This window comes from Spirillospora sp. NPDC127506 (assembly GCF_040302145.1).
In the GTDB taxonomy this organism is placed as follows: Bacteria; Actinomycetota; Actinomycetes; order Streptosporangiales; family Streptosporangiaceae; genus Spirillospora.
Map to the genome: position 1 here is coordinate 1 of NZ_JBEORG010000034.1, position 57671 is coordinate 57671.

At 73.3% G+C, this 57671-nt stretch carries 45 protein-coding genes, 1 tRNA gene and 1 pseudogene (1 of these 47 running past the window's edge); 20 read left to right on the plus strand and 27 right to left on the minus strand.

What is annotated here, in order from left to right; all coding sequences use genetic code 11:
- From ABTW95_RS27000 to ABTW95_RS27025, 6 genes and pseudogenes are all read left to right on the plus strand, one after another.
- A pseudogene (locus tag ABTW95_RS27000) lies at positions 1-326 on the plus strand (class I SAM-dependent methyltransferase); the annotation flags it as partial.
- 111 nt (positions 327-437) lie between these two features.
- On the plus strand, positions 438-1910 hold the full coding sequence (gene cysC, locus ABTW95_RS27005) for an adenylyl-sulfate kinase (protein ID WP_396452948.1): 1473 nt from the start codon (positions 438-440) through the stop codon (positions 1908-1910).
- 103 nt (positions 1911-2013) lie between these two features.
- Positions 2014-2973, plus strand: coding sequence for a sulfite exporter TauE/SafE family protein (locus tag ABTW95_RS27010; protein WP_396452950.1), 960 nt, complete (start codon positions 2014-2016; stop codon positions 2971-2973).
- Entirely contained in the window at positions 2951-3754 is an 804-nt protein-coding gene (locus tag ABTW95_RS27015) for a WecB/TagA/CpsF family glycosyltransferase (protein ID WP_500227754.1), read from the plus strand. Before ABTW95_RS27010 ends, ABTW95_RS27015 begins: the two co-directional genes overlap by 23 nt.
- 107 nt (positions 3755-3861) lie before the next feature.
- Complete coding sequence (locus ABTW95_RS27020; RefSeq protein ID WP_396452953.1) at positions 3862-5130, plus strand: hypothetical protein; 1269 nt, start codon at positions 3862-3864, stop codon at positions 5128-5130.
- A gap of 57 nt (positions 5131-5187) precedes the next feature.
- Positions 5188-6807, plus strand: coding sequence for a CBM96 family carbohydrate-binding protein (locus ABTW95_RS27025; protein ID WP_396452955.1), 1620 nt, complete (start codon positions 5188-5190; stop codon positions 6805-6807).
- A 577-nt stretch (positions 6808-7384) separates the two neighbouring features.
- On the opposite strand, the gene ABTW95_RS27030 is transcribed toward ABTW95_RS27025, so the two are convergent.
- Positions 7385-11119 carry a PKD domain-containing protein gene (locus ABTW95_RS27030; protein WP_500227755.1) on the minus strand — a complete coding sequence of 1245 codons (3735 nt, stop codon included), beginning with the start codon at positions 11117-11119 and terminating at the stop codon, positions 7385-7387.
- A 400-nt stretch (positions 11120-11519) separates the two neighbouring features.
- Here ABTW95_RS27030 and ABTW95_RS27035 point away from each other — a divergent pair, with 400 nt between their 5' ends.
- From ABTW95_RS27035 to ABTW95_RS27070, 8 genes are all read left to right on the plus strand, one after another.
- A complete protein-coding gene (locus tag ABTW95_RS27035; protein ID WP_396452681.1) occupies positions 11520-12923 on the plus strand; it encodes a hypothetical protein in 1404 nt (467 codons plus the stop codon).
- On the plus strand, positions 12920-14134 hold the full coding sequence (locus ABTW95_RS27040; RefSeq protein ID WP_500227756.1) for a hypothetical protein: 1215 nt from the start codon (positions 12920-12922) through the stop codon (positions 14132-14134). Before ABTW95_RS27035 ends, ABTW95_RS27040 begins: the two co-directional genes overlap by 4 nt.
- Positions 14131-15018, plus strand: coding sequence for a sulfotransferase domain-containing protein (locus ABTW95_RS27045; RefSeq protein ID WP_500227757.1), 888 nt, complete (start codon positions 14131-14133; stop codon positions 15016-15018). The genes ABTW95_RS27040 and ABTW95_RS27045 overlap by 4 nt, the downstream gene beginning before the upstream one ends.
- Positions 15019-15025: 7 nt before the next feature.
- Positions 15026-16471, plus strand: coding sequence for a hypothetical protein (locus ABTW95_RS27050; RefSeq protein ID WP_500227758.1), 1446 nt, complete (start codon positions 15026-15028; stop codon positions 16469-16471).
- A gap of 89 nt (positions 16472-16560) precedes the next feature.
- Positions 16561-18768 (plus strand): polysaccharide biosynthesis tyrosine autokinase, encoded by a 2208-nt coding sequence (locus ABTW95_RS27055; RefSeq protein WP_500227759.1) that lies wholly within the window; start codon positions 16561-16563, stop codon positions 18766-18768.
- A complete protein-coding gene (locus ABTW95_RS27060) occupies positions 18755-20434 on the plus strand; it encodes a lipopolysaccharide biosynthesis protein (protein WP_396449647.1) in 1680 nt (559 codons plus the stop codon). The genes ABTW95_RS27055 and ABTW95_RS27060 overlap by 14 nt, the downstream gene beginning before the upstream one ends.
- Positions 20418-21737, plus strand: coding sequence for a ParB N-terminal domain-containing protein (locus ABTW95_RS27065; RefSeq protein WP_396449648.1), 1320 nt, complete (start codon positions 20418-20420; stop codon positions 21735-21737). The genes ABTW95_RS27060 and ABTW95_RS27065 overlap by 17 nt, the downstream gene beginning before the upstream one ends.
- Positions 21734-23083 (plus strand): RCC1 domain-containing protein, encoded by a 1350-nt coding sequence (locus ABTW95_RS27070; protein ID WP_396449649.1) that lies wholly within the window; start codon positions 21734-21736, stop codon positions 23081-23083. The genes ABTW95_RS27065 and ABTW95_RS27070 overlap by 4 nt, the downstream gene beginning before the upstream one ends.
- Here the strand turns inward: ABTW95_RS27070 and ABTW95_RS27075 are convergent.
- From ABTW95_RS27075 to ABTW95_RS27125, 11 genes are all read right to left on the minus strand, one after another.
- Positions 23080-23952 carry a hypothetical protein gene (locus ABTW95_RS27075; RefSeq protein WP_500227760.1) on the minus strand — a complete coding sequence of 291 codons (873 nt, stop codon included), beginning with the start codon at positions 23950-23952 and terminating at the stop codon, positions 23080-23082. The two genes, ABTW95_RS27070 and ABTW95_RS27075, sit on opposite strands and share 4 nt — an antisense overlap.
- A 93-nt stretch (positions 23953-24045) precedes the next feature.
- Positions 24046-24942 (minus strand): glycosyltransferase family 2 protein, encoded by an 897-nt coding sequence (locus ABTW95_RS27080; protein WP_396449651.1) that lies wholly within the window; start codon positions 24940-24942, stop codon positions 24046-24048.
- A gap of 72 nt (positions 24943-25014) precedes the next feature.
- Positions 25015-26277 carry a sulfate adenylyltransferase subunit 1 gene (locus ABTW95_RS27085; protein WP_396449674.1) on the minus strand — a complete coding sequence of 421 codons (1263 nt, stop codon included), beginning with the start codon at positions 26275-26277 and terminating at the stop codon, positions 25015-25017.
- Between the two features lie 44 nt (positions 26278-26321).
- Positions 26322-27239, minus strand: a complete 918-nt coding sequence (cysD, locus tag ABTW95_RS27090; RefSeq protein ID WP_396449652.1) for a sulfate adenylyltransferase subunit CysD — start codon at positions 27237-27239, stop codon at positions 26322-26324.
- Positions 27240-27342: 103 nt separating this feature from the next.
- A complete protein-coding gene (locus ABTW95_RS27095; protein WP_396449653.1) occupies positions 27343-28359 on the minus strand; it encodes an inositol monophosphatase family protein in 1017 nt (338 codons plus the stop codon).
- Positions 28360-28442: 83 nt separating this feature from the next.
- Positions 28443-29918 carry a sugar transferase gene (locus tag ABTW95_RS27100; protein ID WP_396449654.1) on the minus strand — a complete coding sequence of 492 codons (1476 nt, stop codon included), beginning with the start codon at positions 29916-29918 and terminating at the stop codon, positions 28443-28445.
- 253 nt (positions 29919-30171) lie between these two features.
- On the minus strand, positions 30172-30747 hold the full coding sequence (gene pth, locus ABTW95_RS27105; protein WP_396449655.1) for an aminoacyl-tRNA hydrolase: 576 nt from the start codon (positions 30745-30747) through the stop codon (positions 30172-30174).
- A gap of 99 nt (positions 30748-30846) precedes the next feature.
- Positions 30847-31473 (minus strand): 50S ribosomal protein L25/general stress protein Ctc, encoded by a 627-nt coding sequence (locus ABTW95_RS27110; protein WP_396449656.1) that lies wholly within the window; start codon positions 31471-31473, stop codon positions 30847-30849.
- Between the two features lie 238 nt (positions 31474-31711).
- Positions 31712-32692, minus strand: a complete 981-nt coding sequence (locus ABTW95_RS27115) for a ribose-phosphate diphosphokinase (RefSeq protein ID WP_396449657.1) — start codon at positions 32690-32692, stop codon at positions 31712-31714.
- Between the two features lie 166 nt (positions 32693-32858).
- Positions 32859-34298 (minus strand): bifunctional UDP-N-acetylglucosamine diphosphorylase/glucosamine-1-phosphate N-acetyltransferase GlmU, encoded by a 1440-nt coding sequence (gene glmU, locus ABTW95_RS27120; RefSeq protein WP_500227761.1) that lies wholly within the window; start codon positions 34296-34298, stop codon positions 32859-32861.
- Between the two features lie 168 nt (positions 34299-34466).
- Positions 34467-34538 (minus strand) — tRNA-Gln (locus ABTW95_RS27125).
- Between the two features lie 414 nt (positions 34539-34952).
- Here ABTW95_RS27125 and ABTW95_RS27130 point away from each other — a divergent pair.
- Together ABTW95_RS27130 and ABTW95_RS27135 are read left to right on the plus strand one after the other, a co-directional pair.
- The gene (locus ABTW95_RS27130; protein ID WP_396449659.1) at positions 34953-35906 is read left to right on the plus strand and encodes an acyl-CoA desaturase; all 954 of its coding nucleotides are present in this window, start codon (positions 34953-34955) and stop codon (positions 35904-35906) included.
- 53 nt (positions 35907-35959) lie between these two features.
- On the plus strand, positions 35960-36706 hold the full coding sequence (locus ABTW95_RS27135) for a TetR/AcrR family transcriptional regulator (protein WP_396449660.1): 747 nt from the start codon (positions 35960-35962) through the stop codon (positions 36704-36706).
- Between the two features lie 166 nt (positions 36707-36872).
- Here ABTW95_RS27135 and ABTW95_RS27140 read toward each other — a convergent pair whose 3' ends face one another.
- The gene (locus ABTW95_RS27140) at positions 36873-37658 is read right to left on the minus strand and encodes a trans-aconitate 2-methyltransferase (RefSeq protein ID WP_396449661.1); all 786 of its coding nucleotides are present in this window, start codon (positions 37656-37658) and stop codon (positions 36873-36875) included.
- 124 nt (positions 37659-37782) lie between these two features.
- Between ABTW95_RS27140 and ABTW95_RS27145 the strand changes: the two genes are divergently transcribed.
- Together ABTW95_RS27145 and ABTW95_RS27150 are read left to right on the plus strand one after the other, a co-directional pair.
- Positions 37783-38577, plus strand: a complete 795-nt coding sequence (locus tag ABTW95_RS27145) for a patatin-like phospholipase family protein (protein ID WP_500227762.1) — start codon at positions 37783-37785, stop codon at positions 38575-38577.
- A 43-nt stretch (positions 38578-38620) separates the two neighbouring features.
- The gene (locus ABTW95_RS27150; RefSeq protein WP_396449663.1) at positions 38621-39112 is read left to right on the plus strand and encodes a MarR family winged helix-turn-helix transcriptional regulator; all 492 of its coding nucleotides are present in this window, start codon (positions 38621-38623) and stop codon (positions 39110-39112) included.
- Here ABTW95_RS27150 and ABTW95_RS27155 read toward each other — a convergent pair.
- From ABTW95_RS27155 to metG, 10 genes are all read right to left on the minus strand, one after another.
- Positions 39109-40224 (minus strand): amidase, encoded by a 1116-nt coding sequence (locus ABTW95_RS27155; protein ID WP_396449664.1) that lies wholly within the window; start codon positions 40222-40224, stop codon positions 39109-39111. The two genes, ABTW95_RS27150 and ABTW95_RS27155, sit on opposite strands and share 4 nt — an antisense overlap.
- A gap of 47 nt (positions 40225-40271) precedes the next feature.
- Positions 40272-42035, minus strand: a complete 1764-nt coding sequence (locus tag ABTW95_RS27160) for an ABC-F family ATP-binding cassette domain-containing protein (protein ID WP_396449665.1) — start codon at positions 42033-42035, stop codon at positions 40272-40274.
- 55 nt (positions 42036-42090) lie between these two features.
- Positions 42091-42339 carry a hypothetical protein gene (locus tag ABTW95_RS27165; protein ID WP_396449666.1) on the minus strand — a complete coding sequence of 83 codons (249 nt, stop codon included), beginning with the start codon at positions 42337-42339 and terminating at the stop codon, positions 42091-42093.
- Between the two features lie 56 nt (positions 42340-42395).
- Positions 42396-42572, minus strand: a complete 177-nt coding sequence (locus ABTW95_RS27170; protein ID WP_500227763.1) for a hypothetical protein — start codon at positions 42570-42572, stop codon at positions 42396-42398.
- A 127-nt stretch (positions 42573-42699) separates the two neighbouring features.
- On the minus strand, positions 42700-43620 hold the full coding sequence (locus ABTW95_RS27175; protein WP_396449675.1) for a 4-(cytidine 5'-diphospho)-2-C-methyl-D-erythritol kinase: 921 nt from the start codon (positions 43618-43620) through the stop codon (positions 42700-42702).
- A 75-nt stretch (positions 43621-43695) separates the two neighbouring features.
- Complete coding sequence (locus ABTW95_RS27180) at positions 43696-44808, minus strand: glycoside hydrolase family 26 protein (RefSeq protein ID WP_396449668.1); 1113 nt, start codon at positions 44806-44808, stop codon at positions 43696-43698.
- A 104-nt stretch (positions 44809-44912) separates the two neighbouring features.
- Positions 44913-45794: a 16S rRNA (adenine(1518)-N(6)/adenine(1519)-N(6))-dimethyltransferase RsmA gene (gene rsmA, locus ABTW95_RS27185; protein WP_500227764.1), complete on the minus strand. Its 882-nt coding sequence runs from the start codon at positions 45792-45794 to the stop codon at positions 44913-44915.
- A 28-nt stretch (positions 45795-45822) separates the two neighbouring features.
- Positions 45823-46596: a resuscitation-promoting factor gene (locus ABTW95_RS27190; RefSeq protein ID WP_396449670.1), complete on the minus strand. Its 774-nt coding sequence runs from the start codon at positions 46594-46596 to the stop codon at positions 45823-45825.
- A gap of 246 nt (positions 46597-46842) precedes the next feature.
- Positions 46843-47667, minus strand: a complete 825-nt coding sequence (locus ABTW95_RS27195) for a TatD family hydrolase (RefSeq protein WP_396449671.1) — start codon at positions 47665-47667, stop codon at positions 46843-46845.
- Positions 47664-49457, minus strand: coding sequence for a methionine--tRNA ligase (gene metG, locus ABTW95_RS27200; RefSeq protein WP_396449672.1), 1794 nt, complete (start codon positions 49455-49457; stop codon positions 47664-47666). Before metG ends, ABTW95_RS27195 begins: the two co-directional genes overlap by 4 nt.
- Positions 49458-49554: 97 nt before the next feature.
- Between metG and ABTW95_RS27205 the strand changes: the two genes are divergently transcribed.
- Complete coding sequence (locus ABTW95_RS27205) at positions 49555-51177, plus strand: ArnT family glycosyltransferase (protein ID WP_396449673.1); 1623 nt, start codon at positions 49555-49557, stop codon at positions 51175-51177.
- 26 nt (positions 51178-51203) lie between these two features.
- On the opposite strand, the gene ABTW95_RS27210 is transcribed toward ABTW95_RS27205, so the two are convergent.
- Both ABTW95_RS27210 and ABTW95_RS27215 read right to left on the minus strand, forming a co-directional pair.
- On the minus strand, positions 51204-53084 hold the full coding sequence (locus ABTW95_RS27210; protein WP_500227765.1) for a hypothetical protein: 1881 nt from the start codon (positions 53082-53084) through the stop codon (positions 51204-51206).
- Positions 53085-53156: 72 nt separating this feature from the next.
- A complete protein-coding gene (locus ABTW95_RS27215) occupies positions 53157-54557 on the minus strand; it encodes a glycosyltransferase family 2 protein (RefSeq protein WP_500227766.1) in 1401 nt (466 codons plus the stop codon).
- Between the two features lie 766 nt (positions 54558-55323).
- Between ABTW95_RS27215 and ABTW95_RS27220 the strand changes: the two genes are divergently transcribed.
- Positions 55324-56763 (plus strand): glycosyltransferase family 39 protein, encoded by a 1440-nt coding sequence (locus ABTW95_RS27220; protein WP_396450098.1) that lies wholly within the window; start codon positions 55324-55326, stop codon positions 56761-56763.
- Positions 56764-56824: 61 nt separating this feature from the next.
- On the opposite strand, the gene ABTW95_RS27225 is transcribed toward ABTW95_RS27220, so the two are convergent.
- Together ABTW95_RS27225 and rsmI are read right to left on the minus strand one after the other, a co-directional pair.
- Positions 56825-57127, minus strand: coding sequence for a hypothetical protein (locus ABTW95_RS27225; RefSeq protein WP_396450099.1), 303 nt, complete (start codon positions 57125-57127; stop codon positions 56825-56827).
- A gap of 140 nt (positions 57128-57267) precedes the next feature.
- Positions 57268-57671, minus strand: partial view of a 16S rRNA (cytidine(1402)-2'-O)-methyltransferase gene (gene rsmI, locus ABTW95_RS27230; RefSeq protein ID WP_396450100.1) — the 3' portion only. It continues 433 nt past the right edge of the window; 404 of the gene's 837 nt are visible here — the last part of the coding sequence; its start codon lies off the right edge, out of view; the stop codon is at positions 57268-57270.

Sequence of the window (57671 nt, forward strand, 5' to 3'; positions counted from 1 at the left end):
GCGCGGACGCACCGGCCGCCGCGAGCGCCCCGGCCGGGGCCCCGTCCCGGCCGGTGCCGGTCGTCCGGACGGGCCCGCCGCGCGCGGTGTACGGCCGCGTCGCGTCCCTGGCGGGCATGCGCTGGTACTGCGTGATGCGCGGGCTGGTGATCTCCGAGGAGTACACGTCCCGGCAGGCCATCGACGCGCTCGGGGCCGGAACCGGCCTCGCCGACCTGCTGTGCCGGCTCGTGTCGGCGGTCACCCGGGGCCGCCTCACCGCCGACCACAGCGAGATCACGCTGGTCATCCGCAAACCCGAGAACCGTTTCGCCAGGGTCATCTGACCGGGGCGGGCGTGCGCGGGCCGGGGCCGACGCAGTAATTTCTGCTGCGGAGACTCTCACTCACACGGACAAGCCCGGTACCCCCGCCGCCGGGCGGGATCGGAGATCGCGGTGACCGCCGACGCCGGCCTTCCCGACACGCTGCGGGACCTGCCCGCCTGGACCCCGAGCCCGGTGGAGCTCGCCGACCTGGAGCTGCTCCTCGCCGGCGTGTACCGCCCGCTGCCGGGGTTCCTCGGCTCCTACGACACCGCGATGGTGGTCGCCGGCGGGCGGCTCGCCGACGGCACCCCGTGGCCGGTGCCGGTCACGCTGACCGTCCCGAAGGAGCTGACGGACCAGGAGCGCGTCGTCCTGCAGGATCCGGAGGGCGTGCCGCTCGCCGTGCTGGACGTCGCCGAGGCCTGGCAGGACCCGACCACCCAGGAGTGGCGGCTCGCGGGCCCGCTGGAGGCGCTCCGCGCCCCCGCGCACGGGCCGTTCCACTCGCTGCGCCGCCGTCCCGACGAGCTCACCCCCGTCGAGGGCCCGGTCCTGGCGGTGGCCACGCGCGATCCGCTGCACCGCAAGCAGCTCGGCCAGCTCCGCCAGGTCGCCGAGCGGCTCGGCGCGAACGTGCTGGTCCTGCCGCTGCTCGGCGGCGAACACGACGAGTCGCTCGTCCGCGCGCTGCTCGGCGTCCGCAAGGAGCTCCCGGACGGCACCCGCATCGTCCCGGTGCCGCTGCCCGCGCGCGGCGGCGACGGCGAGCGCGACGTCCTGCTGCGCTCGCACGTCGCCGCGTCCTACGGCGCCACCCACCTGCTCGCGGAGGCGGAGCTGGAGGGCACCGCGATCCCGGTGGTCGTCCCCGAGCCGTGGGCCTACGACGCCGACGTGGAGGTCTGGCGGCCCGTCGCGCGCATCGAGCCCGACCACGTCCAGGCGGAGCTGACGCCCGAGCGGCTGGCCGAGCTGCTGGACGCGGGCGAGCCCGTCCCCGACTGGTTCACCCCGCCGGCCGTGGCCGCCGAGCTGGTGCGGGCGCGCCCGCCGAAGCACTCGCGGGGCATCACGGTGTTCTTCACCGGGCTGTCCGGCTCCGGGAAGTCCACGGTCGCGCGCGGCCTGGCCGACGCGCTGGTCGAGCGCGGCGGCCGCACGGTCACGCTGCTGGACGGCGACGTCGTGCGGCGGATGCTGTCCGCCGGGCTGACGTTCTCCCGCGCCGACCGCGACCTCAACATCCGGCGGATCGGGTTCGTCGCCGCCGAGATCACCCGGCACGGCGGCACCGCGATCTGCGCGCCGATCGCCCCGTACGCGGCGACCCGCGCCGAAGTCCGCCGGATGGTGTCGGCCGTGGGCGACTTCATCCTGGTGCACGTCGCGACGCCGCTGGAGGAGTGCGAGCGACGCGACCGCAAGGGCCTGTACGCGAAGGCGCGCGCGGGCCTCATCCCCGAGTTCACCGGCATCTCCGACCCGTACGAGGAGCCGGACGACGCCGACCTGACGCTCGACACGTCGCGGATGGCGCCGGACGAGGCGGTCGGCCAGGTGCTCGGCCTGCTGGTGGACGGCGGCTGGGTTCGTCCCGAATAGAACATCCGTCCCGTTTGTCGCTCGAAACCCGGGTTAGACCCACCCGGAAGCCGTCCTCTAGGGTGGTACGCGAGTTTTCCTACATGGCAGGTAGGTCATGCCGATGGACTTCGATTGGACGATGGCGCTGGGCTCGTTCCTCGTCGCCGTCATCGTCGGGCTGACCGGGATGGGCGGCGGCGCGCTGATGACGCCGATGCTCGTCACGTTCTTCGGCGTCAGCCCGCTCGCCGCCGTGTCCAGCGACCTCGTCGCCGCCGCCGTGATGAAACCCGTCGGCAGCGCCGTCCACTACCGGCAGGGCACGATCAACACGCGGCTCGTCGGCTGGCTGTGCGCCGGCTCGGTGCCGGCCGCCTTCTCCGGCGTCCTGCTGGCGAAGGCGCTCGGCCACGGCGACTCCGTCGAAGACCTCATCAGCAAGGCCATGGGCGTCGCGCTGATGATCGCGGCGGGCGGGCTCGTCCTGCGCGCCTACCTGGGCCGCCGCGGGCGCGCCGGCTCCGCCGGCGACGGCGAGGCGCCCGAGGTCGCCGTCCGCCCGGTCCCGACCGTGCTGGTCGGCGCGGTGGGCGGCCTCGTCGTCGGCATCACCTCGGTCGGCTCCGGCTCCCTCATCATCGTCGCGCTCCTCGCCCTCTACCCGACGCTGAAGGCCAACCAGCTCGTCGGCACCGACCTGCTGCAGGCCGTCCCGCTGGTGTTCGCGGCCGCCATCGGCCACCTGCTGTTCGGCGACTTCCGGATGGAGGTCACCGCCGCCCTGCTGGCCGGCTCCATCCCCGGCGTCTACCTCGGCTCCCGGATCTCCTCGCGCGCCCCCGGCGGGCTCATCCGCCGCGTGCTGGCGCTCGTCCTCGTCGCGTCGTCGCTGAAGATGTTCGGCGTCGGCGCCGTCCCGCTCGCCTGGACGATGGCCGTCCTCGCCGCCGGCACCCTCGCCGTCTCGGTGCACCTCCGCCACCGCGCGCGCCGGAACCTCGATACGCTGCCCTCTCCCGTCCCAGCCACCGGCCGAGCCGGCGCACCAGGAGAGCAGCGTGGACCAACGATGGCCGCATGACACCGTCGACGTCCTCGGCGTGCGGGTCAGCCGCATCGACGTCGCCCGGCTCCGGTCGTTCGTGGAGGCGGCCGTCAAGGACCGCGCGAAGCTGACCGTCACGTTCGCCAACCCGGACTACGTGCTCAAGGCGCAGAAGGACGCCGGGCTGCGCGACCTCATGAACGGCTTCGACCTCAACCTGCCGGACGGGTGGGGCGTCGTGCTCGCCGCGAAGATCTTCGGACGCCCCGTGCCCGGCCGGATGGCCAACGACGACCTCACCGACGACCTGTTCGGGCAGCCCGCCGAGCACGGCTGGCGGGTCTTCCTGTTCGGCAACGCGCCCGGCGTCGCCGAGGCCGCCGCCGCGAACGTCCGCGCCTGGTACCCGGGGCTGCAGATCGCCGGGACGCTGCACGGCCACTGGGCGGACGAGCACGGCCGCCTCCCCGCCGAGACCGCCGAGCGGCTCGTCGCCGAGATCAACGAGGCGGCCCCCGACGTCCTGCACGTCGGCCTCGGCACCCCGCTGCAGCAGCGGTTCGTCACCGAGTACCGCGACCGGATCACCGCACCCGTGATCATCACGTGCGGCGCGTACTTCGAGCACCTCGCCGAGCGGCGCGACTACTACCCGGCCTGGGTCCTCAAGCTGCGCATCGGGTTCCTCTACCGGCTGGCCCGCGAGCCCCGCCGGCTGTGGCGCCGCTACACCATCGAACTGGGCTCCTACCTGGGCCGCGTCATCCTGCACCGGATCCGGAAGGGAAAGGCGCCCGCGTCGCGATCCGAGCCGTGACCGACATCTCTTTCCGGCCGCGGTTCCCGGGAACCACTGCCCGATTTTCGCCTTTGTGGTAGGACAAGATGCCATCACTGACCCCGGCCGTCTCCCGGAGCACCTTCATGCGACCATTCATCGCCTGCCTCACGGCCACCACTCTCGCGGCGTCGGCGCTGACCGCCGCGGCGGGCGCGGCGTCCGCCGACATCGCCATGCCGTCGGTGGTCTCGGCCAACCCGGTGAACAACACCCCGCACGTGCTGGACGGCACCGTCCGCGCCATCGCCGTCGTGGGGAACCTGGTCGTCGTCGGCGGCAACTTCGAGGAAGTGCGCGAAGCCGGCACGTCGAAGAAGCTCAAGCGGCACAACCTGTTCGCCTACGACATGAAGACCGGGAAGATCAGCACGGTCTTCACGCCGAAGGTCGACGGCACCGTGCACGCCCTCCAGGCCGGGACGGGCGGCTGGGTCTACATGGCCGGGACCTTCAAGAACGTCAACGGCCGCGCGACCGGCACGGTCGCCTCCGTCAAGACCACCACCAACCAGGTCCACACCGGCTTCAAGCCCAACGTGAACTACCGGGTCACCACGATGGTGCGGCGCGGCCTGCGGCTGTACATCGGCGGCTCGTTCACCAAGGCCGGCGGGAAGTCGCGCACCGCCCTCGCCCGGCTCGACGCGCTCACCGGCGCCGCCGACGGCACCTTCAACTTCAGCATCACGCACCCGCGGTCCGGCACGCTCAAGGTCTACAAGCTCGCGGTCGACCCGTCCGACACCCGGATGGTCATCAACGGGACGTTCACCCGCGTCAACGGCCAGAGCCGGCCCCAGATCGCGATGATCACCCTGGGCTCGGGCACCGCGAAGCTGTCGACCTGGGCGACCAACGAGTACGCCGACGCCTGCAACCTCAACGCCTTCGACACCTACACGCGCGGGATGGACTTCTCCCCCGACGGCAAGTACTTCGTCGTCGTCACCACCGGCGGCCCCTACGGCCGGACCACCCTGTGCGACTCGGCCGCCCGCTGGGAGTCGTCCCGCACCGGCTCCGGGCAGAAGCCCACGTGGGTGAACTACACGGGCGGCGACACGCTGCTGTCCACCTCCGTGACCGGCTCCGCCGTCTACGTCGGCGGCCACCAGCGCTGGCTCGACAACCCCTACGGGCACGACAGCGCCGGCCCCGGCGCCGTGTCGCGGCCCGGCATCGGCGCCCTCGACCCGGCCACCGGCAAGGCGCTCCCCTGGAACCCCACCCGGACGCTCGGCCACGGCGTCGAGGCGCTCGTCGCCCACCCGAGCGGGCTGCTCGTCGGCAGCGACACCGAGGAGCTCGGCCACGAGTACCACGGCAGGCTCGGGATGTTCCCCGCCAAGTGAGCCCTGGGGCGGATGTGAGATAAAGGGGCGACGACCAGCGAGAGGAAGGGGCCGTCCGTGCGCGACCGCGACCCCCGTGACCCGTTCCCCGGTGGTCACCACCGGCCCGATGCCCGCCGTTCGCAGCCCGTCCCGCCGGCCCGCAGGCCGCGCGGGCGGGCCCGCCGGCGCGGGCCGCGTCCGTCCCTCTACTTCACCGCCGCCGGCACCCTCCTCGTCGTCGGCGGCTCCGCCGGCGCGATCGCGCTCACCGGCGGCGGGCTCGCCCGCGACGCCCGGACCGCGTCCGCCGGCGGCGGCACCGTCGTCCCGGCGTCCGCCGACACCTACGTGGTACGCGAGATGCCCGGCAAGGGGTTCGGCGACGACAAGAAGATCACCGCCTCGGTGTGGCCGGAATGGCACACCGAGGCCTACATCGCCTTCGACGTGCCGCGCGGCACCCCGAAGATCACCAAAGCCCGGGTCGAGGTGACCTTCGACCGGCCCCGCAACCGGCCCCGCCAGGTCGAGCTGCGCAGCCTCCCCGGCTCCTGGACGGAGAACGGCACCTCCTGGAGCAACCGGCCCGCCGCCGGCCCCGTCATCGCGACCGCCTCGTCCGCCAAGGACCGGATCTCCTTCGACGTCGGCTCCGTCGTCACCGGCCCCGGCCGCTACGCGTTCGCCATCACCAACCAGAACTTCTGGTCGGCGGCGTCCCTGCACTCCCGCGAGACCGGCGACGGCCCCAGGCTCGTGCTGAAGACCCGCCGCGGCGAGCCCGCGCCGTCCACCAGCGCGTCCCCCACCCCCAGCGCCTCCCCCACGGCGGCGCTGCCCGCGCCGGGTCCCGAACCCACCTGGGACGTCCCCGAGCCCACCAAGTCCCCCGAGACGTCCACGGGCGGCAGCAGGACCCTCTGCGGCCTCTCCCTGGAGCTGAAGCCGGGTGAGACCTTCCAGCAGGCCCTCAGCCGCCTGGACGCCCGCTACGGCGGCCTGGAGACCGTCCGCCTCTTCTACCGGGGCGTCCCGCCGGCCTGGCCCGGCAACCCGAACCTCGGCGACCGCCCGCCGATCATCTCCTTCAAGCTCGCGCCCAAGGACGTCCTCGCCGGCAAGTACGACAAGGCGATGACGAACTGGTTCGCCACCGCACCCCGCGACCGCGACGTCTACTGGGTCTACTACCACGAGCCCGAGGACAACATCGCCAACGGCGAGTTCACCGCGGCCGACTACCGCGCAGCCTGGCGCCGCCTCCGCGCCCTCGCCGACAAGGCCGGCAACTCGCGGCTGCACGCCACCCTCGTCCTCATGAGCTGGAGCCTCGACCCGCTCTCCCACCGCGACTGGCGCGACTACTACCCCGGCCGCGACGTCATCCAGGTCCTCGGCTGGGACGCCTACAACCTCGGCTGGAAGAAGGGCCGGTACGACTCGCCGTCCACCATGTACGACCGCGTCATCGCCGTCAGCAAGGCCGAGAACCTCCCCTTCGGCGTCGCGGAGACCGGCAGCTACCTCGTCGGCGACGACGACGGCACCGAACGCGCCGCCTGGCTCCGCGCCACCAACGCCTACCTGAAGAAGCACAAGGCCCTCTGGGTCGCCTACTTCGACCTGGACTGGCCCACCGGCGACTTCCGCCTACTCGACACCCACAGCCGGAAGGCATGGCAGGAGTTCTGTTAGCCCTGCTAGCCCAGGGGGGCGACCCCCCTGGAACCCCCGTTAGCGACGCAGGCGATCCTCGCTCCTTTGTTGCGGTCTGTCGTGCCTGTGCGGGCGTGTGCGGGGTCGCTGCGGTCGCCTGCGTCGCCGGGCATGCCCGCTCCGGGCGCTAGAGCGCCCTCCGCGTGCCTGCCCGTGCCTGTCGCTTCGGTCTGCGCCCCGGCTCAGGTCTAGTCCAAGAGCGCATGAATCGTGCTCATCCAAGAGGCGTCTGTGTTTGCCCAGGGGGCGACTCCCTGGAACCCAGTGAGACTAGGGATATAGACGCTGCCGGTGGGGCTGGCTCTTTGGAACCCCGTTGGCATGCCCGCGGCCGCCAGCTCAGGCCCGCGCTCGGCCGCAGCCCCGTCCAAGAGACAGCGGGGCTCACGACTCTTACATGACACAGCCGCCATGCACCGGTCCGCCTGACAGCACGGCCTGCTCTCCGGCTCGCGGTACGGGTTGGTCCGCGGCGGGGGGCGAGGGTGGGGGTGTGAAGGCAGTGGCCCCGGCCGGGGTGCCGGTCGGGGCCACTGTTCTTGCTAGGTCGGGGCGGTTACTTGCGCTTGAGGATGATGGTCCACATCACGGCCCGGCTGGCGGCGTTCGTCGTGGCGGTCTTGCCGCCGTAGGTGCCGGTGGGGACCGCGGCGTTGCTGTCGACGATCAGGCTGGTGATGCGGCCGCCGCCGGAGCCGATGCCGGTGCCGCGGGTCTCCACGCCGGCGGGCGCCGTCCACGAGGTGGTGCTGGACGACTTGTCGCCCCAGTAGGTGATCGCCCAGCTGCCGGAGGAGGCGACGTCGGCGTCCGGGCTGGTGTGCTCGGTGCCGGAGTCGTCGTCGGTGTCCTTGGCGACCTTCGCGATCGGGTCGGTGGTGTCGGTGCCCGCGTAGGCCAGCAGCCGGATGTCGGCCTTGGTGTAGGCGCTCAGCCCGATGTTGACCTGGGTTCCGGCGTCACCGGCCTGCGCGACCCGCTTGTAGAGGACCGAGGTCGCGTTGCCCGCGTTCTGCTCGTCCACCTTCGTCCAGCCGGCCGGCTGGTCGGTGATCTCCGCGTCGCTGCTGTTGTAGGTCAGCACCAGGATCATGCCGTCGCCCGGCTGGACGGCCGACGGGATCTGCGCGTAGGCCGTCTGGACGTTGGCGTTGCCGCCGATGCCCGCGCGGAAGGCGATGTCCGCCTGGTTCGGCGCGACCGTCACCGTGGCGGTCCTGGTGTCCTCGGCGCCCTTGTCGTCGGTCACCGTCAGCTTGACCGTGTAGGTGCCGGCCTCGTCGTAGGCGTGCTGCGGGGTGGCGCCGGTGCCGTGCTCGCCGTCGCCGAAGTCCCACGCGTACGAGGCGATCGAGCCGTCCGGGTCGGTCGAGCCGGACGCGTCGAACGTGCACTGGAGGTCGTCGCAGCTGCGGCTGAACGCGGCCTGCGGGGCCTGGTTCGTCGCGGCGGAGGACCCCCGCGCCAGGATGATCGTCCACATCGCGGCCCGGCTGGCGGCGTCGGTGGTGGCCGTCTTGCCGCCGTAGGTCCCGGTCGGGACCGTGCCGTTGCTGTCGGCGGTCAGGCTGGTGATGCGGCCGCCGCCGGAGCCGATGCCGATGCGGCGGGTCTCCACGCCGGCGGGCGCCGTCCACGAGGTGGTGCTGGACGACTTGTCCGCCCAGTAGGAGACCGCCCACGAGCCCGCGTCGCCGACCTGCGCGGCCGGGCTGGTGTGCGCGGTGACCGAGTCGGCGTCGCCGGCCTTCGCGACGGCGGCGATCGGGTCGGTGGTGTTGGTGCCGTCGTAGGCCAGCAGCTGGATGTCGGCCTTGGTGTAGGCGCTCAGGCCGATGTTGACCTGGGTTCCGGCGTCGCCGGCCTGCGCGACCCGCTTCCACAGGACGGAGGTGGCACCGCCGACCGTCTGGGTGTCGACCTGCGTCCAGCCCGCCGGGGGCGCCGTGATCGACGCGGTGTTGTTGAAGGTCAGCATCATGATCATGCCGTCGCCCGGCTGGACGGCCGGCGGGATCTGCGCGTAGGCCGTCTGGACGTTGGCGTTGCCGCCGATGCCCGCGCGGAAGGCGATGTTCGCCTGGTTGGGCGCGACGGTGAGCGTCTGGGTCTTGGTGCCCGTGCCGCCCCGGTCGTCGGTCACCGTCAGCTTGACGGTGTACTCGCCCGCCTCGGCGAAGGTGTGCTGCGGGGTGGCGCCGGTGCCGTGCTCGCCGTCGCCGAAGTCCCACGCGTACGAGGCGATCGAGCCGTCCGGGTCGGTCGAGCCGGACGCGTCGAACGCGCACTCGAGCTGGTCGCAGTTGGCGGTGAACGCGGCCTGCGGCGCCGCGTTCGGCGTGCCGCTGAACAGGAACACCGTCCGGCCGCGCCAGTCGGCGGAGCTCACCTCGGTGGACGCCCCCGAGGGCACCCCGGCCTCGGAGAACGCGACCCGGTACAGCTTGCCGCTGCTGTTGCTCACGTAGTACAGGTAGCCGCCGTCGACGAACATCCCGCCGACGGAGCTCCACGACATGCCGGGCAGGTTGCCCACGGCGGTGAACTCCTGCGCGCCGACGACGTTGCTCTCCGGGTTGAACGTCCGGTAGTAGAGCGCGGACGTGCCGCGGGCGTAGTAGATGCGGCCCTTGGCGTAGAACATGCCGGTGATGTTCGGGACCTGCGAGTGCCAGGTCGACATGTTGACGAGCTGGTCCGCGGTGTCGATCACCGTGTTCGGGCCGAGCGTGGTCCCGTCGAACGTGCGGCGGTTGAACGTGCCGTTCGAGCCGCCGTAGAACAGCTCACCGTTGATCATGAAGGCGCCGCGCGCGGAGCGCCAGTCGACGCCGGCGGTGCCGTCGGCCACCTCGGGGCCGGTGGTCGTGCCGTCGAACGAGCGGTGCCGGAGGTAGTTCGCCGCGCCGGTGCCGATGCCGCCGCCGGAGTAGACGTTCCCGGGCAGCTCGCCGGTGTTGTACGCCGGGACGGTCTTGCCGCCGGCGAGCGGGAACAGCGCGAGCTTCTGGTGGAACTCGCCGCCGACGTTGTCGGTGTCGCTGCCGATCCACAGGCCCTCGCTGGTGGCCAGCATGTCGAACACGCCGACGCCCTTGTCGCGGCCGGGGTTCCAGCTGAACGGCAGGCCGCTCACCGGGTCGAGCGCGACGATGCCCTCGCGGGAGACGGCGCCCTGGCCGGGCCGGTCGCCGGCGAACGGGTTGTTCGCCCAGCGGAAGTGCCCGCCGGTGTACACGGCGCTGTCGGTGATCTCCACCGCGTAGGTGGTGTCGCCGCCGGTGTAGTTGACCCAGGTGGGCTCCTGGCCGCCGCCGGTCGCGCCGCTCTCCCAGCGGGACTGGGTGTCGCACAGCTTGGACGTGCCGCCGTAGGCGCCGGTGGTGGTGACGACGAAGTACGAGCCGTCCGGGGAGAACTCGACGTCGCGCATGTAGGTGTCGAACGACTGCGAGCACTGCGCGGCGTAGCGGGTGGTGTCCCAGTTCGCGAGCTGCGCGGACGCGCCCGTGAGGTCCAGCATGACGATCTGCCGGCGGGTGGCGCCGAGGACGGAGTTGAAGTTGCCGACGCCGACGAGCTTGGAGCCGTCGGGGCTGATGTCCATCTTGTAGATCTGCGTCACGCCGTCGCCGGTCTGCGTGCCGGCGAGGTCGATGTCCACGAAGTCGTCGCGGGCGCCGGTCTGCGGGTTCAGCGTCGCGAGACCGGCCCGCGGGGCGCCGCCCACCGTGGCGAAGGTGCCGGCGACGTACAGCCGGCCGCCGGCGAGGCGCAGGTCGCGGACCCGGGCGTCGAGCTGCGGGTTGAAGGAGGTGATGGGCGCGCCGGTCTGGGCGTTGATCCGGGCGAGCACGAAGTGGCGGACGCCGTTGATCTCGCTGAAGTTGCCGCCGACGTAGATGGACTGGCCGTCGGGGGCGGGCAGCAGCACGCTGGCCTCGCCCTTGTTGAGGCTGGGCGTGAAGTTCGGGTCGATCGCGCCGGTGGAGGCGTCGAAGGCGAACAGCCGGTTGCGGGTCAGCGTGGGCTTGTTCGCGCCGGGCTCCTTCACCTGGGTGAACGAGCCGCCCACGTAGATCTTGCCGCCGATCTTGATGATCGACTTGACCTCGCCGTCCACCACGTTCGGCGTGTAGTTCGCCGGGTCGGGGTTGACGATGCGCCCGTGCTCCGGCTCGGATCCCCGCTGGTCGGCGTGCGCCGGGACGGCGACGGCGAAGCTCGCCGCCAGCGTGCCCAGCGCCAGTGCGGCCCCCGCGGCCAGCGCCCCCCACCTGCGTCTGCCCATCGACCCCTCCGTGCCAAGTTGATGTAAACCACCGTATTGTGCGCGCAAAGGCGCGCAGCGCCGGGCAATCGTAGCCGTGTGGCGCATGACCTGCCGATTTGATCGTTAACGTTTCGGTTTCAACTACCGATCGACGTTCGGATCCGGCCGGTGCGCGCCCGCCCCGCACCGCCGTGGGACACGCTCGGCACGGCGGCGGGGTACGCTGCGCACCTCGGAAGGACGCGCCACGGGCCTTACCGGACGACCGGAATGGATGGCCGAAAACGGCCACGGCCCGGCGTCCCCCCAGGCGGGCGGCCGGGCGTCCTCCACCGTGCGGCGTGCGCCCGGTGCACGGGCGGCGCGGTCCGCGCACCCGACGGTGCGTCCAGGGGAAACGGAGCGTTGATTGGCCGGGATGCGAGGGATCGCGGGGAGCACGCCTCTCGCGCCGCCGCGGCTGCTGCCGTGGCGGCTGCGTCCGGGGTGGCCGCTCAGCGTCGCCCTGCTCGGCTTCCCGCTGTGGTGGATCCTCGGCCTGGCCAACGTGGTGCTGCTGCTCATCAGCGTGCCGATGGCGCTGACGCTGTGGCGCCGCCGGGGCACCCTCGTCGCGCCCAGCGGCTTCGGCGCCTGGCTGTTCTTCCTCGTCTGGGTCGTGCTGGGCGTCCTCGTGCTGTGGGCGGACGCGCCGCTCGCCGAGCCCGGCGGAGGGTTCAGCCGGCTGCTCGTGTACGGCTACCGGCTCGCCTGGTACCTGTCGTTCACCATCGTCCTGCTCTACATCGGCAACATGAGCGAGCGGGAACTGCCGTCCGGGAAGATCGGCCGGCTGCTCGGCTTCATGTTCGTCGTGACGACGGCCGGCGGCCTGATCGGCTCGTTCTTCCCGTCGATCCAGCTGACCTCGCCGGTGGAGATGCTCCTGCCGCAGGGGCTGACCGGGAACTCGTTCGTCCGCGACATCGTCCACCCGAAGGTCGCCGACATCGAGTCCATCCTCGGCTTCGAGCAGTCCCGGCCGATGGCCCCGTTCGCGTACGCCAACACCTGGGGCGCCGCCTACGCGTTCTTCCTCCCCTACTTCGTGCTGACGTGGATCGTCCGCGCCCGGACGCGGCGCCGCGTCTTCGGGCTGCTCATCCTCGCCGCATCGCTGTGGCCGGTGGTGTACTCGCTGAACCGGGGCCTGTGGGGCGCGCTCGGCGCGATCGGGCTGTTCGGCGTCCTCAAGCTGCTCCAGGTCGGCGGGCCGCGGGTGATCGCCTGGACGGCCGGGATGGCCGCCGCCGGCGCGCTGGTCGTGGCGCTGTCGCCGCTGCCCGGCCTCGTCCAGGACCGGCTGAACAACCCGCACAGCAACAACCGCCGCACGCTGCTCGCCGAGGAGACCACCCGCAGCGCGCTCACCGGCTCCCCGCTGGTCGGCTTCGGCTCCACCCGCAACGTCCAGGGCGACCTCGGCCAGGTCGCCGGCGGCGCGCGGGTCGGCTGCAAGGCGTGCGAGTCGCCGCCGCTCGGCACCCAGGGGCACGTGTGGCTGCTCATCTTCGCCAACGGCGTCGTCGGGACGATCGCGTTCTGCGCGTTCTTCACCGTCCGGTTCCTGCGGCACTGGCGAGACCGCGGCGCCTACTCGCTGGCGGGCTGCTGCGTGCTGATCGCGTGCACCCTATTCATGATCACCTACGACATGGTGGAGGTACCGCTGTACACGGTGATGATCGCGGTGGCCCTGATGTGGCGGGCCAAGCGGGACGAGCGCGGCCTGCCGGACCCGCGCCCGCGCGCCCGCGCGCTGACCGCCGAGGAGGCCGAGTGACCGGGCGGGCGGCGAGCGGGGCCGCCGAGACGCGGGCCGCCTGGATCGCCGCGGTCGAGGAGCTGTGGCCGGACGCCGCGGTCGAGGCCGTCGGCCCAGGGCGGTCCGCGGGGGCGCGGCGCGAGCTGGCGTTCCTGCCGGACGCCAGGCACCCCCGGCTGCTCGTCCCGGCGGGCCTGCCCCGCGCCGCAGCGGCCGCGCTGCGCCGCTACAGCCACGACCTCGGCGTCCGGCAGCGCGCTTCCCGCGGCCTCACCGCCGCGGCCGTCCGCACCGGGCTGCCGGAGCGGAGGCTGCGCGACCGGCTGCGCGTCACCGGCGGCGGGCCCTCCGTCGAAGACCGGCTCGCCGAGCTGCTCGGCCGCCGAGTCGTGGTCAGCATCGGCCTCGGCAGCGCCCGCGCCAACCGCAAGCCGATCCTGCACGTGCTGTCGCCGCGCGGCAAGCCCGTCGCGTTCGTGAAGGTCGGCGACACCGGCACCGCCCGCGGCCTGCTCGGCGGCGAGGCCGCCGCGCTCGCCTACCTCGGCGCCCGCCTCGACCGGGCGCGGCTGCACGTCCCGGAGGTGCTGCACCACGGGACGTGGCGCGGCCTCGACCTGCTCGTCCTGGAGCCGCTGCCGACCAGCGCGCTCGGCTGGCGGCCGCGCGGGCGGGCCCCGGTCGCCGAGATGCGGACGCTGTTCGAGGTCGGCGGCGTCGAGCGGGCGCCGCTGCGCGGCAGCGCGTTCTGGGACGGCATCGCCGCGAGCCCCGCCGGCATCGCGGACGAGCGGCAGCGCGCCGTCTTCGGCGAGGTGGTCGAGGGCGTCGGCAAGGCGCACGGCGACCTGCCCCTCGACTTCGGCGCCTGGCACGGCGACTGGACCCCGTGGAACATGGCCTGGCACCGCGGCGTGCTGCGCCTCTGGGACTGGGAGCGCTTCGCGCGCGGCGTCCCGGACGGCTTCGACCTGCTGCACTACCGGCTGCAGGAGGCGATGCGCACCGCGCCCGGCCCGCCCTACGCGGCCTGGCCGGACGGCGCCGCCGCCGCGCTGGCGCCGCTCGGGCTGTCCGGCGCCGCCGCCGAGGCGACCGTCCGCCTCTACCTGCTGGAGCTGTGCCGCCGCTACCTGCTGGCCGCGCAGGAGCCGATCGGCGGCCCGCTGCGCGCCGACGCCGAGCGGCTGCTGTCCCTCCTGCACACCGACCTCCGGAGGATCTCGTGATCTCACGCCGTGACGCCCCGCAGTGGGTCAAGGAGGCCGGGCGGGCCGCGACCCGCGCCGGCGGCCGGCTGACGGCCGGCGCCCGGATGCTGCCGGACTTCCTCATGGTGGGCACGCAGCGCGGCGGCACCACCTCGCTGTTCCGGGCGCTGGCCGCGCACCCGGCGGTCGTCCAGCCGAACTTCCACAAGGGCGTGCACTACTTCGACGTCAACTACCCGCGGGGCCTGTCCTGGTACCGGGGGCACTTCCCGGTCCGGCAGCTCGCCGAGCGCCGCGCCGCCGCCGCGATGGACGGCGCCGCGCCGATGGCGTTCGAGTCGGCCGGCTACTACATGCACCACCCGCTCGCGCCGGAGCGGATCGCCCGCGACCTGCCCGGCGTGAAGCTCATCGTGCTGCTGCGCGACCCGGTGGTGCGCACCTACTCGGCGCACAAGCACGAGCTGGCCCGCGGATTCGAGACCGAGCCGTTCGAGCGGGCGCTGGACCTGGAGGCCGAGCGGCTCGCCGGCGAGGTCGAGAAGATCAAAGCCGACCCGGGGTACGTGAGCCACAGCCACCGGCACCACTCCTACGTGGACCGCAGCCAGTACGCCGACCAGATCGAGCGGCTGTTCAAGCTGTTCGGGCGCGACCGGGTGCTGGTGCTGTTCGCGGAGGACTTCTTCTCCGAGCCGGAGCCCTGCTACGACTCCATCCTGGAGTTCCTCGGCCTGCCGCACTGGCGGCCCGCGTCGTTCGAGCGGCACAACGCCCGCCCGGGGTCCCCGCTGCCGGACCGCCTGCAGCGCCGCCTCGCCGACCACTTCGCCCCCTACGACGACAAGCTCGCCGCCCTCCTCGGCACCGAGCCGGCCTGGCGGCGGGACGGGCGGCGATGACCCGGCGATGAAGAAGCGCACTCTCGGCCCGTCCAGCGTGCAGGCGGAACCGCCGCTCGCCCCGGACTCGATCCCGGTCACCCGGTTCGCGGGCGCCGTCCGCCGGCACCTCGCCGCGCTGCTGGTCGCGGTCGTGGCGGGGGCCGGGCTCGGCGTCGCGAAGATCGCGCTGACCCCGGCGACGTACACCTCGCACATCTCGGTGCTCGCGCCGCCGGTGTCGCTGCACCCCGGATACACGCCGGGGCGGCCGCTGAACCCGAAGGAGCGCGAGCCCCGGGACACCACGATGGACACCGAGGCCCAGCTCGTCTGGTCGGACGAGGTGCTGCGCCGGCTCGCCACCTTCCCCGGCTTCGACGCGCCCCGCGCGGAGCTGCGCGACCGCATCGAGCTGTCGGTGCCGAACGCCACGCACGTGCTGGTGATCGGGGTGCGGGCCGGGACGCCGAAGACCGCGCAGAGCGGTGCGCAGGCGGTCGCCGAGGGGTACCTGGACCTGCGGCAGCAGATCCTCGGCGGCATCCAGCAGCGCAACCGGGAGGCCCTGGAGAAGTACCTCACCCTGCTGCACAAGCAGCTGCACACGCTGCCGGGCGACGACGAGGACCTCACCGGCGACACCGCCCGCACCCGCCGCGAAGAGATCATGCAGCAGATCAAGCAGGTGCAGAAGCAGATCTCCGCGCTGGACCGCAAGGTCGTGCAGCCCGGCGAGGTGCTGCGCGGCGCCGCGCTGCCCACCGCCCGCGACGACGCCGGCCGGGACGTCGCGGTCGCGAGCGGCCTCGGCGTCGGGCTGCTCGGCTGGGTCGCGTTCGTGCTGCTGATCGACCGGCGGCCGCGAAGGATCCGGCGGCCGGCCGACGTCCGGCTGCACGCGCAGCTGCCGATCATGGTGGAGTCGGGGACGCTCGGCGGCGGGCACCGGGAGATCTGCCGGCGGCTGCGCAACCTCGTCTTCGACGCCGAGGCCACCACCGTCCTGGTCACCGGCGTCCCCGCCGCCGCCGGCACCGCCGTCGCCTACGAGCTCGCCGAGCTGTGCACCGAGGGCGGCTCGGCCACCACCGTGCTGCGCATCCGCAAGGACGGCGAGGAGCGCGATTCCGCCGACGCCGCCCGGCCCCGCACCTTCGGCGTCCGGCTGGTGCGCAGCGACGACGACCGGCAGCTCACCCGCGCCGTCGACAAGGCGGGCCGCGAATCCCGTATCGTCGTGATCACCACTCCCGACATCAACGCAGCCGACACCATCAGCGCGGCCGCCGCCAGCGACCTCACCCTGGTCGTGGTGGAGCGCGGCCGGGCCCTGGACCGCGAGGTGGCGAGCGGCGTCCTCGCCCTCGACCAGTCCGCCAACCCCGCCCGCGGCATCGTGCTGACCAGGCAGAGCCCCGGCACCCCCGTCCGCCGGGCCGCAGCTCCCGGCACCGGCTCCCCACGAGGTTGAGATGAACCGAACCGGTCCCGCGCCAAGCGCGGATAAAGTCGTGACCATGTGTCCGTCCAGCACGACCCGGATCGTCAAGGGGGATCGTCGTGGGAGCTGACCAGACGGCCGACCCGCAGCAGGGTCAGCTGCTGTCCGTGCTCAGGCGGTACGTGCCGCTGCTGATCCTGCTGGCCGTGCTCGGCGCGGGCGCCGGCGTCGGGGCCGCGATCGTGCTGCCCGCGCCGTACAAGGCCACCGCGACCGTGCTGGTCAGCCCCCTGCAGGGCAACCCGTACTCGCCGGACGGCCGCGGCGACGACCTGGTCAACCTGCAGACCGAGGCGCAGCTGGTCACCACCGACCGGGTCGCCAAGATCGCCGGGGAGAAGCTCGGGCACGAGCCGGAGGGGACGGTCGTCGTCGACGTCCCGCCGAACACGCAGGTGCTCAACCTGACCTACACGGCCAAGAACTCGGCGAACGCCCGCGCCGGCGCGCAGGCGTTCGCCGACGCCTACCTCGCCTACCGGCAGCAGCGCGCGCAGGAGGTGGTGAACAACCAGCTCACCAAGCTGAAGGCGCAGTCCGACAAGGTCCAGCGGCAGCTGCTGAAGACCAACCGGGAGATGGCCGCCGCGTCCGGCGCCAAGCGGGCCACGCTGCAGCAGCGCGTCACCGCCTACACCAACCAGCTCGGCGTGATCGACGAGCAGACCAACGACATCGGCAGCACCCCGATCAATCCGGGCCAGGTCATCACCCCGGCCGGTGCGCCGGACGGGCCCGGCCAGATCCGCACCGCGATGTTCGGCTTCGGCGGCCTGGTCGGCGGCATCGTCCTCGGCATCGCGATCGTGCTGCTGCGCGAGCGGCTCAACCAGCGGCTGCGCAACGCCGAGGCGGTCGAGGGCATGGGCGTGCGCACCCTGGCCACCATCCCGGCGGGCGGCCCGCCCGGTGACACGCTCGCCCTGGTCGCCGCGCCGAAGAGCCCGCCCGGCGAGGCCTACCGGCGGCTGCGCGCCGCGGTCGTGGCGACCGCGCCGCAGACCCCGGTGGCGCTGCTGGTCAGCAGCGCCACCCCGGGCGGCAGCGCCCGGATGGCCAGCGCCAACCTCGCGGTGTCGCTGGCGTTCGCCGGCGCCAAGACGATCATGATCGACGCGACCACCGAGGACACCGACGTCAGCACGCTGTTCGGCGCCCGCCCCGGCGGCAAGGGCCTGTCGGACACGCTGCTCAGCGGAACCGACCCGGCGACCCTGCTGATCCACACCGACTCGCAGCTGCGGCTGCTGCCGCGCGGCCCGCGCGCGGCCGAGGCCGCGCACCGGTTCAGCGGCCCGCGGATGCGCGAGACCGTGAAGGTGCTGCGCCGCCGCAGCGAGTACCTCGTCGTCAACGCGGCGAGCCTGCACGACGCGGACGCGCAGGCGCTGTGCACGTTCGTGGACGCGGTCGTCCTCGTCGCCAACCAGGGCGTGACGACCCGGGAGGAGCTGCGCCAGGCGTACGTCGAGGCCGAGCGCGCCGGATGCACCGTGCTGGGCGTGGTGCTGGAGCCGCCGGAGCAGCGCGGCGGCCGGTCGGCGCGCCAGCCGCAGCCGGCCCGGCAGGGCGGCCGGGCGCCGCAGCCCCCGCGCGGCCGGGCCGCCGCCGAGGTCCGCGCCGCCGACCCGCGCGGCAGCGGGGAGCGGCGCGCGCTGTCCGAGGGCTCCCCCGCGTGGGCGGACGAGCAGCCGACCCCGGCCAGGCGCGCCGAGCGCGACGACGACAAGGGCTACTGGCCGGGCATGCCGCACGACGAGGACGACCAGGACGCCGGCGACGCCTCGACCCTGACCACGCAGGCGCTGCCCAAGGTGGGCCAGCCGCCGCGCCCGGCCGAGCCGCGGCCCGCCACCGCCCGCCGCGGCGCCGCGGCGCGCCGCCGCCCCACTCCCGCGTCGCTGGAGCCGCCGTCGGGGCCGGGCAAGCCCGTCGCCCCCAAGCCGGTCTCGCCGACCGACGTCACCCAGGGCACCGGCCGGGCCCCCGGCCCGCGGCCGGGCGCGCGCAAGGCGCGGCCGTCCGACGCCGAGCCCGCCGAACCCCCCGAGCCGGCCGAGGTGGCCGAGCAGGCGGAGACGGAGCAGGCGCTGGAGTCCGCCGCCACGCGGACCCAGGAGGACATCTCCAAGTACGTGCCGCCGGAACTCGCCGACGACCCCGCGGACGCGCCCGCGCAGAAGAGCGCGCCGGCCGCCCCGGTCGGCGACGTCCTGCCGCGCTACGGGAAGAAGCCGCACAAGGCGGGGCGGCATGCCGGGTCCTGAACCGGCCGCGCCGGGCGGGCCCAATCTGAACAGGCTGGCCAGGGGCGGCGCCCTCAACCTCGTGGGCGCCGCCGTGGCGGGCGTCCAGGGGCTCGCGCTGGTGTTCCTGGTCGCGCACCTGTACCCGCAGCGGATCGCGGGCACGTTCTTCGCGGCGACGTCGCTGTTCATCATCCTGCAGGCGGTGTCCGGCCTCGGCACCGACGCGGGGCTGCTGCGCTGGCTGCCGCGCCATCTCGCGCTCGGCGACCGGGCCGCGGCGCGCCGGACGGTCCCGGTGGCGCTCGTCCCGGTCGCGGCGACCGCGGCGATCGGCGCGCTCGTCCTCCTCGCCACCGCGCCGTGGACGGCGGGCCACATCGGCGCCGACGACGCGGAGCAGGCCGTCGGCATGGTGCGGGTGCTGGCGCTGTTCCTGCCGCTGGCGGGCGCGCACGACGCGCTGCTCGCGGCGACGCGCGGCTACGGCTCGATGCGCCCGACCGTCCTCGTCGACAAGATCCTGCGGCAGACGCTGCAGGTCGGCGGCGTGGTCGCGGCGGCGGTGCTGTCCGACGACGCGGTGTGGCTCGCGGCGGCGTGGGCGGCGCCCTACCTGCCGTGCCTGGTCGTCGCGGCGCTGTGGTACCGGAAGATCAGCCGCGCGGGCGGCGCCGCGCCCGCGGCTGCCCCGCCGGCCCGGCTGCGGCCGCTGGCGGGCGACTTCTGGCGGTTCACGGCGCCGCGCGCGTTCGCGCAGATCTGCCAGACGGCGTTCCAGCGCGCCGACATCGTGCTCGTCGCGGCGCTCAGCTCGCCCCGCGAGGCGGCCGTCTACACCGCCGCGACCCGGTTCATCGTGATCAGCCAGCTCGCCACCCAGGCGGTGCAGAACGTCATGCAGCCCGCGGTGAGCCGGCTGATGGCGCTCGCCGACCGGGCCGGCGCGCAGCGGGTCTTCGCGGTGTGCGCGTCCTGGAACCTCGCGCTCGCCTGGCCGGTGCACCTGTCGATCGCGGTGGGCGCGCCGGTGTACGTCGGCTCGTTCGGCGACGGCTACCGGGGGACGGGCGAGGTCGTCACCGTCATCCTGGCGATGGCGATGCTGGTGGCGACGGCGACCGGCGCCCGCGACGTGATGCTGCTGATGGCGGGCCGCAGCGGGCTCAGCCTGGTCAACCAGAGCGCCGCGCTCGGCGTGAACCTGGTGCTGAACGTGCTGCTGATCCCGCCGTTCGGGATCGCCGGGGCGGCGGCGGCGCGGGCGTGCGGGCTGCTCGTCCGGACGCTGCTGGCCCTCACCCAGGTCCGCAGGATCCTCGGGATGTCCCCGGCGAGCGCCGGGCTGTTCTGGGCGGGCGGATCGGCGCTGCTGAGCTTCGCCGCGATCCCGCTGGCCGTCCGGTTCGTCGCCGGCTCCAGCCCGGCCGCGCTGGCCGCCGGGCTGATCCCCGGCGCGATCTTGTACATTGCCCTACTCTGGGGCGGTCGCGAGCGGCTGTCCCTCACCGCCTTCGCCTCCCTGCTGCCGGGGCGGCGGGGCCGCGCCGGCGCCGGGCCCGCGGGCGCCGCCGTCCCCTCGGCCTCCGGCGCGGCGGCCCCCACGACGGCCCCCGACACGACGGCCCCGGGAACGGCGGCCACGGAAACGACACCTGCCAGGAGCATGCATGCCCACGGGAATTGACCAAGTACGCCGCAAGTCCCGCGCGGTGCTGCGCAAGACCGGCCTCGCGCCGAGCGGACCGGTGTACGGGCGGCTGGTCGACGCGGGGCGCTCCCTTCCGATCCCGGCCGCGGCGCGCGTCGCGGTGTCCACCGCCGTGCTGCGCCGCCCGTGGAAGGTGCCCGTCCGGTTCGACCAGCTCCTCGTCGGCGCGCAGGGCGGCTGGACGGCCCGCGAGTTCGCCGACCGCACCGGCGACCTGCTGTGGCCGTCCACCCCGTTCCTGGACGGCCCGCACGTCGCCCTGCTGCGCCTCGCCGACGAGCACGGCGAGCTGTCCGACGAGCAGATCCTCGGCAGCGCCTACGGGCGGCTCGGGCTGCGCTGCATCGAGGCGGGCGGCAACTACTTCGGCGGCACCGACCCGGCCGGCGTCCTCGCGGCGGCGCGCGCGTTCATCGCCCGCTACCGCGGCGAGGCGGCGCCCGGCGCGGCGCCCCGCCCGCAGCAGAGCGGCCCGCAGGACCCGGTGCTCGTCGCGCCCGTCCGCGGCTCCGACCAGTACCAGATCCTCGACGGCCACCACCGCCTCGCGATCGCCGCGATGAGCGGCGCCGACGGCGCCAACGTCGTCGCCAAGTGGCTGCCCGTCACCACCCCCCTGCAGGACCTGCTGCTCAAGATGAGCTGGCTCGACGGCACCCACGAGCTGTACCAGCCGATCGACGCGCCCGAGCTGCGGTCCGGCTGGACGACCGTACGGCAGTGCACCGACCGGCTCGCCAAGATGGACGCGTTCCTCGCCGAGCGCGGCGTCGCCGGGGGCCGCTACCTCGACGTCGCCAGCTGCTACGGCTGGTTCGTGGCGCAGATGGCGCAGCGCGGCTTCGACGCCGAGGGCATCGAGCGCGACCCGCTCGCCGTCCCGCTCGGGCAGGCGGTCTACGGGCTGCCCGACGGCGTCATCTCCACCGGCGACTGCGTCGAGTTCCTCGGCGGCCACGACGCCGGCCGATGGGACGTGGTGTCCTGCTTCAGCCTCCTGCACCACTTCGTCCTCGGGCGCGGCTCGGTCAGCGCCGAGGAGCTGATCCGGCTCCTCGACCGCGCCACCGGCCGGGTGCTGTTCTTCGACACCGGCCAGGACAACGAGGCGTGGTTCGCCGAGTCGCTGCGGGGCTGGGACCCGCCGCGCGTCGCACGGTTCCTGCGCGAGAACACGGGCTTCGACGAGATCGTCGACCTCGGCCCCGACGAGGACGCGCGCCCGCCCTACGAGGACAACTACTCCAGGCACCTGTTCGCCTGCGTCCGCACGGCATGACGCCCGCGCGCCGCTCGCTCACCGCGCTGCTGCTCGCCGCCCCCGCGCTGCTCACGGCGGCGGCGTGCGACCGGTCCGCGGCGGACGGCACGGCGGCGCCGCCGGTGTCCCCGCCGCCCGCGGCCGGGTCGGCGGGCACCGAGACCGGCGTCGTCTGGACGAGCGGCCTCAACGACCACGGGCAGCTCGGCCGCCCCGGCCCCGGCATCGACCTCAAGCTCGCCCCGGTCACCGGGGTGGGCGGGCAGGGCCGGCTCGGCGGGGTGCGCGCCGTCGCCGGCGGCGGGCGGCACTCGCTCGCGGTCGTCGGCGCCGGCGAGGTCGTCGCGTGGGGCGCCAACGACCACGGCCAGCTCGGCGACGGCACCCTGCGCGACCGCCGCGCGCCCGTCCCCGTCCGCGCCCCCGACGGGCGCTCCGGCAGGCTGGACGGCGTCGTCGCCGTCAGCGCCAACAACGACTTCTCCATGGCGCTGCGCCGCGACGGAACCGTCGTGACGTGGGGCGCCAACGACCACGGGCAGCGCGGCAACGGCGAGCGCGGCGACGGCGGGCGCGCCGCCCCGCGGGTCCCGACGACCGTGAAGGCGCCGGACGGCCGCAGGCCGCTCACCGGCGTCACCGCGATCTCCGCCGACGGGCACACCGAGCTGGTGCTGCGCCGCAACGGGCAGGTGCTCGCGTGGGGCGCCAACGACTACGGCATGGTCGGCGACGGCACCCGCCGCGACCGGGCGCTGCCGGTGCCGGTGCGCGGCCTGGACGGCGCCCGCCGGCTCACCGGCGTGACCCGCATCGCGATCGGCGGGCAGCACGGGCTGGCGCTGCTGAAGGACGGCAGGGTCGCGTCGTGGGGCCACAACGACCTCGGGCAGCTCGGCGACGGCACCCGCCGCGACCGGCTCGTCCCGGCCCTCGTGTCCGGCGTCGGCGGCAAGGGCGTCCTCAGCGGCGTCACCGGGATCAGCGCGGCCGAGAAGCACAACTACGCGCTGCGCAAGGACGGCACGGTCGTCGCCTGGGGCAACAACACGGCCGGGCAGCTCGGCGATCGGACGGTGAAGCTCCGCGCGGCCCCGGTGACGGTCGCGGGCAGCCACGGCGCGAAGCTGCGCGGCGTCGCGCAGGTGTTCGCGGGCGAGGCGTACGGCGCCGCGATCCTCACCGACGGGACGCCGCTCACGTGGGGCGCGGGCGGCAGCGGCCAGCTCGGCTCCGGGAACCGGGTGCCGCGCAGCCGCCCGGGCACCGTCGTGATGGCACACGGCGCCGCGCCGGGCAAGGCCCTGTCGGCGGGCGCCGGTGAACGCCATCTCCTCCTGCTGATGAGCTCCCCGGGCTCCTAGGCGTCCTTGGGAGGCTCCGGCTCGCCGTCGGCGGCCGTGGCGCCGCCCTTGGGCTCCTCGGCCGCCTCGGGGGCCTCAGCGGGCGCCTGCGGGGCGGGCGGGGCCGGAGGGGCGGGCGGGGCGGGGGCCGCGCTCGCGGCGGCTCCGGCGGGCGCGGGAGCCGCGGAGCGGCGGCGCCACAGCAGGAACCTGGCCCCGGCCGCCGCCGCGACGACGACCAGGCCGCCGCCCCCGAGCAGGAACGGCGTCATGGAGCCGCCGTCGTCCTTCCGCACGGGCTCGTACCCGGCGGCCGGCGCGGTCGGCTGCTTCTGGGCGAGCGTCCGCTCCTCCTCCTGCTCCTTCTGCTTCGTGGACTCGGGCGCGGGCTTGCCGTTGTTGCCGGGCTTGCCGGGCTTCGGCGGCGCGTACTTCGACTCCGGCAGCGTCTGGACGAACTTCAGCAGCGCCAGGTCGGGCTTGCCCTTACTGCCCTTCACCGCCTTGGTGTAGACGGCCTTCACCTGGCTCGCCGGCAGCGTGTTCGACGTCGCCTTGAGCTCGTTGCCGGCCAGCACCACGTAGGTGCCCTTGCGCTTCATGAGGCCGGGCAGCTGCTGGAGGACCTGGCCGGCGTCGTCCCCGGCCGGGAGGATCGCGATGAACACCGGGACGGACCGGCCCTGCGCGGTGCGGAGCAGTTCCTGCGCCCCGTCCGTCTGGTAGTACTTGGCGTGCGAGTCGACGTAGTAGCCGCTCTCGGTGATGCCCTCGGCGACCGCGTCGAGATCGGTGCCCGCGGACGCGGGCGCGGCGGTCAGGGCGAGCGCCGGGGCCAGCGCCAGCGCCAGCGTCCCGGACGCGACGATGCGGCGGGAAGAGTTGTTCACGGAGAGGCTCCTTCTAGCACTGCGACGGGTGATGACAGTACCGGCGCGACGTGGGGAAAGGTGGCGAAAGCCCGGGAATCGGTACGGCTCGCGTCAGATGCCGCGGCCCCGGGTGTGCAGGGCGAGCAGGACCCGCTTGCCGGACACGACACCGGACGCGACGGCCAGCGCGAACGGCACGCGGCGCTCGGCGGGGTTGGCCCTGATGGCGCGCGCCGACCAGCGCAGCGCGTCCCTGCGGCGGCCGACGGTCGCGCAGCCGAAGGCGAGCTGGCCGTAGACGCGCCCGGCGGCGCCCGGCACCTTCCCGATCTCCGGGTAGTGCTCCAGGAACCACTCCAGCGCGGCCACCTTCGTCTCCCACGCCTGCGCGTAGTACGACGTCAGGCCCCACAGGACCCGGACGTACGGCTCGTCGACGTTCACCACCGGGTGGCGGCGGGCGGCGCGCAGCGCGAGGTCCCAGTCCTCGCCCTGGCTGCCGGGGATCGTCTCGTCCACCATGCCGATGTCGATGAGCGGCTCGCGGCGCGCCACGTAGGTGGACGAGTGGACGCTCATCATCCGGTCGCGGATCAGCGCGTCGTAGGTGACGCGCCCGGTTCCGGCCAGCCGGGGCAGCTCGCGCCCGTCGAAGTCGATGAGGATGCCGGAGCTGCACAGCACCGCGTCCGGCTCGCCTTCGAGCGCCTTCACCTGCGCGGCCAGCTTCCCGGGCAGCCACTGGTCGTCGTCGTCGCAGAACGCGACGAGGTCGGTGTCCAGCGCGAGGATGCCGGAGTTGCGGGCGCCGGCGAGGCCCGGCTCCCGGGTGTTGGCGATGACCTCGACGCGGTCGCCCGCGAGCGACATGTCCGGCTCGGCGCGGTCGAAGACGACCACCGCGCGCAGCTCGCCTTCGTAGTCCTGCGCGAGGACGGACTCCAGCGCGCGGCGCAGCAGCTCCGGCCGGTTGTGCGTCGGGAGGACGACGCCGACGGATGGGGGCATCGAGGGCCTGCCTAGGTCGGGGGTCGGAGGGGAGGGCGGCGCCGCGGGGCCGGGCGGCCCCGCGGCGTACGGTCAGCGCGCGCCGATGATCATGCCGGCGGCGACGGTGTTGTTGGTGGCCTCGTCGATCAGGATGAAGCCGCCGGTGAGCCGGTTGCGGGCGTAGTCGTCCACGAACAGCGGCTGGGTGACGCGGAGCGAGACCCGGCCGATCTCGTTCAGGCCGAGCGACGCCGCCTCCTCGTCGCGGTGCAGGGTGTTGACGTCCAGCCGGTAGTGCAGGTCCTTCACCAGCGTCTTCGCGGTGCGGGTGGTGTGCTTGATGACCAGCTTGGAGCGCGGGGCGAGGGTGCGGTCCGGGGTCATCCAGCAGACCATCGCGTCGAGGTCCTGGGCGGTCTCGGGACGGTTGTTGGGCCGCGCGATCATGTCGCCGCGGGAGATGTCGATGTCGTCGGCGAGCCGGAGGACGACCGACATCGGGGAGAACGCCTGCTCCACCGGCCCGGACGGCCCGTCGATATGGGTGATCGTCGTGGTCAGCCCGGACGGCAGGTGCACGACCTCGTCGCCCGGCTTCAGCACGCCGCCCGCGACCTGCCCCGCGTAGCCGCGGTAGTCGTGCAGCTCGGGGTCGGTCGAGGCGTGCGGCCGCACCACGTACTGCACCGGGAACCGCACGTCGATCAGGTTCCGGTCGGACGCGATGTGCACGTGCTCCAGGTGGTGCAGCAGCGACGACCCCTCGTACCACGGCATGTTCACGCTGCGCTCCACAACGTTGTCGCCGTGCAGGGCGGAGATGGGGATGAACGTCAGGTCGGTGATGTCGAGCTTGGAGGCGAACGCGGTGAACTCGTCCACGATCTGCTCGTAGACGGCGCGGTCGTAGTCGACGAGGTCCATCTTGTTGATCGCCACGACCAGGTGCGGCACCTGCAGCAGCGTGGTGAGGAACGCGTGCCGGCGCGACTGCTCCAGGATGCCCTTGCGGGCGTCCACCAGGATGATCGCGAGGTCGGCGGTCGAGGCGCCCGTCACCATGTTCCGCGTGTACTGGATGTGCCCCGGCGTGTCCGCGATGATGAACTTGCGGCGCGGCGTCGCGAAGTACCGGTAGGCGACGTCGATCGTGATGCCCTGCTCCCGCTCGGCGCGCAGGCCGTCGGTGAGCAGCGCCAGGTTCGTGTACTCCTCGCCGCGCTCGGTGCTCGTGCGCTCCACCGACTCCAGCTGGTCCTCGAAGATCGACTTGGAGTCGAACAGCAGCCGGCCGATCAGCGTCGACTTGCCGTCGTCCACGCTGCCGGCGGTGGCGAACCGCAGCAGGTCCATCGGCTTGCCCGCCGGCCCCGCCTGAGCGGGCTCGTTCCCGGCCATCAGAAGTAGCCCTCCTTCTTGCGGTCCTCCATCGCGGCCTCGCTCGTCCGGTCGTCGGCGCGGGTCTGGCCCCGCTCGGTGATCCGGGTCGCCGCGATCTCCTCGATCACCTCGTCCAGCGTCGCCGCCGACGACTTCACCGCGCCCGTGCAGGACGCGTCGCCGACCGTCCGGTACCGGACCGTCGCCTCGAACTCCGGCTCGTCGTCGCCGCGGTTCGCGAAGCCCGTCTCGGCGTCCAGCAGCAGCCCGTCGCGCTCGAACACGCGGCGGGTGTGCGCGAAGTAGATCGAGGGCAGCTCCAGCCGCTCCCGGCGGACGTAGTCCCAGATGTCGAGCTCCGTCCAGTTCGACAGCGGGAACACCCGGACGTGCTCGCCCTGCTGGATCCTGGTGTTGAACAGGTTCCACAGCTCCGGGCGCTGGTTCTTCGGATCCCACTGGCCGAACTCGTCCCGGAACGACACCACCCGCTCCTTGGCGCGGGCCTTCTCCTCGTCGCGCCGCGCCCCGCCGAACGCCGCGTCGAACCGGTGCTCCTCGATCGCGTCCAGCAGCGGCACGATCTGCAGCCGGTTCCGGGACGCCCGGCGCCCCTTCTGCTCGGCCACCCGGCCGCTGTCGATCGCGTCCTGCACCGACGCCACCACCAGCCGCACGCCCAGCTCGGCGACCCGCCGGTCGCGGAACTCGATCACCTCGGGGAAGTTGTGCCCGGTGTCGACGTGCATCACCGGGAACGGTATCGGCGCCGGCCAGAACGCCTTCTCGGCGAGGCGCAGCATGACCAGGCTGTCCTTGCCGCCGGAGAACAGCAGCACCGGCCGTTCGAACTCGGCCGCCACCTCCCGGAAGATGTGGATCGACTCGGCTTCAAGGACGTCCAACTGGGACAGCAGATAATCCGAACGCTGCATGGTCTGGGGCTCTCTCCACGCTCTCTGGCAGATGCAACCGGTGGCCGCGGGACGCGACGTCCCACAGGGACGAACCGCGGCCGATCGCGATTCACTCCCGGATTCAGCCGGGCAGTGCGCCGCTCACTTCCCCCTTGCGGGGGGAAGGCCCCCCGCGCCCCCCGGCGAGGAGAGGGGCGATGCCGGTCAGCAGCGTCGGCGCCGACTCGGGATGGCACACCAGGATATCCGGGAGCCGCGGGTCCTCCCGGTTGTACTCCAGCGGCGACCCGTCGACCCGGGACGCGTGCGCCCCCGCGCCGAGCGCCACCGCCGCCGGCGCCGCCGAATCCCACTCGTACTGGCCGCCGGCGTGCACGTACGCGTCGACCTCGCCGAGCAGCACCGCGGAGATCTTCGCCCCCGCCGAGCCGATCGGCACCAGCTCCACGTCCATGCCGCCCGCGGCGGGATCCCCCGCGCCCCCCGGCCCCGCGGCCGCGAGCCGTTCCGCCAGCTGCCGGACGAACTCGGGCGGGCGCGTGCGGCTCACCGCGATGCGCAGCTTGCCCGCGTCCGGCGCCGGAACGTGCAGCGGCACCTCCCGCGGCTGCACGGCGCCCGCGCCGCCCGCCTCCGGGCCGGGCTCCCCCGGCTCCGTGCGGACGAGGGCGGCGCCGCCCGTCGCGTCCGTGCGCAGCGTCAGGCCCTGCGCCGGCAGCGCCACCGCGCCGGCGGCCAGCCTGCCCCGCCCGGACTCGTCCCGCTCCCACAGCGCGACGTGGACGGCCCAGTCGCGGCGGCCCTCCTCGGAGAACTCGCGAGTCCCGTCCAGCGGATCGACGATCCACACCCGGCGGGCGGCGCGCCGCCCGGCCGCGGACGTGTTGCGGGTCGGCGCGCGGTCGTCGCCCTTCGAACGCTTCCCCGCGACGGAGGAACGGCCCTCCTCGGACAGGACGGCGTCGCCGGGACAGCGTTCCGCGAGGGCCGCCATGAGGTACTCGTGCGCCCGCAGGTCGCCGGTGTCCTTCAGGACCCGCGCGTCCGCGAACCCGACCTCGTCCCGCACGCCCAGCAGCAGCCGCCCCGCCGCGCCGGCGAGCTCCGCCGCCAGCGCGTGGTCGTCCACATCCGTCATCCGCTGATCACATTCCCGACTCGAATGGTCTGTTCGATCTACTTTCTCATGCATACCCGAGCCGGCCCGATGCCCGGGTCCCCTCAGTAGGCGCCGGAGCCCCGGAACACCGCGGACCACGTCTTCCACATGATCTGCAGGTCCATCGCGAACGTCCAGTTGTCGACGTAGCGCAGGTCGAGACGCACCGACTCCTCCCACGACAGGTCCGAGCGGCCGCTCACCTGCCACAGGCCCGTCAGCCCCGGCTTCACCACCAGCCGCCGGTACACGTCGCCGCCGTACTGGGCGACCTCCTCCGGCAGCGGCGGGCGCGGGCCCACCAGCGACATGTCGCCGCGCAGCACGTTGAACAGCTGCGGCAGCTCGTCCAGCGAGTAGCGGCGCAGCCAGCGCCCCACCCGGGTGATCCGCGGGTCCTCGCGGATCTTGAACAGCACGCCGTCGTTCTCGTTGAGCTGCATCAGCTCGACCTTGCGGGCCTCGGCGTCCTGCACCATCGTGCGGAACTTCAGCACGGTGAACTCCCGGCCGCCGCGCCCGACCCGGGTCTGCCGGAACATCACCGGGCCCGCGCTGGTCAGCTTGATCAGCAGCGCGACGATCAGCATCAGCGGGCTCAGCACCAGCAGCCCGGCGAGCGCGGCCGTCTGGTCGAACAGGCTCTTGAAGACCTTGCGGCCGCCGTCCAGCTCCGGGTGCTCCACGTGCAGCAGCGGCAGCCCCGACACCGGCCGGATCGAGATGCGCGGGCCGGTCACGTCCATCAGCGCGGGCGCCACCACCAGCTCGATGTCGTCGCGCTCGATCTGCCACGCCAGCCGGCGCAGCGCCACCCCGTCCATCTCCGGGCAGGCGAGCACCGCCACCGAGTCGGCGCCGATCCGCTCGGCGACCGCCGCGGCCTGCGCGAAGTCGCCCATCACCGGGACGCCCTCCACCTCGGCGACCGCGTCGTCGCCGGACGCGAGCGCGGGCGGCAGGCACACCGCCGCGATGTCCATGCCGTGGTAGCGCTTCTTGCGCAGCTCGCGGATCAGGTCGGCCACCGACGTCCGGTGCCCCACCGCGACCACGCGCCGCATGCACTCGCCGTTCCAGCGCTTCTTGTGCAGCCGCTTGCGCAGCCGGTACCGGGCGGTCAGCGCGAGCAGCGTGCCGAGCGGCAGCGCCATCACCACGTAGCCGCGCGCCACCTCGGTCTTCGTCGCGTACGCGACGATCGCGACGGCCGCGGTCAGGATGAACCCGGCGCGCAGCACCCGGTGGAACTCCTCGTACCCGACGCCGATGTACCGGGGCTGGTACGCCCGGCACAGCATCAGCGTCGGCAGCCACACGACGGGGAGGAGGACGGTCAGCGCCACGTACGGCGCGTTCAGCTCCGTCGGGACGCCCGGGAACCGCAGCACGAACGCGATCACGCCGGCCATCAGCATGCTGAGGACGTCGAGCCATTTCGCGACCCGGCGGTATCTGACACTCCAGTTCTGCGACGGCGCGCGCCCCTGCTCATGGCGGGTCGATGACTCGGCCTGAACCTTGTCAACGACGGCCATAGACCACTCACCAATCCCCTGTAACACGCGCCCCGTCAGCGCGATTCACACCGAAGACGGTTGAACGTCGCCTCAGGTTCACATGCACCTGGAACCTCGTTCGAGCAGCATCTTACGGGTGCTTTGCCGTGGTCACGGCGGGAACGCGGCCATCGCCCCGGCAACGTCCGGGAATTTGGGCTTATCCGGACAAAAGGAATGCGACCGGGGGTATGGCCGCCGTCTGTCCAGAGCGATCCGTGGCCGGATCCGGTCAGCTCGCGTGAAAGACGTTCTGCGCCACGGCCAGCCCGTCCGCCATCAGCGCCTCCACCGCGTCCGCCGCCCGGTCCAGCTCCAGGTCGAGGTCCTTGCGCTCCGCCGCGGAGAAGTCCTTCAGGACGAACGCCGCCGCGTCCATCCGCCCCGGCGGCCGGCCCACCCCGAACCGCACCCGCAGATACTCCCTCGACCCGAGCGACTTCGTCACCGACCGCAGCCCGTTGTGACCGTTGTCACCGCCGCCCCGCTTCAGCCGCACCGCGCCGAACGGGATGTCCAGCTCATCGTGGACGACGATCAGCCGCTCCACCGGGACCTTGTAGAAGTCGCACAGCCCCTTCACGGGCCCGCCCGACTCGTTCATGAACGACCGCGGCTTCGCCAGCACCACCCGCGCCCCCGCGAGCCGGCCCTCCAGCACCTCCGCCCGCGCCCGGTGCGACTTGAACCGGCCCCCGGCCCGCGCCGCCAGCACGTCCAGCACCATGAACCCCGCGTTGTGCCGGTTCCGCGCATACGACGGGCCCGGGTTGCCCAGCCCCACCACCAGCCAGAGATCCGCGCTCACCCGAACTCCTCACGCACGAGCACGGCCCCCGCCGGTGCGCACACCCGCGGGGGCCATGGAAAGAACCACTGCGACCGGCTGAGCGCGGCCGCGCCTGCGTCACTCGGCGGCGGGCTCGGCCTCGCCCTCGGCGGCCGGCGCGCCCTCGCCCTCCGCGGCCTCCGCCGCGGTCTCCGGCTCCGTCGCCGCCGTGGCGTCGGAGATCTGCAGGATCAGCGTCTCCTCGTCGGCGGCCAGCGTCGTCCCCTCCGGGAGCTTCAAGTCCTTCGCGAGCACCTGCGTGTCGATCTCCAGGCCGGTGATGTCGAGGTCGACCGACTCCGGGATGTGGGTGGCCTCCGCCTCCACGGAGATCTCCACCGCCGTCTGCGCCACCTGCCCGCCCGCGACCACGTCGCCGACGACGTTCACCGGCAGGTCGACGACGACCTTCTCGCCGCGCTTCACCAGCAGCAGGTCGACGTGCTCCAGGAACCCCTTGATCGGGTCGCGCTGCACGTCCTTCGGCAGCGCCAGCTCCGTCCCGTTGCCGAGCCCCTCGATGGTCAGCAGCACGTTCGGGGTCTTGAGCGCCAGCATCAGATCGTGGCCCGGCAGCGAGATGTGCTGCGGGTCGGTGCCGTGACCGTAGAGGACGGCGGGCACCCTGCCGGCCCGGCGGGTGCGCCGCGCGGCACCCTTACCGAACTCGGTGCGCGGCTCGGCGGCGATGCGTACCTCGGACACGGCGAAAACTCCCTGCTTGTTGCGATCCACGGCCGTCCGGCGCCCGGACGTCCGCTACGGACAGTTGCGATCCTCGCACGCCGACCACGGGCGGGCGACCTCAAAGATTCGTTGCGTCCCCCGGGGAGTGCGGCTCCTGCGTCGGCACCGCACTGAAACGACCCGGAGGCATGCGCGATTCACAGAGTCTAGCCGATCGGCACCGCGCCCCAAGCCAGAGCCCCGCCTTCGCGGCCGGCTAGCTGTGCCCGCCGAAGAGGCTGGTGACCGAGCCGTCGCTGAAGACCTCGTTGATCGCACGGGCGACCAGCGGGGCGATCGACAGGACGGTCAGCTTGTCGAACTGCTTGTCCTCGGGGATCGGCAGCGTGTTCGTCAGCGCCACCTCGGAGATCCGCGAGTTCTTCAGCCGGTCCACCGCCGGACCCGACAGCACGCCGTGCGTCGCCGCGACCACGACCCGCGCCGCGCCCTGCTCGAACAGCGCGTCCGCCGCCTTCACGATCGTCCCGCCGGTGTCGATCATGTCGTCGACCACCACGCAGGTGCGGCCCTCCACCTCGCCGACGACGTCGAAGACCTTCACCTCGTTCGCCACGTCCGGGTCGCGCTTCTTGTGGATGATCGCCATCGGCACGCCGCCCAGCCGGTCCGACCACCGCTCGGTGACCCGCACCCGGCCCGCGTCCGGCGCGACCACCGTCACCTGCGAGGTGTCCAGCCGGCTCTCGAAGTGCCGGGCCAGCAGGTCCAGCGCGAACAGGTGGTCCACCGGGCCGTCGAAGAAGCCCTGTATCTGCGCGGTGTGCAGGTCGACGGTGATCAGCCGGTCGGCGCCCGCCGTCTTGAACAGGTCCGCCATCAGCCGCGCCGAGATCGGCTCGCGGCCCCGGTGCTTCTTGTCCTGCCGCGCGTACCCGAAGAACGGCGCCACCACGGTGATCCGCTTGGCGGACGCCCGCTTCAGCGCGTCCACCATGATCAGCTGCTCCATGATCCACTGATTGATCGGAGCCGTGTGGCTCTGGATCACGAAGGCGTCCGAGCCGCGGACGGACTCCAGGAAGCGCACGAACGTCTCACCGTTGGCGAAGTCGTACGCGGACGTCGGAGTCAGCTCGATGTGGAGGTTGTCGGCGACTTCCCTGGCCAGGTCCGGGTGGGCTCGGCCGGTGAAGAGCATCAGCTTCTTCTGACCGCTCGCTTTGATCCCACTCACCTCTGACAACTCCCCCTCAATGGAACTGTGCCTTACATGTGGGTTGTTGTCCCCACTCCCCGCGCACGCAAGAGTCCGGCACACGGGGTCGCTCTGTTGTCCTCGGAAGACGCCGCTGTCCTCCACGTCCCCGCCTCGGCGGCGGGGAGGTCCTCACCGGGCCGCGCTAGGGCGCGCCCTCATCCTTCGCGCGCCGGGCCGCCTCCGCCGCCGGGGTCCCCGGCCGCTTCCGCTCCACCCAGCCCTCGACGTTGCGCTGCCGCGCCCGCGCGACCGCCATCGCCCCCGGCGGGACGTCCTGGACGATCACCGACCCGGCCGCGGTGTAGGCGCCGTCGCCCACCGCCACCGGCGCGACGATCATGTTGTCGCTGCCGATCTTCACGTGCGACCCGATCACGCTGCGGTGCTTCCGCACGCCGTCGTAGTTCACGAACACCGAACTGGCGCCGATGTTCGAGCCCTCGCCGATCTCGGCGTCGCCCACGTAGGTCAGGTGCGGCACCTTCGTGCCCTCGCCGATGTCGGCGTTCTTCGTCTCGACGTACGTCCCGACCTTGGCCTTCCGCGCGAGCCGCGTGCCCGGCCGCAGGTAGGCGTAGGGCCCCACGGACGCCTCGGGCCCGATCTCCGCCTCCACGCACACGGCGTTGATCACGGTCGCGCCCGCGCCGACCCGCGTGTCGGTCAGCGTGCACCCGGGCCCGACCCGCGAGCCCTCGCCCAGGTGGGTCCTCCCGTGCAGCTGCGTCCCCGGGAGGACCTCCGCGTCGGGCTCCGCCGTCACATCGACGTCGATCCACGTGGACGCCGGATCGACGATCGTCACGCCGGCCCGCATGTGCGCTTCGAGAATGCGGTCGTTCAGCTGCCTGCGCGCCTGCGCGAGCTGGACCTTGTCGTTGACGCCCTGGGTCTCCACCCAGTCGGCGACGAGGTGGGCGCCGGCGCGGTGGCCGTCGCCGCGCACGATCGCCACCACGTCGGTGAGGTACTCCTCGCCGCCCGCGTTGTCGGTGGTCACCCGCTTCAGGGCGTCCGCCAGCAGGACGCCGTCGAAGGCGTACATGCCGACGTTGATCTCCTTGATCGCCCGCTGCGCCTCGGTGGCGTCCTTGTGCTCGACGATCGCCTCGACGCTGCCGTCCGCCGCGCGGACCATGCGCCCGTACCCGGTCGCGTCCGGCATCTCGGTGGTCAGGACGGTCGCGGCGTTGCCCTCGCTCTCGTGCACCCGCACCAGCTCCCGCAGCGTCTCGCCGCGCAGCAGCGGGTGGTCGCCGTTGGTGACCACGACGGTGCCGTCCAGCGCGCCGGTCTCCTCCAGCACCATCCGCACCGCGTGCCCGGTGCCGCCCTGGTGCTCCTGGACGACGGCCTCGGCGTCGGGGGCGTGCTCGGCGAGGTGCCCGACGACCTGCTCGCGCCGGTGCCCGACGACCACGACGAGCCTTTCCGGCTCCAGGTGCCGCGCGGCGGCCAGCACGTGCCCGAGCATGCTGCGCCCGCACAGCTCGTGCAGGACCTTCGACTTGCGGGACTTCATCCGGGTGCCCTCGCCCGCGGCGAGAACGATGACGGCGGCCGGTCGGCTCGCAGCGCTCACAAGGAGGCTCCTCGGCATCGCGGACGGGATCGGTCTCGGACGCGCCCGCCTGCGGGATCGAACCACGGCAGGCCGGAACGCACCCGACACGGGCAGGATACCGCCCACCTGCGACCTGTCACCCCGTCCCCCGCTCCCGGCCCGCACCTGGGGGGACGCTCCACACGGCTCCGGCGCAAGGATTCGAACCTTGTCTAAGGGCACCAAAAACCCTTGTGCTGCCGATTACACCACGCCGGATCAATGCGGACAGTTCGGACAGCAGCCCGAGCCGACCGGGCTCAACGATACCGACACGCGCACATCGAGACCCACTTGATTCCCGGTGACGCGAGAGCGGACTCCGGGCGGCGGAGCGCCGACTCCCCCGCCGGGGCATCCTGACCGAATTACCCGAATCGGTTTAGAACGTCCACCACAGAGCACCTCGAGCCACGGGTCTGCGAGCAAGCTCATGGCGCAGGCTCGGCCCGCCCTGGCTCGTCCCTGCCACGGAGTGTTTCCGCAGCGCTCCGGGGGCGGGGTGCGGGAGGGGTTTATGGCCTGAGAGGCAGTTTCCCCCCGATTTTACCGGTCGAACCTGTCCAACCTACGGTTCCGTAGGTTACGTTGGCGTAGGTAAGGACTGCCTCTAGTCACAGGAAGTGGTGACGCATGACAACTGCTCCAACCGTGGATCCTCCTCGCCGGCGGCCGCGGCCCGAGATCCAGCCCGTATCGCGGGGCAACGCGGAACGGGTGCTCATCGCGGTGTTCACCGGCGTGCCGTTCCTCGCGCTGTTCGCGGCGGTCCCGCTCGCCTGGGGCCGGTTCCTCGGCTGGACGGACGTCGTCCTGACGGCGGTGTTCTACCTGCTGTCCGCCGCGGGCATCACGGTCGGGTACCACCGGTACTTCACGCACGGGTCGTTCAAGGCCCGGCGGGGCCTGAAGATCTTCCTGGCGCTGGCGGGCAGCATGGCGATCGAGGGGCCGGTGATCACGTGGGTCGCCGACCACCGGCGGCACCACAAGCACTCCGACAAGGAGTTCGACCCGCACTCGCCCTGGCGGTTCGGCGACGACTGGAAGGCGCTGACGAAGGGGCTGCTGTGGGCGCACTACGGCTGGCTGTTCGACGCCAACCGGACGTCCAAGCAGCGGTTCGCCAAGGACCTGCTGAACGACCGCGACATCCGGCGCATCCACGGGGCGTTCCCGGGGCTGGTGGCGGTGTCGTTCCTGCTGCCGGCGGTGCTCGGCGGGCTGATCACGATGTCGTGGGCGGGCTTCCTGACCGCGCTGTTCTGGGCCGGGCTCGTCCGGATCACGCTGGTCCACCATGTGACGTGGTCGATCAACTCGATCTGCCACACCTTCGGCAAGGAGGAGTTCGAGGTCCGGGACAAGTCCCGCAACGTGTGGTGGCTGGCGATCCCGTCGCTGGGCGAATCGTGGCACAACCTGCACCATTCCGACCCGACGTGCGCGCGGCACGGGGTGCTGAAGGGGCAGGTCGACATCAGCGCGCGGATCATCCAGGGTTTCGAGAAGGCGGGCTGGGCGTACGACGTCCGGTGGCCGAACAGCGACAGGCTGGCGGCGAAACGCGCGAAGCAGCCGGTTTGACCGTCACAATTGATCCCGTGACAGAACCCGCTCCCAGACCGCGCAGAAAGCGGATGACCGGTAAGGAACGCCGCGAGCAGCTCCTCGACATCGGCCGTTCGCTGTTCGCCGAGCGCGGCCTGGACGGCACCTCGGTGGAGGAGATCGCGTCCGCGGCCGGCGTGTCGAAGCCCGTCGTGTACGAGCACTTCGGCGGCAAGGAGGGCCTCTACGCGGTCGTCGTCGACCGGGAGTTCGAGCGGCTGCTGAAGCTCGTCACGGACTCGCTGGCCTCGGCGATCCACTACCGCGGGAAGCTGGAGAAGGCCGCGCTGGCGCTGCTGGAGTACATCGAGGAGCATCCGGACGGGTTCCGGATCCTGGTCCGCGACTCGCACGGCGGGACGGGCACCGGCAGCTACGCGAGCCTGCTGAGCGAGATCGCGGGCGAGGTGGAGTACGTCCTCGCGCAGGAGTTCGACCGGCACGACTACGACGAGAAGTTCTCGCCGATGTACGCGCAGATGCTCGTCGGCATGGTCGCGATGACGGGCCAGTGGTGGCTGGACGTCCGCAAGCCGCGCCGGGAGGAGGTCGCCGCGCACGTGGTGAACCTCGCGTGGAACGGGCTGTCGGCGCTGGAGCCGAAGCCGTCGCTGGACCCGCGCCGCCGCCGCAAGGAGCGGGAGCGGCAGGAGCGGCGCGCGGAGAAGGCCGCGGCGAAGCTGGTGAAGGCCGAGGAGAAGGCGGCGGCGAAGGCGGAGAAGGAGCGGCGGCGGGCGCGCCGCGACCTGGACGGGGTCGCCGAAGCCTCGACCTGACGCGGACGCGGCGGCCGGTGGCCGCCCGGAGTTCATCCGGCCGGCCACCGGCCAGGGGTCGCCGGGCTCGGGTCGCGAGTCCGGGATCTGCGGACGCCGCCCTTCCGTCCGAGTCGGCACCGCAGGGGAACGAGTCGCTTCCCTCGTCGGGCGGGCGGCATCCCGTCTAGGTGGTGTTCCGGGTGGCGATCACGAAGATCCTCCTGAACGGGAACACGGTGCCGTACGGTGCGGCGGGGTACGCGCGGCGGAGCCGCTCGCGGTAGGCGGCGAGGAACTCGCCGGTCTCGTCCGGGTCGAGGGCGGTGAGGACGGGCCGCAGCGCGGTGCCCTTGACCCATTCGAGGACGGGGTCGTCACCCTGCAGCACCTGCGCGTAAGTGGTCTCCCAGGCGTCCACGGAGCATCCGTGGCGGGCGAGGAGGTCGAGGTACCCGGCGGGGTCGAGGACGGGCGCGTCCCGCTGGAGGCGGCCGAGCTCGGCGCGCCATCGGTCGGAGCGGGCGAGTTCGCGCAGCAGGGCATGGCTGGGCGCGCCGAAGTTGCCGGGGACCTGGAAGGCGAGGTGCCCGCCGGGCGCCAGGGCGCCGACCCATCGGGGCAGCAGGTCGAGGTGCTCGGGAACCCAGTGCAGGACGGCGTTGGACACGATGACGTCGACGGGCCCGTCGGGTTCCCAGGCGGCGACGTCCCCGACCCGGAAGCGGAGCCGCCCGGGGATCTCGTGCTCGCGTGCCGCGCCGATCATCTCGGGTGAGCTGTCGAGGGCGTCGATCACGGCGCCGGGCCAGCGGGCGGCGAGGGCGGCGGTCAGCTCGCCGCTGCCGCAGCCGAGGTCGGCGACGCGCGCCGGCTCGGCCCCGCCGAGGTGCGCGTCGAGGCGCGCGATGAGCTCGGCGAACGGCCTCGCGCGCTCACCGCCGAAGATCCCGTACTGCGCGGGATCCCACACGGCGCCATTTTCTCTCGACATCAAGACACAGCATGCCCGGCCCCATATCTTGATGTCAAGAGTCCTGCGGCCTACGTCCAGCGGCCGATGTACCGCGCGGCCCGGGGTTCCTAGGCTCGCCCTCATGACGGCGAACGGATGGGCACTGGTCCTCGGCCCCGGCGGCCCGGTCGGGACGGCGTGGCTGCTCGGCCTCGCGGCGGGGCTGCGCGAGGCGGGCGCGGACCCCGCGGGCGCGGACCTGATCGTGGGCACGTCGGCGGGCGCGATCGCCGGGGCCGCGATCAGGACGCGGCGGGATCTGGCGGAGCTGGCGGAGCTGCCGCCGAGGGGGCCGCGCCCGCCGGCCGACCTCTCGGCGATGACGCGGGCCTTCGAGCTGGGCGCCGACCCGGATCTGGCGCCGGACGAGGCCAGGCGCCGGATCGGCCGGCTCGCGCTGGAGGCGAGGGCGCTGCCGGAGGAGCGGCACCGGGCGGGCATGCGCTTCCTGGTCGGGACGGACGAGTGGCCGGCCGGGCGGCTGCTGGTCACCGCCGTCGACGTCGCGTCGGGGGAGCCGGTCGTGTGGGACGCGGCCGGCGGCGTCCCGCTGTCGGCGGCCGTGGCGGCGAGCAGCGCCGCGCCGGGCTTCGCCCGGCCGGTGACGATCGCCGGGCGCCCCTACATGGACGGGGCGTTCGCCGGCGGGTCGAACACGGCCCTCGCGGCGGGCGCCGGGACGATCGTGCTGGTCGAGCCGCTCGCGCGCATGTCGGACGGCGCGGGGGCCGACGTGCGGATCGTCCCGGACGAGCGGGCGCTGGAGGCGTTCGGCGACGACGTGGGCGACCTGGCGCGCTGGCCGCCGGCCTACCGGGAGGGGTACCGGCAGGCGCCGGAGGCTGCGAAGCTGATCAGCGCGGCGCTGCCGGGCTGATCCGGGGCGCGTGTCTTGATGTCGAGACAGATAGGCTTGCGGGATGCGCGATGAGGTCGACAGGCTGGTCGAGGCATGGCAGACCGAGCGTCCGGACCTGGACGTCCGGCCGCTGCAGGTTCTCAGCCGCGTGTCCCGGCTGGCCCGGCATCTGGATCGCGCGCGGCGCGCGGTGTTCGTGGCGCACGACCTGGAGTCGTGGGAGTTCGACGTCCTCACCGCGCTGCGCCGCGCGGGCGCGCCGTACCAGCTGAGCCCCGGGCGGCTGCTGCGGGCGACGCTGGTCACGTCCGGCACCATGACGAACCGCATAGACCGGCTGGCGGCCGCCGGCCTGGTCGAGCGGCATCCCGACCCGCTGGACAAGCGGGGCGTGCAGGTCCGCCTCACCGAGGCGGGGATGACCCGCGTCGACGCCGCGTTCGCCGACCTGCTCGAACGGGAGCAGGCGATCCTTGAGGGCCTCAGCCCCGAGCAGCGGGACGTGCTGGCCGGCCTCCTCCGCACCCTCCTGGTCCCGTTCGACCGGGACTAGGCGAGCGCGGCCTCCAGGGCGGCGGCCAGCCCGCACAGCCGCTCCTCGCCCCCGGCCGGGCCGACGAGCTGGACGGACGCCGGCAGGTGCGAGCCCGGCAGCGGGACGGGCAGCGCGAACGCGGGCAGCCCGGCGACGTTGACCTGTCCCGTCAGCGCGGTCAGCCGGAGGTCGGACTCGTCCGCCTCGCCGGGTTCGGGGGCGACGCAGGTCAGCACCGGCAGCGCGATCGCCGCGTACCGGGCGAGGATCGCGTCGAGCTCGGCGCGCAGCGACCTGCGCACGCCGAGCGCCCAGCCCGTCATCCCGGCCTCGGACACGTCCTTCATCTGCTGGATGCGCCGGTGGATGCGCCCGCTCAGCTTGCCGGGATCGGCGAGCAGGTGGCCGTTCTGCTCCCAGCCCTCGACGCTGACGATGACGCCGTTGGCGGTGGCGGCCTCCTCGTAGTGCGCGGACGTCACGTCGGCGACGGGCCCGAGGCGGCGCAGCGCGTCGTCCACGGCCGCGTCGATCGCGGGCTCGACGCCCGGCACGCGGAGCCGCGCGACCGGCAATGACCCGTCGTACGGAACGGGCGTGAAACCCGGCTCGATGAGGCCCATGCCGAGCACGACGGCGGCGACGTCGCGTCCCAGGGGCCCGACGACGTCCAGGGTCGGCGACAACGGGCGGACGCCCTCCAGCGGCACCCGCCCGGCGGTCGTCTTCAGCCCGGCGACGCCGCAGCACGCCGCGGGGATGCGGATCGACCCGGAGGTGTCGGTGCCGAGCGCCACGTCGGCCTCGCCGGTGGCGACGGCGACGGCGGAGCCGCTGGACGAGCCGCCCGGCACCCGGGACGGGTCGAGCGGGTTCACCGGCGTCCCGGACCACGGGTTGACGCCGTCGGCGGCCATGCACAGCTCGTTCAGGTTGGCCTTGCCGGCGATGCGGGCGCCCTGGGCGCGGGCGGAGGCGACGACGGGCGCGTCGGCGGCGGCGGGTCCGGCGCGCTCGGCGACGGCGCGGCAGCCCGCCGTGGTGGGCAGCCCGGCCACGTCGACCGCGTCCTTGACGGCGAGCCGCGGGCCGTCGCCGGGCGCGTCCGTCTTGATGATCCAAGTCGTCATTGAGGGATGATCCCCGGTCGGGGCCGGTTACTCCAGCGGCCGTCCTGCTAGCCGAGATCCTCGGCGAGCATCAGCCACTCCTCCTCGACGCGGGCGGCCTCGGCCTGGATCTCGCGCAGCCGGGCGTCCAGCTCCTGGAGCTTCTCGTAGTCGGTGGCGTGCGCGGCGAGCTGCTCGTGGAGGCCGGCCTCCTGCGCGGCGAGCTTCTCCAGGCGCCGTTCGAGCCGGTCGAGTTCCTTGCGCGCCTTCCAGTCCTGCCCGCCCTTGGGCTTCGCCGGCGCCGGCTTCTTCTCGGCGGCGGGCGCGGCGCCCGGCCCGGGCGCCGTCCCGGCGGCGCGCCGTTCGAGGTACTCGTCGACCCCGCCGGGCAGCAGCGACACGCGGCCGTCGCCGAGCAGCGCGACCACGTGGTCGGTGACGCGCTCCAGGAAGTAGCGGTCGTGGCTGACGACGACGAGCGTGCCCGGCCATCCGTCGAGGAGGTCCTCGACCTCGGTGAGCGTCTCGATGTCGAGGTCGTTCGTGGGCTCGTCCAGCAGGAGGACGTTGGGCTCGCCCATCAGCAGCCGGAGCAGCTGCAGGCGGCGGCGCTCCCCGCCGGACAGGTCGGCGATGGGCGTCCACTGCCGGTCGCCGGGGAAGCCGAGCCGTTCGAGGAGCTGGCTCGCCGTCCACTCGCGCTTGCCGACGGTGATGCGGCGGCGGATCTCCTCGACCGACTCCAGGACGCGCCGGGACGGGTCGAGTTCCTCCAGGTTCTGCGACAGGTGCGCGAGCTGGACGGTCCTGCCCTGCACCACCTCCCCCGACACGGGCCGGACGGTCCCGTCGAGCAGGCGCAGCAGGGTGCTCTTGCCGCTGCCGTTGACGCCGACGAGGCCGACCCGGTCGCCGGGCCCGAGCCGCCACGTCATGCGGCGGAACAGCTCACGGCCGCCGAGCTCGACGGTGACGTCCTCGACGTCGTAGACGGTCTTGCCGAGCCGCGCGGTCGCGAACCGGGTCAGCTCCACCGAGTCGCGCGGCGGCGGCTCGTCGGCGATGAGCGCCTGCGCCGCGTCGACCCGGAACTTCGGCTTGGACGTGCGGGCCTGCGGGCCGCGGCGCAGCCACGCCAGCTCCTTGCGGAGCAGGTTCTGCCGCTTGGCCTCGGTGGCGGCGGCGATCCGGGCGCGCTCGGCCTTGGCGAGGACGTAGGCGGAGTAGCCGCCCTCGTAGCGTTCGACGCGGCCGTCGACGACCTCCCACGTCCGGTCGGTGACCTCGTCGAGGAACCAGCGGTCGTGGGTGACGACGAGCAGCGCGACCCTGCGGTCCTTCAGGTGGCGGGCGAGCCAGTCGATCGCCTCGATGTCGAGGTGGTTGGTGGGCTCGTCCAGCATCAGCAGGTCGGACTCGGGGACGAGGAGCCGGGCCAGCGCGACGCGGCGGCGCTCGCCGCCGGACATGCCGGCGACCGGCGCGTCCAGGTCGAGGCCGGTGAGCAGCCCGGCGAGGATGTCGCGGACGCGGACGTCCCCCGCCCACTCGTGCTCGGCGCGGTCCCCCAGGACGACGGACCGGACCGTCGCGCCCTCCGGGAACGCGTCCCGCTGCGTCAGGTAGCCGAGCCGCAGCCCCCGCGCGTGGGTGACGCGCCCGGCGTCGGGTTCGGTCTCGCGGGCGAGGACGGAGACGAGGGTGCTCTTGCCGCCCCCGTTGCGGCCGACGACGCCGACGCGGTCGCCCTCGTCGAGACCGAGGGACACCGAGTCGAGCAGCGGCTGGGGCCCGTAGGACTTGGCGACGTTCTCAAGGTTGATCAGATTCACGGCACCGTCAACCCTATTGCCCCCGCCGGGCCGCTCGAACGCCCGTGCCGCGCGCTCAGCCCTGCGGCGCGTCCGGCGGACCCTGCGGCGGCGCGGGGGGCGGCTGCGCGGGCGGATGTCCCGGCTGGCCGTACCCCTGCCCGCCGTGCCCATAGGGCTGCTGGTCCTGGCCGTACGCCTGCTGCCCGTAGGCGGGCGGGGCGGAGGCACGGCTCCTGCTGACGGCTGCGACCAAGACGATCACGACCCCGGCCAGCACGAGAAGGACCAGGCCCACCAGCACCAGCAAGAACAGCAGGCTCATCCCCGCGCTCCCTTCATGGCCGGCCTCGCATGGCCGGCCTCGCATGTCGCCGTGGTTCAGCGGACGGCCGGGGGTGCGGAGCAGTCCCCGGCACGGCCTCGCACAGTAGCGGCCCGCGCGGTGGCGCCAGGGGCGTTGTGGCGTATGTCACGGTCGCGGCGCACGGCCAGGACGACGAGCGTCGCCATCATGACGAGCGCGACCAGACCGAGCAGGCCGGACAGGATCGTCATCGCTCCACCTCGCCGGGGGGATCGGTGCGGCAGGAAATGGCTGTCACGGAGAGTGGGACGCCCGTCGCGCACAGGAGGTTCACAGCGCGGGCTCCCCGGGGCTCAGGCCCCGGCCGCAGCCCCCGGCTCAGATCAGGGTGGCCCCGGGGACCGGGCCGAACGCCCGGACGATCTGCTCGGCGACGCCCGCCCCGTCCAGGGCGTCCGCGAGGTCGGCGGCGTCCTCGGCGGTCTCGGCGAGGAACGCGCAGGTGGGGCCGGAGCCGGAGACGAGCGCGCCGACCGCGCCGAGGTCGCGCCCCGCGTCCAGGGTGCGGCGCAGCGACGGGCGCAGCGACAGCGCCGCGGGCTGCAGGTCGTTGTACAGCGCGGCGCCGAGCCCCTTCGCGTCGCCGGTGGCGAGCGCGGTCATCAGCCCCTCGGACACCTCGGGCCGCGGGGCCGCCCGACCCGCCTCCGCGCGGAGCCGGTCGCACTCGCCGTACACGGCGGGCGTGGACAGGCCGCCGTCGGCGGTGGCGAACACCCAGTGGAAGGTTCCGCGGGTGAGGGCGGGGGTGAGCCGCTCGCCGCGGCCGACGCCGACCGCGGTGCCGCCGAGGACGGCGAACGGGACGTCGCTGCCGAGGTCCGCGCCGATCTCCATCAGGTCGTCGCGGGACAGCGCGGGCTGCTCCCGGTCGTCCCAGAGCCGCGCGCAGGCGACGAGCGCGGCGGCGGCGTCGGCGCTGCCGCCCGCCATGCCGCCCGCGACGGGGATCGCCTTGCGGATCCGCAGCGCGACCCGCGGCTCGACGCCGAGCCGGCCGGCGACCAGCCGGGCCGCCCGCACCGCGAGGTTGCCGTCGCCGGCCGGGACGCCGCCGACGTCGACCCGCGAGTGCGGCGCGGCCTGCACGCGCACCTCCAGCCGCGGGGCCGGCTCGGCCGTCACCTCGTCGAACAGCGACACGGCGTGGAAGACGTTGACCAGGTCGTGGTAGCCGTCGTCGCGGACCGGCCCCACGCCGAGCTGCAGGTTGACCTTGGCGGGGACGCGTACCCTCACTGCGCTCACGTCGGAAACCCTATTGGCAAATGGCCCTGCCGGGGGCAGGTGGGGCGTCCCCGCCGGGTGGACATATCACCCGCCGCTGGTCACCGGGAGGTTGCGCGGGTTGAAGTACGGGGTCGTCGCCAGCTCGCGGAGCGCCGACATCGCGTGCTTGTCCCCGTTCACCGAGTAGGCGCGGCGCTTGTCGCGGGCGTTCTCGGCCTGCTCGTCGGAGTTGAAGTAGACGACGGCCTTGACCTGCGGGTCCTGCAGGGTCTTGGCGGCCTCGCGGAGCCATTCGGCGCGGCGCGGGCCGTAGGACTTCGGCACCCCGAACTCGGCGATCATGATGGGCTTCTTGTGCTTGCGGGCCCACTGCATGAACAGCTTCACGGCCTCGGACAGGTCGCGGTAGTCGTAGTCGGCGCCGGGCTCGGCGTCGGCGCAGATCCAGTCGACCTGGTCGTCGCCCGGGTAGAAGGAGCCGGCGTCGGCGCCGCCGAACCCGCGGGCGGTGGGGCACCACACCCACGCGACGTTGTCGACCTTCTCCCGCTTGAACACCTCCCGCAGGTGCTTCCACGCGGCGACGAAGTCCTGCGGGGAGTGGACGCGCTTCCCGGCGGACGCCCGGTCCATGTCCCGCGACCAGCGCAGGAACACGGGCTTGCCGAGGGCCTTCACGGCGCGGGCGCGCTTGGCGATGAGATCGTCGTACTCGCCCTGGACGATCTTCCGGGTGTCGGCGCCGCCCCAGGTCAGCAGGAGGTACCGGTTGCCGTCCGCGACGGACTTCTCCAGGTCGCCGGGGAAGTCGCCCTTCCAGCTCCGGTAGCTCTGCACGATGTCGAGCCGGCGGCCGAGGCGGCTCTCGAAGCCCACGACGGGGGCCATGCCCGGCTTGCCCGCGTCCCTGCCGGACGGCGACGCCGACGCCGGCCCGGAGGACGCCCCGGGCGCGGACGGGCGCGCGGACGGGCTCCCGGACGCCGGCGGCCGCCCGGTGCCCTCGGGCGGCACCCAGGCCCCGAAGTAGGCGCCCTCCTTCGGCGGGACCGGCGCGACCCCGGCCCGCGCCGTCGTGGTGATCTTCGGTGCCGCGCCCGCGCCGTCCCGGCACCCGGCCGCCACCGTCGCGATCATGCCCGCGGCCGCGAGCAGCGCGGTCCCCGCGAGGGACGCCCGCCTCCCCAGGAGGGGCATCCTGGTCCGCGCCGTCCGCGAACGCGCCTTCACATCGACCTCCGGCTCGTGCTGGTGTTGTGCCGCCCGCTCCGCGCGGGGCCCGCCCCGGGGGAAACGTCCGCCTAGGGGTTCGGGGAGCGATCTCCCCGGCGTGAAGGACCATACTCGGCAATCCGGGCGAAGGCGGCCACGTCCAGCGCTTCGCCCCTGGCCCGCGGATCGACGCCCGCGGCGCGCAGCGCCTCCTCCGCGGCGGCCGCGGAGCCCGCCCAGCCCGCGAGGGCGGCGCGCAGCGTCTTGCGGCGCTGCGCGAACGCGGCGTCGACCACCGCGAACACCTCCTCCCGGGACGCCGCGGTCGGCGGCGGCTCGCGGCGGGTGAACGCGACGAGCCCGGAGTCGACGTTCGGCGCGGGCCAGAACACGGCGCGGCCGACGGCCCCGGCGCGGCGCGCCTCCCCGTACCAGGCGAGCTTCACCGACGGCACCCCGTAGATCTTGGAGCCGGGCGCGGCGGTCATCCGGTCGGCGACCTCGGCCTGCACCATGACCAGCGCGGTCCGCAGCGACGGCAGCGCGGCCAGCAGGTGCAGGACGACGGGCACGGCGACGTTGTAGGGGAGGTTCGCGACGAGCGCGGTGGGGGCCGGCCCCGGCACGTCCGCGAGCTTCATCGCGTCGGCGCGCACCACCTCCAGCCGCTCCGCGAGACCGGGGGCGCGGGCCGCGACGGTGGCGGGCAGCTCCGCGGCGAGCGCCGGGTCGATCTCGACCGCGACGACGCGCCGCACCTCCGGCAGCAGCGCGAGGGTGAGCGACCCCAGCCCGGGCCCCACCTCGATGACGACGTCGTCGGGCGACGGCCCGGCGGCCCGGACGATCCGCCGGACGGTGTTGGCGTCGATGACGAAGTTCTGCCCGAGCGTCTTCGTCGGCCTGATGCCGAGCCGCGCCGCCAGTTCCCGGACGTCCGCCGGGCCGAGCAGCCCCCGTGTCTCCCCCATCCGGTGATTGTCCCAGCTCGGCCGGGGCTCAGGAGAACAGGTACTTGCCGCAGTTGGGCCACTGGCCCTGCCAGCGGCCGTTGACCTTGTTGTAGAGGAGCTGCGCGCGGTAGGTCTGCTCGTCGGCGCTGGCGTCGGACGGCTTGCCCTTGCCGCCGACCGACGCCCAGCTGGCCAGGGAGAACTGGTAGAGGCCGTAGTAGCCGGCCGGGTTCACGGCCTTCGGGTTGCCGCCGGACTCGCACTTGGCGAGCCCCGCCCAGTTCAGTTTCGCCGCCGCGCCGGTGCCCGCGGACTTCGGGCCGACCGCGAGGATCCGCGCGACCGGCTTGCGCTTCACCTTCTGCGCGATGATCTTGGGGACCTTCCTGCCCTTGCGCCGCACGTACGCCCACTTCACGATCTTGATGCCGTCCCGGCCCTCCCGCAGCACCTTCTCGCTCCACGGCGGCACCGACGAGCTGTTCTTCCGGATCGTCTTCGCGGGCGTCTTGACGACCTTCAGCTTCGGCGCGGACAGCAGCCGCATGATCTTGATGACGTCCCCGGGCGGCTGGTCGACGGCCGGCTTGACCAGGTCGTACGGGCCGAGGGCGATCTTCGCCTGTTCGAGGACCTGCTGCACGGTGCCGCCCGTCGTCATCGTCTCGGCCTTCTTGCCGTCGACGACGATCAGGATCTTGCGCGGCTGGGGCGTGCCCGCGTCCGGCGCGTCCGCGGCGGGCGCGGTGCCCTTCGGCCCGGCCGAGCCGTCCCCGCCGCACGCCGTGGCCAGCATCGCCGCCGCCAGCACGACGGACACGGCCGGGAGCATGGGTGCGCGACGGACTGCGTTCGGAAGCACGGGGGTTTCCTCCAGGGGGGCCGGGCTCGGGGGCGCCCGCTCGATGGGCCAGAGATTAGAGGCACCGGGCGTCGTCCGCCACCTCATCGCCCTCAGAAGCCCCATGCGGGTGATGCGTCCCGGCTCCGACGCACCGTCACGGCAGGCGGATCCGTCCCCACCGGAATCGTGATCGGCCGCGGCCGAGCGCCCCTGGGCCGCGGCTCACCAGGGGCCGAAGACGCGCTCCCCGTTCGCGGCGATCGCCGTGCACAGCTCCGCCACGTCCACGCCCTTGACCTCGGCCATCGCGCGGACCGTGTGCGGGATCAGGTAGGACGCGTTCGGCTTGCCCCGGTGCGGGACGGGGGTGAGGAACGGCGCGTCGGTCTCCACGAGCAGCAGGTCCAGCGGCGCGGCCCGCAGCGCCTCGCGCAGCGGCTCCGCGTTCTTGAACGTGATGTTCCCCGCGAAGCTCATCACATAGCCGTGCTCGGCGCAGATCTCGGCCATCCGGGCGTCGCCGGAGAAGCAGTGGAAGACCACCCTCTCCGGCGCGCCCTCCTCCGCCAGGATCGCGAGGACGTCGTCGTGGGCCTCGCGGTCGTGGATGACCAGCGCCCTGCCCGTGCGCTTGGCGATCTCGATGTGCGCGCGGAACGACCGGTGCTGGTCGTCCTTGGGCGCCCAGTCGCGGTAGTAGTCCAGCCCGGTCTCGCCGATCGCGCGGACCTTCGGGTGCGCGGCCAGCCGCGCGACGTCCTCCAGGACGGCCCCGGAGACGCCCGTGGTCTCGTTCGGGTGGATCGCGACCGCCGCGTACACGTCGTCGAACTCGGCGGCGGCCTCCACCGCGAACCGGGAGGACGGCAGGTCGCAGCCGATCGTGACGATCCGCGCGATCCCCGCCGCCTTCGCCGCCTTCAGCTGCTCGTCGACCGGCGTCTCGACGATGTCGAGGTGGCAGTGGCTGTCGAAGACGTCGACGGGCAGGCGCTCGGGCAGCGGCGGATAGGAACGCGAGGCCTGCCCGTCCCCCTCTCGGGTCACGTGTTCTCCAGCCTGGCGAGCTCCTCGTCCACGACGGACGCGTCGAGCTTCTTGAACAGCGGGGTCGGCTTCGACAGCGGCACGCCCGGCTTGATCGGCCTGGACTCCCAGCGCGCCTCGGTCGCGTAGTCGCCGGTGAGGACGCGGTAGTCGGGGCCGCCCTCCTCCGACACCGTCTCCAGCCGCGGCATGCCGCTCCACACGCCCTCGCCGCCGAGCATCTCGTAGACCTTCTGCGACGAGTTCGGCAGGAACGGGGTCAGCAGCGTCTTGGCGTCGTCCACCACCTGGAGGGCGGTGTGCAGGATCGACTTGACGCGCTCGGGGTCGTCCTTGAGCTTCCAGGGCGCCTGGTCGGACAGGTACCGGTTGGCGTCGCGGACGACGTCCAGCGCCTCGGTGATCGAGTTCTTGAACCGGGACCGGCCCAGCTCGGCGCCCACGGCGGCGAACGCGTTGCGGCTGCGCTCCATCAGCGCCCGGTCGGCGTCGGTGAGGTCGCCGGCCTCCGGGATCGCGCCGAAGTTCTTCGCCGCCATGTTCACCGACCGGTTGACGAGGTTGCCCCACGCCGCGACCAGCTCGTCGTTGTTGCGGCGGACGAACTCGGCCCAGGTGAAGTCGGTGTCCTGGTTCTCGGGCCCGGCGACCGCGACGTAGTAGCGCAGCGCGTCGACGTCGTACCGCTCCAGGAAGTCCTTCACGTAGATGACGACGTTGCGCGACGAGGAGAACTTCTTGCCCTCCATCGTCAGGAACTCCGACGAGACCACCTCGGTCGGGACGTTCAGCGGGCCCAGCGAGCCCGGCGTGCCGCCCTTGTCGCCCCGGCCGCTGTAGCCGAACAGGATCGCCGGCCAGATCTCGGTGTGGAAGACGATGTTGTCCTTGCCCATGAAGTAGTAGGACAGGGCGTCCGGGTCCTGCCACCAGGCGCGCCACGCCTCCGGGTCGCCGGCCCGCTTCGCCCACTCCACCGACGCGGAGAAGTAGCCGATGACCGCGTCGAACCACACGTACAGCTTCTTGGCCGGGTTGTCGCGCCACCCGTCCAGCGGGATCGGCACGCCCCAGTCGAGGTCGCGGCTGATCGCGCGCGGCTGCAGGTCGTCCAGCAGGTTCAGCGAGAACTTCACCACGTTCGGGCGCCACTGGCCCTGCTTGCTGCGCAGGTACTCGCCGAGGACGTCGGTGAACGCGGGCAGGTCGAGCATGAAGTGCTCGGTCTCCACGAACTTCGGCTTCTCGCCGTTGATCCGCGACACCGGGTTGATCAGGTCGATCGGGTCGAGCTGGTTGCCGCAGTTGTCGCACTGGTCGCCGCGCGCCCCGTCGTACCCGCAGATCGGGCAGGTGCCCTCGATGTAGCGGTCCGGCAGGGTGCGGCCCGTGGACGGCGAGATCGCGCCCATCGTCGTGGTCGGGAAGATGTACCCGTTGTCGTACAGGCCCTTGAAGATCTCCTGGACGACCGCGTAGTGGTTCAGCGTAGTCGTCCGGGTGAACAGGTCGTAGGTCATGCCGAGGCCGTGCAGGTCCTCGGCGATCACGGAGCTGTACCGGTCGGCCAGCTCGCGGGCGCTCACGCCCTCCTTGTCGGCCTGCACCTGGATCGGCGTGCCGTGCTCGTCGGTGCCGCTGACCATCAGGACCTTGTTGCCCGACATCCGCTGGTAGCGGCTGAACATGTCGGCGGGCAGCGCGAAACCGGAGACGTGCCCGATGTGACGGGGCCCGTTGGCGTACGGCCAGGCGGGCGCGGTCAAGATGTGACGGCTTGACGAGGACATGCAATCAAGGGTAGTCGCGTCACGGCGGCCCCGGCACGCGAGTAACGTGGTCCGGGTTCCGGGGCAGGTTGATCAGTGGAGGCGGGGGAGCCCAGGCATGGCCCAGACCACGTCCGGCGAGACCGTCGGCCGGAGTCCGCGCGGCGCCCGCCCGCACGCCCCCTCCCGCGGGCGCGCCGCGCGGCTGGCCGGCCGGGTGCGGCGGACGCGGCGCGTGGTGTGGCTGGCCCTGCTGGTCGCGGCGTCCGCGGTGCTCGCCCAGTGGGTGATCATGCCGCCGCCGCTGTACTTCGACCCGTACTACGTGTGGCTCGCCGCCCGCGACTGGCCCGACATCCCGCTCACCCAGTGGCCGTTCGACGAGGTCCCCCACCAGGTCACCCGGATCGGGCTGGTGCTGCCCGCGCGGCTCGTCCAGGAGGTCCTCGGGCCCGGCCAGGCCGCCTACTTCACCGTCGCGGCGCTCGGCGGCATCGCGTTCTTCACCGGGACGTACCTGGTCGTCCGGTCGCTGTTCGGGGACGTCGCGGGCCTCGCGTCGGCGGCGATCCTGCTGGTCCACCCGTTCTTCACGATGACGAACCCGTTCGGCCACGAGATCACCTGGTCGACCGGGGTGATGCTGCCGGACATGCCGGGCGCCGGGCTGTTCGCGATCGGGATGGCGGGCCTCGTCGTCGCGAGCCGCCGGACGGGCCGGGCGCAGACCCGGATGCTGCTCGCCGCCGGGGTGCTCCTCGGCGCGTCGTTCCTCATCCGGGAGTTCCTGGCGTTCCTGTTCCTCGCCATCCCCGCCTACCTGGCTCTGCTGCGGATCCCGTGGCGGCGCAACATCACGGTCGGCGCGCCGATGCTGGCGATCCTGGTGTTCAACTTCGTCCACAACCAGCTCGTCTGGGGCAGCCCCCTCGCCGGGCTGGTGTCGGCGGCCGAGCACGGCGGCCAGTCCCGCGACTACGTCACCCGGGAGCTCGCGGCCCGCTCGTTCCTGCGCGCGATGCACGACTGGAACCCCCTCGGCCTCATCTTCACGGCCGCGCTCGCCCTCACGATCGTCGGCTGGGCCGTCACCCGCGACCGGCGCCTCGCGCTGGTCCTGGTGTGGTTCTTCACCCTGGCCGTCCCGCTGACGGTCTTCTCCGGCGTCCTCGACCCGAACGACATCAAGCTGCGCGCCTGGCTGCAGCGGTACTGGTTCGCGGTGCTGCCCGCGCTGCTGGCCGGCGGGTCCGGGTCGCTGATCCTGATGTTCCGGATGCTGCCCGCCGGGTGGGTGTCCCGGCTGCGGCTGAAGACCGTCGCGGTGCCCGTCCTCGCCGTCGCGCTCGGCGGGTGGTACGCGGTCGCGGCGGTCCGCGCCGTGCCCGACCTGCCGCGCGACAAGGCGTGGAACGAGCTGCGCGGCTACCTCGGCGACCACCGCGGCATCACGCTGATCTGCGCCGACCGGCGGCTCGCGCAGACCCTCACCTTCTACACCCGCGACATGTGGGGCGACCGGGTCTGGCGCGGCGAGATCCGCGACTGGCCGCACTACATGCCGCAGGTCCCGCGCAACGCGATGGAGGGGCCGATGCTCTACACGCGGTGGCGCGGCATGGAGTCGCAGATCGCGGGCGGCTGGCGACCGTCCCCCGCCGAGGGCTGGACGCTCATGTGGCGCTCCTCCGACGGGATCCTCCAGCTGTGGAACCCGCCGCCCCTCCCGCCCGGCCCGTGACCGCGGCGCGGCGCTGAGGCCGGGGGTCAGCGGGTCCAGGCGACCCAGTCGCCCTCGATCGTGCGGCGGCTGTCGGCGACGTGCCAGCCCGGCGGGGCGCCCTTCGGCCAGGACGCGGTCGCCGGGACGTCCTTCGGCCACGCCAGCACCACCAGGTCGGCGTCCTGCGGCGGCGCCGTCCAGCGGGCGTCGAAGACGGTGCCCTCGCTCCACCACGCCCAGTAGAACTGGGAGAGCCGGATCGTCCACGGGACGTTCCAGTCGACCGCGATGGACCGCTGCGCGCGCAGGTCGACGCGCTCCCGCAGGTCGGCGTGCGCGGTCGTGGCGCGCACCAGCGGCTGCGCGATCCGGTCGATCGCGGTGGCGCACATCGCGACCGCGACGACGGCGAGCAGCCCCGCGAGCAGGGCGGGGCCGCGCCGGCGCAGCCGCGCGGCCGCCACCGAGAGCCCCAGCAGGACCAGCCCGGCCGCGGTGGCGCGCCACAGGTGGAACGCCGTCCAGTCCCAGGTGAGCAGCGATGTCTCGGGGAAGTCGTAGACCGTGAAGGTGTACCGGCTGAGCAGGTCGCCCGCGTACCACTGGACGACGCACGCGGCGGCGACCGTCGCCGCGGCCGCCGCGGCCGCCGCCCGCAGCAGCGTACGGGCGGGGGCGCGCAGCAGCACCGCGACCCCCGCGGCGAACAGGATCGGGGCGGCGCAGGCGAGGTAGCGGCCGTAGACGTAGTTGCCGACGCGGTACTCGACCGGCAGCGCCGCCGACGTCGCGAACGCGATGCCCGCCGCGACCGCGAGGACGGCGAGGGCCAGCGCCCGCGTCCGGCCCGGCGAGCCCGGCAGCGTGATCGGCGGCCGGATCGCGGCGTAACCGGCGGCGAGCAGGCCCACCGCCGCGACGCCGCCGGTCGCGACGGCCAGGTACCAGACCTGGCCGGTGCCGAGCGACAGCGTCCAGCCCCACCCGTCGGGGGAGGTGAGCCGCCGGACGACGTTGCCGCCGAGGTCGTTGTCGCCGTACGGGTACATGTGCGGCAGCAGCGACCGGTTCAGCAGCGTCCCCGCGCCCGTCGCGGCGGCGAGGACGAGCCCGGCGCCGCACGCGTTCCGCCACGACCGCCAGCGCAGCAGCGGCGCGGCGGCGATCAGCACGGCGTGCACGGCCAGCAGGATCATGCCGCGCGTGTGGCAGGCGGCGGCGTAGGCGACGAGCAGCGACGCGCCCGCCCCGCACAGCGCCGGGCGGGCGGAGAAGCGGCGCCCGAGCGGCCTGGGCGGCGCGGTCAGCCACGTGTGCGCCAGCAGCAGCCAGCCGGTGAAGACGACCGGCAGGATCGCGTCCGTCAGCACGAACGCCGAGTAGAACAGCACGCACGGCAGCAGCGCGGTGACGTGCGCGAACACGTACGACCAGCGGGGCCGCACGCCGAGGCGGCGCAGCAGCAGGTGGCCGAGCGGCAGCATCGACGCGCTGATCAGCGCGTTGATGACGAGCGCGATCCGGTAGACGGCGACCGGGCCGTCGCCGAGCCAGACCGCGGGGAGCAGCAGCAGCGGGTAGCCGCCCCGGTAGACGGTCCCGAACGACATGTCCGCGTCGGGGCCGCCGGTGAGCACGCGGGCGGCGAACAGGTAGCCGGACTCGTCCGGCGTCGCCACCGGGATCGTCTGGCCCGAGCCGAGCCACAGCCGCAGCGCGGCCTGCGCCGCCCAGCCGAGCACGAACAGCCAGGCCCAGCGGCGGCGGTCCGCCGGGGACGGGACGGCGCGCGGCTCCGCCGGGGCGGCGGGGGGCCGCGCGGCGGTCCGAGACGCGGGCCGCGCGTCCGCCGGCGGGCGGGCGCTCATCGGCGCGCGGCGCGCCGGGCGCGGGCGGTCGGTGAACGAAGATCCATCGCAGGACAAGCCTGTCACAGTGCGGGCGGGGCGCCGGGCCCCGGCCCGGAAACGCTCGGCAACTTCTCGGCGGGGCGGGCGTCAGCGCTCGGCCGCGCCGCCCTTGCCGGTGACCCCGCCGGTGGTCTCGGCGGCCTCCTCGCCGCCGGTCTCGTCCCGCGCGGCCGCGGTCTCCGCCTTGCCGGCGGCGACCTTCTCCCCGGCCTTCTCTCCCGCGCTCTCGTCGTCCTTCTCCGCCTGCCCGGCCTTCTCCGCCTGCTCGGCGGCGCGCCTGGCCTTGTGCGCGGCGGCGTCCACGACGCCGGCGGCCTCCTCGGCCGGGTCGGTGAGCGGCGGGTGCTGGCGGCGGCGGATGCCGAGGATGCTGACGAACAGCGACGCGAAGATGGCCTGGAAGCTCATCACGAGCGCGGTGGCGGCGGGCACGACCATGCGCAGCGAGTGCCGCGGGTCGAGCTCGCCGAAGTTGTTGACCCGCCAGTGCAGCAGCGACGCGGCGAGGCCGCCGAGGCCGGCGAGGGCGAGCAGCCCGCCGATGAGCAGGCCGCGCTCCAGGCTCCACCAGTCGATGATCTTCTGCACCCGGCGGTCGTGCGGGAGGAATCCCTCCTGCATCGCGTAGACCTTCGTGAGCAGCGCGAACAGCACCGCCTGGAAGCCGATCACCAGCGCGGCGGACGCGCCGACCAGGGTGTCGACGTCGAACGCGATCTCCCCGACGGTCACCGGACCGGTCGACAGCGCGATCCCGGCGACGAGGCCGAGAGTCATGAAGACCAATCCGGGGATGAGGAACAACCAGCGCGGGCTGTAGAGCATGAGGAAGCGGAGATGACGCCAACCGTCACGCCAGGTGTTCAGGTGCGGGGCGCGGGACCGGCCGTCCGGCGACAGCGTGGTCGGCACCTCGCGGATGTCGTACCCCTGCAGGGTCGCCTTGACGACCATCTCGCTGGCGAACTCCATGCCGCCGGTCTGCAGGCCGAGCCGCAGGATGGCGTCCTTGTCGAAGGCGCGCAGCCCGCAGTGGAAGTCGCCGATCTTGCTGCCGAAGAACAGCCGGCCGACGAAGCTGAGCACCGGGTTGCCGAGGTAGCGGTGCAGCGGCGGCATGGCGCCGTCGGCGATGCCGCCCTTGAACCGGTTGCCCATGACGAGGTCGGCGCCGTCGCGCAGCTCGTCCAGGAAGGGGCCGAGGGTGGTGAAGTCGTAGGAGTCGTCGGCGTCGCCCATCGCGACGTACTTGCCGCGCGCGGCCCGGATGCCGCCCATGAGGGCGTTGCCGTAGCCCTTGTCGATCACCGGCACGACGCGCGCGCCCGCGTCCCGGGCGAGCTGCTGGCTGCCGTCGGTGCTGCCGTTGTCGGCGATGACGACCTCGCCGTCGATGCCGTTGTCCTCAAAGAAGCCGATGGTCTTGCGGACGCAGGTCTCGACCGTTTCAGCCTCGTTCAGACATGGCATCACTACGGAGAGTTCCACGCGATCTCCTTCGTTACCCCTGGTGACCGTCTGCGGCGTTTTCCACTAATCTCAGTTGTTCCGCGGGGCGGCCCATCGTCGTTCATGATGCCTGCCGAGGACGGGCCATGATGGCCGCTCTCGTCAAGAGCACCCGTATCGTGTTGCCCACTTGCAACCGAAAAACCCTCTCCGGAACGGTCGCGGGCGGCAGGCTAGGACGTCAAGCATACGGGCACGGCGGCCCGGAAGGGGTGGGTCGGCTGTGACGCGCGCCGGAAAGAGCAGTGCCACCGGACAGGGGGCCGGACACCGAAGGGGAGGTGCGGCAGTGGCGGGGGAAACGCCGCAGGGCACCGCGCTCGACACTGGACTCTCCACCGCGCCCGGCACCGCGCCGGAGGCCGCCGCGGGCGGCCCGTCCGGCGGTTCCGCGGGCGCCTCGGACGGCACTTCCGCCGAGGCCGGCGCCGCCGGGCGGGGCGCCCGGGACGCCCCCTCGGGCGGCGGAACCGCGGCCGACACGCCCGGCCGGACGAGCACCGCGGCAAATCCCGGCAAAGGGATTGCGGGCGGCCCGGAATCCCCGGCTGAGGACAGCCTGAAGAACGGCCGCACGCCCGCTGAGAGCCCCGCCGGCACTCCCGCCGGCGACTCCGCGGCCGCCCGGAAAAAGGGCGGCGACACGCCGTCGATAGGGGAAACCGCCGAAGATGAGGCGGTTTCGAGTGGTAAGCGCCGCGCGCGCGGGTTGTGGACACTGGCGCGCCGCCACCCGGCGTTCAGTGTGATCATTACCACAGCGGCGCTGCTCCGGCTGATGGCGATGCTCGGCTACCAGCCGGTGATGTTCTTCAACGACAGCTTCGACTATCTGCACGTCGCGACCGACCCCTATCCGCATCCGCTGCGCCCCGACGGCTACGCGTTCCTCCTCTACGTCCTCAAGCCGTTCCACAGCTTCGTGCTCATCGCCGCCCTCCAGCACCTGATGGGCCTGGCCATGGGCGTGATGATCTACGCGCTGCTGCGGCGCAGGTTCGGGCTGCCCGGCTGGGGCGCGGCGCTCGCCGCCGCGCCGTTCCTGCTGGACGCCTACCAGCTGCAGCTGGAGCACCTCGTCCTGTCGGACACGCTGTTCACGTTCCTGGTGCTGAGCGCGGTCACGCTGCTGCTGTGGCACGACCGCCCCACCTGGAAGATCGCCGCGGCGGTCGGGCTGATCGTCGGGATGGCGTGGCTGACCCGCTCGGTCGGCATGCCGGTGCTGCTCGGCGTGCTGGTCTACCTGCTCATCCGGCGCGCCGGCTGGAAGCCGATCGCAGTCGTGCTCGCCGCCTGCATGCTGCCGGTGCTGGCGTACATGGGCTGGTACAAGGTCGACAGCGGCAAGTTCGCGATCACCGAGAGCAACGGGATCTTCCTGTACGCGCGGGTCTACAAGTTCGCCGACTGCCACCGGATGAAGGACCTGCCGGTCCGCGAGTACCCGCTGTGCACCGAGCCGGCGAACCGGCTGCCCAACTCCCAGGACGGCATCTGGAACGCCCAGTCGCCGCTGAACCGCTACACCGGCACCCGGTTCAGCCCGGAGAACAACGCGCTCGGCAACGACTTCGCCAAGCGCGCGATCATCGCGCAGCCGGGCGACTACCTGGGGGTCGTCGCGCACGACTTCTTCCGGGTCTTCCGATGGGAGCGGACGGTCTTCCCCGACGCGGCCACATACTCGCAGTACGAGTTCGAGAAGAAGAGCCGGAAGCTGCCCGACTGGCACATGCCGGGCGGCGGGGTCGCGTCCCAGGAGGCCAGGGCGTACGAGCGCGGCAACGCCCAGACGCAGGTGGTGGAGCCGTTCGCCGGGGTCGCCCGCGGCTACCAGGACGTGTTCTACCTGCGCGGGACGATGGTCGGCGCCATCCTGCTGCTCGGCCTGGCCGGGATGGTCCCGCTGTGGCGGCGGTTCGGCGGCGAGGCGCTGCTGCCGTGGACGCTCGCGACCGGGCTGCTGCTCGCACCGGCCGCGACCGCGGAGTTCGACTACCGGTACGTGCTGCCGGCCGTCCCGCTGGCGGCGCTCGCCGCCGGCGCGGCGTTCTCGCCGGAGGCGCGCGCGACGGTCGCCGGGTGGGGGCGCCGGCTCCGGCGCGGGTCCGGCGGCCGGGACGTCCCCGTGCCGGACGCGCCGGAGATCGAGGCGAAGGTCCCCGAGGTCGCGGCGAACTGACCCGCTGCCGGCCCGGCCTCCGCCGCCGGCCGTCCCGCGCCGCCCTGACCCGCCGGCCGCCCTACCAGGCGTGCATGCGGCGGAGGTGGAACACCATCGCCACGTCGCTGCCGCTGCGCGCCTTGGGGACCTCGCCCTCCTTGCCGCGGAGCGCCGACAGGGCCTTCACGTTCTGGCTCTGGCACTTCGGGCAGGAGCGGTCCATCCAGGGCGTCGTGCAGGGCTGCCCGCCGCGCTCGTAGACGACGACCTCGTTGCCGTGCCCGTCGCCGGCGTGCCGGACGTCGAACTCCTCGTTCCAGGTCGTCGCGCAGCTCAGGCACTCGAAGACCCATACCTCGTGGCTCGACCATGCTTCCTGCACGGCTATCACCCCCTCGCGCGGGTCGGGTTCACCGCATCCAGTTCCATGGTGGCCTCGCCGAGCCCATGGTGCCCCCGTTGTCCGCCACCGATCGGAGTTATTCCCAGAAAGAACTGGTTGGACCGGTCCGATGGCGGTGACTATTTCCTGGCCTTGACAACGGCGTCGTAAACGACGCGTTTCGGGGCGCCGTTCTCCCTGGCCACGTCCGCGATGGCCTGCTTGCGCGGCGTGCCCGCCTCCTCGCGGACGGCGACGGCCGCGGCCAGCTCGGCGGGGTCGGTCAGTCCCGCCCGCTCGGGCGCGCCGCCGACCACCACCGTGATCTCGCCGAGCACCCGGCCCTCCGCCCACGCGGCCAGCTCGCCGAGCGTCCCGCGCCGGACCTCCTCGTAGGTCTTGGTGAGCTCGCGGCAGACCGCGGCGGGGCGGTCCGCGCCGAACGCGTCCGCCATCGCCGCGAGGGTGGCGCCCAGCCGCCGCGGCGACTCGAAGAACACCATCGTGCGGGGCTCGCCGGCGAGGGCGGCGAACCGGCGGGCCC

Excerpts from the sequence above, each read along its gene's own strand:
- metG (WP_396449672.1), bottom strand. The coding sequence starts at position 49,457 with ATGTCCTCGTCAAGCCGTCACATCTTGACCGCGCCCGCCTGGCCGTAC.
- rsmA (WP_500227764.1), bottom strand. The coding sequence starts at position 45,794 with ATGGGGGAGACACGGGGGCTGCTCGGCCCGGCGGACGTCCGGGAACTG.
- ABTW95_RS27155 (WP_396449664.1), bottom strand. The coding sequence starts at position 40,224 with ATGACGACTTGGATCATCAAGACGGACGCGCCCGGCGACGGCCCGCGG.
- ABTW95_RS27205 (WP_396449673.1), top strand. The coding sequence starts at position 49,555 with ATGGCCCAGACCACGTCCGGCGAGACCGTCGGCCGGAGTCCGCGCGGC.
- ABTW95_RS27180 (WP_396449668.1), bottom strand. The coding sequence starts at position 44,808 with ATGCCCCTCCTGGGGAGGCGGGCGTCCCTCGCGGGGACCGCGCTGCTC.
- ABTW95_RS27070 (WP_396449649.1), top strand. The coding sequence starts at position 21,734 with ATGACGCCCGCGCGCCGCTCGCTCACCGCGCTGCTGCTCGCCGCCCCC.
- ABTW95_RS27060 (WP_396449647.1), top strand. The coding sequence starts at position 18,755 with ATGCCGGGTCCTGAACCGGCCGCGCCGGGCGGGCCCAATCTGAACAGG.
- ABTW95_RS27165 (WP_396449666.1), bottom strand. The coding sequence starts at position 42,339 with ATGAGCCTGCTGTTCTTGCTGGTGCTGGTGGGCCTGGTCCTTCTCGTG.
- ABTW95_RS27080 (WP_396449651.1), bottom strand. The coding sequence starts at position 24,942 with ATGCCCCCATCCGTCGGCGTCGTCCTCCCGACGCACAACCGGCCGGAG.
- ABTW95_RS27095 (WP_396449653.1), bottom strand. The coding sequence starts at position 28,359 with ATGACGGATGTGGACGACCACGCGCTGGCGGCGGAGCTCGCCGGCGCG.
- ABTW95_RS27085 (WP_396449674.1), bottom strand. The coding sequence starts at position 26,277 with ATGGACCTGCTGCGGTTCGCCACCGCCGGCAGCGTGGACGACGGCAAG.
- ABTW95_RS27030 (WP_500227755.1), bottom strand. The coding sequence starts at position 11,119 with ATGGGCAGACGCAGGTGGGGGGCGCTGGCCGCGGGGGCCGCACTGGCG.
- ABTW95_RS27065 (WP_396449648.1), top strand. The coding sequence starts at position 20,418 with ATGCCCACGGGAATTGACCAAGTACGCCGCAAGTCCCGCGCGGTGCTG.
- ABTW95_RS27170 (WP_500227763.1), bottom strand. The coding sequence starts at position 42,572 with ATGACGATCCTGTCCGGCCTGCTCGGTCTGGTCGCGCTCGTCATGATG.
- ABTW95_RS27050 (WP_500227758.1), top strand. The coding sequence starts at position 15,026 with ATGAAGAAGCGCACTCTCGGCCCGTCCAGCGTGCAGGCGGAACCGCCG.
- ABTW95_RS27130 (WP_396449659.1), top strand. The coding sequence starts at position 34,953 with ATGACAACTGCTCCAACCGTGGATCCTCCTCGCCGGCGGCCGCGGCCC.
- ABTW95_RS27100 (WP_396449654.1), bottom strand. The coding sequence starts at position 29,918 with ATGGCCGTCGTTGACAAGGTTCAGGCCGAGTCATCGACCCGCCATGAG.
- ABTW95_RS27035 (WP_396452681.1), top strand. The coding sequence starts at position 11,520 with ATGCGAGGGATCGCGGGGAGCACGCCTCTCGCGCCGCCGCGGCTGCTG.
- ABTW95_RS27020 (WP_396452953.1), top strand. The coding sequence starts at position 3,862 with ATGCGACCATTCATCGCCTGCCTCACGGCCACCACTCTCGCGGCGTCG.
- ABTW95_RS27010 (WP_396452950.1), top strand. The coding sequence starts at position 2,014 with ATGGACTTCGATTGGACGATGGCGCTGGGCTCGTTCCTCGTCGCCGTC.
- ABTW95_RS27150 (WP_396449663.1), top strand. The coding sequence starts at position 38,621 with ATGCGCGATGAGGTCGACAGGCTGGTCGAGGCATGGCAGACCGAGCGT.
- cysD (WP_396449652.1), bottom strand. The coding sequence starts at position 27,239 with ATGCAGCGTTCGGATTATCTGCTGTCCCAGTTGGACGTCCTTGAAGCC.
- ABTW95_RS27145 (WP_500227762.1), top strand. The coding sequence starts at position 37,783 with ATGACGGCGAACGGATGGGCACTGGTCCTCGGCCCCGGCGGCCCGGTC.
- ABTW95_RS27135 (WP_396449660.1), top strand. The coding sequence starts at position 35,960 with ATGACCGGTAAGGAACGCCGCGAGCAGCTCCTCGACATCGGCCGTTCG.